The sequence below is a fragment of the Pseudoalteromonas sp. S558 genome (assembly GCF_005886635.1).
Taxonomy (GTDB): domain Bacteria; phylum Pseudomonadota; class Gammaproteobacteria; order Enterobacterales; family Alteromonadaceae; genus Pseudoalteromonas; species Pseudoalteromonas aliena.
Map to the genome: position 1 here is coordinate 1 of NZ_PNDU01000137.1, position 43,932 is coordinate 43,932.

The following is a 43,932-nucleotide window of genomic DNA, read 5'->3' on the forward strand; positions in this document are numbered from 1 at the left end:
AAACAAGGCGAACTTACGCGTCAATAGCTGGCCTATTGCAAGTAAATTCAACGTAGTTAGCGCTGAAAATAGCTGCTCGAGATAGATTTATTATCCAGAATTCAGATTAAATATATAAACAGCAAACAAAAACGCCAGCATTTAGCTGGCGTTTTTGTGAGTGGCTTTTTAATTACAGACTTTCTAGAAAATCTTCATCAAAATCCGCAGGCTCTTCTTTAACAGGCGGGTTACCATCATATAGTTCATATATTTGACGTTGGAAGTAAATATCTTTAACAAATAAATATGGGTCGAGCGAATCATTTAGCAAACCTTCTTGAGGAATTAATGATGCTCGTGCTTCAACGGCTTTTAAAACAAAGACTAAAATTGTTTGTGGTGTGGTCAGAGCTATTTTAGGCAAGGCGATATTATCAACAACATCACCTGTTAGATTACGGGCAGTCGTTGGCCCCATACCTGGGAGCATTAAATAAGCACCATCACCGACGCCCCATACACCCAGAGTTTGGCCAAAGTCTTCATCTACAACTTCAAGACCTAATGAGCTCGCAACATCAAAAATACCAAATATACCCACCGTCGAGTTAACTAAAAAACGCGCTAAGCTCACGCCTGCATTTCCGGCTTTACCCTGTAAACCAGCATTTATCATATCCACTGGTGCTGTAATATTATCAGTGAAATGTACAACACCCTGTCGAACAGGTGCTGGCGTTACTGTTATATAACCGACTGCGGCTGGACGTAATATGTATGCATCTAGCACATCCATATTAAAGTCATATAGCGGGCGATTAATACTTTGCAGCGGATCTCTATCATCTACTTTGCTTTGTGGTACCTGAGCACAACCGGCCAGTACCAATAAACATAAAAATGTGAAACTATGTTTTAACATCTAACGTCCTTAAGGTATTAATGTATTAATTTGAAGTTGGTAGTCACTTACACTTTCACGCTTTAACGGCTCTGAATGCCCTTCAAGCTCGCCAGAACTTGGCATAACCGAGTCATCTATAGAAATACGAGCCGATATAACAATATTCTCTGCACTAGATAAGTTAAGCCCTGCAACCATTGCACTACTATCGCTCAACTCAACCGTAACTGGAAATGAATAGGTAGTTAGCTTAACAGCAGCTAGCGGCATAGGAGAGCCAGTTGCAGCTTTTGCAAATATAAACAAAATGCCGTTTTTTGGTTGTTTATCAATAAGTTCTTTTGCAATATCGACGGTAACAGTAATAGTGCTCACACCGTTTGTTACAGGTGTAACAGAACCTTCACTTTGCATTTGCTGCTCAATATCAGCAATACGTTCGGAGATCATACTATAGCGCGAATCACTTTTTTCCATACTCGCAAGTAGAACTTCAAATGCAGTTTTAGCTTGCGGCCAGTCTTTACGTTCATAAGCAATCAGTGCGAGTAATGAAATTGCATCTAAATTTGTAGGTTCAACTTTTAATACTTTTGAGAGCATGCCTGCCGCGCGGGTCATATTAGCTTCGCTACCTTCAAGTAATAAAACTTGGCTGTAGCTAATAAGTACCTGCATATTATCAGGATTCATACGCAATGCTTTATCAAATGATTGCTGCGCCATATCAAACTCATTTAGCGACATAGCCACTCGGCCAAGTAGCATCCAAGCAATTTCATCATCGCCAGAGCGGCTAAGCTTAGTACGAAGCGCCAATGCAAAAGCCTGCAGCTCATTTTGGCTAAGCGGCTCACCTTTTTGCATTACAGCACGTTCGCCATAATCAGCTAAATTATCCATTGCATCATGCCAAGCCGAAATTTGTTGCTGACTTCCCGTAAAGCTATAAAAAATCCCTGTGAGCGCAAGAACAAATGCACCACCCGTTAAAGCAAAAATACGATTATTACCTTTGCTGTTTAGTGATTTTTCTGGTGATAGCTCGTTCAACAAACGGCGTTTTAATTCAACGATTGATTCTGCGTGGTTTATGCTATCAATGCGTTGATTATCTAAATCAGTCTGCAAATCGACTAAACGCTGCTCATAAATACTAATTAATTCAGCATTGGCGTTATGAGTAATTGTTTGAACACGCTCTTTTTTTAAAAAAGGTAGCATAACAAAACCAAGCGCAACCAGTGTGAGTAAAGCAAAACACGCCCACATTAAAATCATTTAGCTTTGCTCCTGACGTTTATTTTCATCGATTAGCTTCGCTAGCAGCATTTCGTCGTCACTGCTCCACATTTGTTTTACTGATGCTTTTCGCTGGCGAATAACAATAAAACCAAAGCCGATAATTACGATTAATACAGGTAACACCCACAACACTAACGTAGCTGGTGTAACTGGTGGGTCGTAATGAACAAAATAACCAAAGCGATCGATCATGTAATCAATTACTTCGTCTTTGCTTTTACCTTCTTTAACCAACACAAGTACTTTATCGCGTAAATCTTTAGCAACAACAGCATCTGAGTCAGCAATATTCTGATTTTGACACTTAGGGCAACGCAGCTCTTTGTTCAACTCTTCAAACAATATTGCTTGTTCGTTATTATCAAATTGGTAGCGATCTTGCTGTGCAAACGCTCCCAAACTTACAAAAAGGCTAAGAGTAAGTAATAACCACTTCATTATTTAAGCTCCTGCATAATTGGCGCAAATTTAGCTCGCCATACTCGCGGGTTTATATCACCGGTGTGATGCAACAAAATAGTGCCGTTTTTATCGACTAAAAATGTTTCAGGCGCACCCGACACCCCTAAATCCAACGACAAAGTACGATGTAAATCTAAAATATTAAATTGATACGGGTCGCCTGCGCGCTCTAGCATATCGCTTACTTCAGTGCGAAGCGATTGCATATTAAATGGGCCATCAAAATCTGCGTCATAACCTTGTACGTAATAAAGGCCGACAATTTTAACGTCTTGCTCACGTAACTTAGTTAAATAGCCAAGTTCAGCTAAACAGGTTGGGCACCAAGTACCCCATACATTTAATAAGTAAACTTCACCTTTTAACGACTCGTTAGTCCACTGTTTATTATCTTGCATTAAATCAGGTAAATTAAATGCAGGCATTTCTTGGCCTAATCGCCCTGTTTGAATTTCACGAGGATTAGCAAAAAGTCCTTGGTATAAAAATACGCAGACAAAAGCAAACACCAAAAGCGGCGCAATAGCTAAAATTTTGCGGTTCATAAAACACTCTCCGCAGCTGCTCTTCTAGCTGTTTTCGTCGATGTACGATAACGCTTATCAAACAAAATCATAAATCCAGCTAACGATACAAGCACACCACCAATCCACATCCAACGAACAAATGGCTTATGATAAATTCTAAGTGACCATGCACCTTGGCTTAATTGCTCACCCAGCGCTAAGTATAAATCACGTGTAAAGCCAGCATCTATTGCCGCCTCAGTCATAAACTGCATACCTATATCGTACTTGCGTTTTTCAGCATGTAATTGGGTTACAAGTTCATTATTTTTAAGCACTGAGACAACACCCGCATGTCCGCTGTAATTTGGCCCACGAATAGTTTTAACACCATCAAAGCGATATTCGTATTGATTAAGCTGTACCGTATCACCTTGCTTCATTGATACATCACGCTCAACTGAGTAAGCAGATGTAAGCGTTACGCCCGCAATAACAAACGCAATACCAATATGACCAAGCACCATGGCCCAGTAACTTACACCTAAGCGTTTCAAACCTTCTTTTAAGGTATTGTGCACAGCTGCTTTGGTGTAAATATCAATCCCTGTTGATATAGCAATCCAAACTGCAAGCGTTGTAGCTAAGAGCGTAAGTGGTTTTACTAAATCGTAACTAGAGAATAACCAAGCACAGGTGATCACGACACTCGACACTACACCCATTAATATTTTGTTTTGCAAAAAGGCCCATTTGTTTTGCTTCCAGCGTAAAAATGGTCCTATTCCCATCAAAATAGCGAACGGCACTAAAATTATTGCAAACATTTTATTAAAAAACGGTTCGCCAATAGAAATACTGCCCAAGCCCATTTCTTTATGCACCATAGGTAATAGCGTACCAAGCAATACGATTAATGTAGCAACCACTAAAAATATATTATTGAGCCATAATGCCACTTCGCGAGATACAAGCTTATATCGACCTTCACTGTGCACTTGCGATACTCGTAGCGCATACAATGCTAAGCCACCGCCTACAACGATGCCGAAAAAGGCAAGAATAAATAAACCTCTATCAGGGTCTGTTGCAAAAGCATGCACCGATACAATAATACCCGAGCGTACAATAAACGTACCCAGCAAACTTAAAGAGAATGCAGCAATTGCGAGTAATACCGTCCACGATTTAAACACACCGCGTTTTTCAGTCACGCTTAAAGAGTGTAATAATGCAGTTGCAACAAGCCATGGCATAAGCGAGGCGTTTTCAACCGGATCCCAAAACCACCAGCCGCCCCAGCCAAGTTCTGAATACGCCCACCAGCTACCAATTGTTATTCCTAGAGTTAAAAAGCCCCATGCAGTCATTGTCCACGGGCGTGACCATTTAGCCCATGTGTTATCAAGTTTACCTGTTAACAATGCCGCAATAGCAAAAGAGAAAGCAACCGACAGCCCTACATAACCCATGTACAGTAATGGCGGATGAATAATCATACCGGGATCTTGAAGTAACGGGTTTAAATCACGTCCTTCGACCGGAAAATAAGGCAGTAAACGCTCAAATGGGCTTGAAAGCAGCAGGGTGTACATCATAAAACCCACACCTAAAAAGCCAAGCACACCCAATACACGCGCACGTAATACCCAAGGTAATGATTTGGAGCGTGCAGCAACTACCGCTGTCCAACCCGCTTGCATTACAAGCCATAGTAAAATGGCCCCTTCATGACCGCCCCACGTAGAGGTGATTTTATAATACCAAGGCAATGTACTACTTGAATGGTAGGCTACGTACGATACGGTAAAATCATCCGTTAAACTGGCATAAATAAGTGCAGCAAAAGAGATTAAAACAAAAGCAAATTGCCCTATTGCTAAAGATGGAGCCGCGCGCATCAATCGAAGATTACCGGTATGCGCACCCCAAAGAGGAAAAATACACAGCAAAACGCTTAGCACCATGGCAAGCGTTAAAGAAAAATAACCAATTTCTGGGATCATAGCTAATTACCACTATCTAAGTTGTATTTTGGTTTTTCGTGCTTAATACCTTTAACTGCCTCTGCAACTTCTGCAGGCATATATTCTTCATCATGCTTTGCAAGCACTTCAAATGCTTCTATTACGTTAGGCTCAATTAATACGCCTTGCGCTACAATGCCTTGCCCTTCACGAAATAAATCAGGCAAAATACCTTGATAACGTACTGTTACCAGTGGGCCAGTATCAATTAACTTAAAGCTTACTTGTAAACTTTGTTCATTACGCTTAACAGTACCTGGAACAACCATACCGCCAATACGTAACTTTTGGCCTATATATGGCTTTTCTTTGTTAGGGCCTTTACCGTCAATAAGTTCACTTGGCGTATAAAATAAGTTTATATTTTCTTGCAGTGCATAGAGCACTAAACCAATTGATCCACCAATGCTAAACAGTACGGCAATGATTACCAATAAGCGCTTTTTACGTCTTGGATTCATGAGATTTGTTCCTGTTTAGCTTTTTTAATTCGCGCTTCACGTATTATTTGTTGCTCTACAGAAGCCATAATACGTTTGGTATCTCTTAAAGAGTTTACTAAAATACCAAGTAAAATAAGTGCGCATGTACCAAAAGAAAGCCATACATAAAACCCATAGCCCCCCATTGCAATAAAATCAGAAAAAGAGTCAAACTGCATAATTACCCCTTATTTAACAACGTTCGCACCCACGGTCGATGCTTTTCGCGTTGCAAAATTTCATTTTTAAGACGAATTAAAGTCACTGTTCCTACAAAAGCAGCAAAGGCTAAAATATTAACCATAAGCGGCCAAAACATACTTGGGTCAACTGCATTTGTATTGAACTTTGTAATGCTTGCGCCTTGGTGCAATGTATTCCACCATTCAACCGAAAAGTGAATGATTGGTAAGTTGATCACCCCAACAATGGCTAAAATAGACGCGGCACGTCCTGCTGATTTTTTATCTTCAAATGCGTGGTATAGCGAAAGCACACCCAAGTATAAAAATAGCAAAATAAGCTCAGAGGTTAAACGTGCATCCCACACCCACCAAGCACCCCACATAGGTTTACCCCAGGCAGCGCCAGTAATGAGCGCTATTGCAGTCACGCAAGCACCTACTGGTGCTATAGCAATAACCGCAAGCTCTGCATTTCTTAGTTGCCATACAAGTGCAACAATAGCGGCAATAGCCATTGATGAGTAAGCACCCATTGATAAAATGGCCGAAGGAACATGAATAAAGATGATACGGTAGCTGTCTTTTTGTTGGTAATCGGCAGGTGCAAAACCAAGCCCCCAAACCCACCCAACAATCATACTAACTACAGTAACTACGGCGAAATAAGGCAGTAACGTATTGCATAACTGGTATGCACGCTCTGCTTTAGCATAGGGATGTAACCATTTCCACATTAACTTACACTCACTTTTAAAGCTGACGATATGGCAATTGGTGCGCTAATAATAGCAATAAGTAACATAGCACCAAGGATGGCAAGCTGCCCGCTATAATCCAGCGACATAGAGCTGGTATCGATAGCCGACGTTGCAAAAATCAAAACAGGAATATACAAAGGCAGTACGAGTAAACTCATCAAAATACCCCCTTTTTGTAGCCCCACAGTAAGACCAGCGCCTATTGCGCCAATAAAGCTCAACAGTGGTGTGCCTAATAATAATGTTAAAACAGTCGCGGTTAATGCCGTGCTCTCTAGGTTTAACAACAATGCAAACAACGGCGTCATTAATACCAGCGGTAAACCTGTCACTACCCAGTGTGCGGCAACTTTGGCAAGCACTGTGAGTGATAACGGATAAGAAGACGCAATTAATTGTTCAAGAGATCCATCATTAAAATCATCTCTAAATAACTTATCTAAACCCAACATAGTAGAAAGTAGTGCAGCGACCCAAATGATACCTGGCGCCATTCTCGCTAATAGACCAGGCTCAGGCCCTATTGCTAACGGAAATAATGAAATTACAATTAAGAAAAACAAAATAGGGTTTACAATTTCGGCGCGCTGACGAAATGCAAGCTTTACATCTTTGCTAAATACCGCACTAAAGAGCAACCAATAAGAGTGTTGACGAGTCATTAGTGGCGATACTCCAATGTAACCGTTTGTAAGTTACTAAAGTGGGTCGTTAAGTCTTGGTGAGTCGTTAACAAAATAGCACCACCCCTTTGTAAGTGCTCAGTAAATCTTTGTTGTAAAAAGGCAACACCGCTTTTATCAAGTGCAGTAAATGGCTCATCAAGTACCCATAATTTAGCATCGCTTAACCAAAGCCTTACTAAAGCAACACGTCTTTGTTGCCCTGCTGATAACGTTCTAACAGGTACATCTTCAAGCCCAACAAGACCCAGTTTCGCTAAAATAGGATATAAGTCAGGCTCATTTATGTAGCCATTTATATGTAACCAATGACGAACATTTTCAACCGCGCTAAGCTGGGTGTTTACACCCGTTTTATGGCCTATAAATAATAACTCTCTGGCATACTCTTCATAGTACTTAGATATCGATTGTTCTTGGTATAAAATAACGCCTTCGTCAGGCACAGAAAAACCTGCGATAATACGCAATAGCGACGTTTTACCAGCCCCATTAGGACCCGCTAATTGCATGATTTGACCGCTATTAAGGCTAAAATTAAGATCCGCAAACAAACAACGTTCTTGCTTGATGCAGGTGACGGACTTAATGTGTAACAAGATGACGATTCTCTCTGCCAAAAATTAGGCGTTAGTCTACCATAATGATAGGGTAATACGAATATTGCTTTAAAATCGATTCACTTAAAATAGAGAAAACTTGATTTAAAATAATGAATACGCCAACGCAAATCACATTATCTAATTCATTGGTTATCAATCAATCGAGCAACGCTCAAACGAATGAATTATCGCAATTACCTGATGAGGTACTTGCCGCTAAAAACATACAATTTTCGAAAGATTCGATTACGCTTGATGTATTTATTGATAAGCATTGGCAAACATTAAGGCTTGGCACTACTAACGCGCCTCAAAACTTACAAAAAATAGCCAGTGCCAACATACAGCTCAGCTCCGATGGCAAACAGCTCAACATTACGCCAAACAGTACAACACTGACCATAAACCAACCAGCTCAGTTGCAACGCTTATTAAATTATGTGAGCACAGGCGCCGAGGTAGAAAGCAAACCAATGGCTGTGCAAGTGGTGTTATCCCCAACCCCAAAATTAGTTATTGATAAACTCAACGCCAGTATTGCAATAAATAAAGAGGTAGCGCAGCTACTCATAACCGAGCAACCTTTAAAAGTAATTGTGAGTACTAACAACAAAGGTGCGCAGCTAAATGTTATTAATAGCTTTGCTGATACAGTTCATTCGCAACCACTAAGTCAAGCAAGGCTCACTAAATTACTTGCAGCGCTGCTACCTAATGCACAACTACAAGCAACACCTAAACTAGCTATTTTAACTCACCCACAAAAGTCGGGTTCGTTTACAACGCCTATAAATAATAAACAAGTTAGTGAACTACCCAACATACCGATTAAAGTAAACTTAGTAAATCAGGCCGATAAGTTATTTATTAAAACCGATACTAATAATATAAACGTGACGCTTAATAATTCATTCTCCAAACCGTTTAACGAACTGCTTTTAGCTCAAAAAAATAGTGACCCTGAAATATCGATCTCAACCTCGTCCAATAGCAAAATGAGTCCACTTCTTACACAAAGCAGCCCAATAAAATCATGGCTACTTCATAGTTTTAGTGATTTAAAAACACGGATTAATGACGCAGTAAAATATTTTGAACACAAGCCGTTCGCAACAGGGTCAAAACAAACAATTGCATTGGCACCTGAGTTATCTAAAAGTGACACTCCTAGTGCTGTTATTACTCAGCAATTTAAAAAAATAAATATGACACAAAACCTAGATATGCTAATTAAAGGCACTGACGGTAAAACCTTGATTAACGTAACAAATATTTTGCCAAAGCACTTTAATCAAGTGCCTCCTTTAGCACAATTAACTCAGCTCCTAAAAGCCAGTGTTAATATATGGCAGGCATTACCTCAGCATAATCAAACATTACCAGCCAGTAACGCCCAAAATACTGATGCTCATCACTTTAAAAATATAATTTCACCAGAAAGTATTTCTCGTAGCCAAATGTTACAACCAATAGAAGCAAAGCTGCTTAGTCCTCTTTTAAAGCTACCTGACTCAATTGCTGCCACTGAAAAACCAGTGAACAGCAAATCAATTTTAAACAGCCAAATAAATAACATAACAAGCAAAATAGAAAAGGATTCACCAGATTTAACACGCCTTATTAATCAAGCTTTTAACCGTATGGTCTCAAGTACTAATGTGCATCCCGTGACTATTCAGCGTGAGATACTAACAAACATTCAACCCTCTATACTTGCTAATGACACGCTGCAAAGCAGTTTTACTAAAGGGCTAGAACAAATGGCGGTAAGCATTTTAGCGGCACCCACTATCAATCAGTCAATCGTCCCTGTTAGCTTGAATAATCACACTGGCTTAGATGCATTATTGCAAGTATTACTACCTACTTTTAAAACAGGTAACACGAGTGCTAAGCTGCTTGAGCAACTACAGCAACCTCAAGTTCAAGCCCTCGCAAACGAGCTGATACAAGTAAAAAACACGTTAAATCAGGTGCAAGTTTCAATGCCAAATCAACACCCTGATTCAAATCCTTTAGTGCAATTTTTATTACCCATGAAACTTCCCCCTGAGGCGGCTCAAACAGAAATAACGCTAGGGCAATATAAAAAATCGAGTGGCGATAAACTAGAGAGTAAAAATGTATGGTTTGTCAGATTAAATTTTGACTATGCTGAACTCGGTCAGTTACAAATCACTGCGGAGTTGATGGATAAAGCACTTGATTGCCAGTTACTAGCATCTAGCCAAGAAATTACAGCGATTGCTCATCCGCACCTAGATAACTTAAGATTAAAGCTTGCAAAGCATGGTTTGCAAGTAGGCGAACTTAATTTAAAGCGCGGTGATACTAATCATCAAGCATTTGATAATTCACATGCAATTATTAATATTAAGGTTTAATTATGAGTGATGTGCTTAATAATAAATCAGCTATCGGGCTTTTATACGAAACGGGTAGTACACCCACAATAAGTGCTAAAGGTTTTGGTGAATTAGCTGACGAAATAGTCGCTGCGGCCAAAAAGAAAGGAATTATGATCCACGAAGATGCTGCGCTTGCTAAAACATTATCACACTTGGCATTAGGAGAAGAAATCCCTAAAGAGCTTTATTATGTAATTGCGGAGCTAATTGCCTTTTCCTATGTATTAAGGGGGCAATTCCCGCCAGGTTGGAAGGACTTTCAAGGTAAGCTAAATATAAAAGCATAAACAAAATGTTGGCTTAAAATACCAATTAAACTAAAAAGGCGCTAAGCGCCTTTTTGCTTATGCAGAGAAAACAGTAATTCGGCTTCAGCTCTAGGCAGTTCACATTCGCGTATAACCTCGTCTAAATCGGCACCTAAGCCAACCATTTTTACAGCACGAGAATAAATTTTAGCATCTGGATCGTCGTATTTCTGAGCCGCTTGTTGTAAAACTAACTCTTGGTTTTGTTGTTCAACCTCAAGCACTCGTTTACCAATACTCAATAATCCGGTTCGTAATTCAGATACTTCACTTCGCAGAATATGAGTTTGCTCTGAAGTGTCTTTAAGTTGCTGCATAGCAGAATCAAGCTCAGTTGCTTGTTTGCTTTTTAATGCAGCAATTAGCGCTAACGATATAAGTCCAATCGCCAGCGCTGCAATTGCGATACTAAGTAACAACATATTTTAGTGGTAAAGCTTATATATCGCTTAACTCATCCCATTCATCATCGCTGAGCAATTTGTTTAAATCGACTAAAATCAGTAATTCATCATCACGATTACACACACCTTGAATGAATTTAGCACTTTCTTCAGTACCAACATTTGGTGCACTGTCTATTTCAGAACTACGTAGATAAACCACTTCAGAGACACTATCGGCTAAAATGCCTATAACTTGTTCTTCAGCTTCAATGATTAAGATACGAGAGTTATCAGTTGCATCTGCAGCATCTAAACCAAAGCGAGAGCGTGTATCTATAACGGTTACAACATTACCACGTAAATTAATAATACCAATTACGTAAGAAGGCGCACCAGGCACTGGAGCAATTTCAGTGTAGCGCAATATTTCTTGCACTTGCATTACATTTACGCCATAAGTCTCTTCTTCTAGCTTAAATGTAACCCACTGTAATATTTCATCATTATCTGCATTTTTATTTGCTGACAGTAATTTATCTTGATTCATGCTATTTCCCCGTAATGGTCATTATTACTGACGACTATCTAAGCCTTTTTCTAATAATGCATTTAAATTATCTACATCTATTAAAGCACACATTTTTTCTTTAATAACACCGGCAAGCCATGGACGCTTACCTTTATTAGTATTCCATTTTACATCTTCTTTACTCAATGTAATGTTATTTATTAACTTTTCAGCCAATAATCCCCACTGGCTATCGCCTAGCGTGATTAAATATTGATAATTAAGAGATGCCTCTAACTTTTCATCATACTTTTCAGGCATGACCCAACGAGCGGTATCAACAACATTTAGCTTCTCATCTCTGTTAAGCATAACGCCTTTAAACCACTTTGGCTTACCAAACAGATGATTTACTTCACTTAACTGATGAATTCCACCCAGTGACTTTAATGGCACAGCAAGCGTTAACCCTGCAACTTCAAAAAACAATGCCTGAAATTCGCCTTCAAAATAATCTTCTTGGCTTTGCGTTTTCAGTGCCTGTGAAGGCTTTTCTGATAATTGCGCTGCGGTATTATCTGTTACATCAATAATTTTATCTGTAACAACCTTTTCACTCGGTAAAGGCTTGGGTGCTACTACTGATTGAATTTGTTCATCAGTCTTTTCAGTTACATTACTCTCTTTAGTCTGTAACTGTTCTTGTTCTGTCCCATTAGGTATTTTTTCAAGCAATTTTGCGACAGGCTCTAGGTTATCTATAGGCCCATCGTCACGTAACAATGCACCTAAATATTGAGTCATTACTTTTTCATTAGCAAATAATTGCTTACTCATTTATCAACCTTGTTCAATTAAATAGTCTAATAGTGCTTTATAAGCAAACACACCTCGGGATCGAGGACAAAACTCAATGGGTACTTTTTGCGCAAAGCTCGCATCCCTTAGCTTTGTATCTACGGGAATAACCCCTGGCCACACCTTATCTTTATAGGTATCTTGCAAAGTCTTATAAGCTTCTAAAGATGCTTTAGTCCGTTTATCGTACATAGTAGGAATTATAGTATATTCATAATTTTTCGCTTGCGAGGTTTGCATTAACTCCATCGTACGCATCATTCTATCAAGTCCTTTTAAAGCCAAGAATTCAGTTTGTACGGGAACTAAAATACGCTCGCTTGCCGCAAGTGCATTAACCATTAACACGCCTAACACGGGTGGGCAATCAAGAATTGCATAATCATAATGGTCACTAATTTTTGCAAGCGTTTTTTTTAATATTAACCCCATACCCGATTTATTACCCATACTCCTATCGAGTGTGGCAATTGCCATAGTCGCGGGTAAAATATCCAAATTCTCGAGCGTTGACGGACAGAGTGATTGAAGTATTTCTTCACTTTGCATGCTTGTACCACGGGCAAAAATATCATATACGCTAATTTCTAAATCTTCTGAATCAATACCAAAATAATAGGTTAATGATGCATGTGGATCTGTATCAATCAGTAATACCCGCTTACCTCGCAAAGCAAGAATACCGGCAAGGCTCACTGCTGTTGTTGTTTTTCCCACACCACCTTTTTGATTTGCCACAGTCCAGATTTTCACATTACATCCTAATTACTGTTCGCTACGAGTAGTGATGCGGACACCACCATGAGGTAAACGAATTATTTTTATTGTATCGTCATCTGAAGGGAGTTCAATTTCTGGTTCTATTTTTTGACTCTCTGGCTTTGATTTATCAACGCCAATAACAGGTGGTAATCCATACTTAGAAAGTGCAATGACAACTTTGCGATTTTCAGCTCGCCCTTGCTCTGTACTATTATCTGCAAGAGGAGAGTATTGCCCATAACCTTCTATTGCCATACGCGCAGAGTTTATTCCTAACTCTTCTAGTTCAACTAAAATTGATGTTGCTCTTGCTACCGATAACTCCCAATTAGAACGAAATATTTCATTACGAATAGTTTCATTATCAGTATAACCACGCACTCTAATATAATTATCTACAGGAGCAATAATATCTTTAACGAGTTTGACGACTTGTTTAGCTCGTAAATGAGCGACTGAACTGCCACTTGAAAATAGCATTCCAGAGCTAAGTTCAATAATTAGCCAATCTTGGTTTAACTCTAAATTTGCTTCACCATCACGAATTTCGTCAATAAGTGCTGATTGTAATTTTGTTAACAAGCTATCTAAAGGTTTTCCTAAATACTTTTGCTGTATATTGCTAGTATCACTTTGTCCATCAAGTAGTTCAGGACCTTGATCTTGTTTTTGAATGCTCTCGCCATAAAGCACTTCTTGTTCAGGAGTTACTCTATCAGTAAGAATACCATTACCGTTTACACCTTCACCATTTTGTGAATATTGGCGTGCAGATTTATCAAAAACATGTTCAAGTGAATCTGACAATATTTGAAAATTTTCTTCTTTACTGATTGCAATAGCATACATAACCACAAAGAATGCAAACATAATGGTCATGTAATCAGCATAAGAGACTAACCAGCGTTCGGTATGTTGGCTTTTTGAAGAGACATTGCGTAAGCGGCGGCGTAACATAGCGATTACTCTTGGGCTAAGTTAGGACGTTCTACACGGTAGGCTTCAAGCTTTAATTCAATATTTAGCGGGCTTTCACCTAAGCTTATCGCGATAACACCTTCAGCAAGCATTTCATGATAAAGCATTTTTTGTTCAATCCGTTGTTTTAACTTATTTGCCATCGGCAAAAAAATAATATTAGCAAGACCGACACCATATATTGTAGCAATAAACGCAGTTGCCACACCTTCACCCAACTTTTGCGGATCAGTGATGAAAGACATCGCTTGAATAAGTCCTAGTACAGCCCCTAAAATACCAATGGTTGGGCTGTAGCCTCCCATTGCTTCATAAACACGCCCTGCCTCTAATAATCTGTCGCGTTCAAGTAATAAGTCTATTTCGAGTGTGTCTCGTAATTTTTGCTCAGAACAACCATCAACCAATAAACCAAGCCCTTTGGCGGCATAGATATCAGGATGAATAAACGCTTCGTTTTCTAGTGCCAAATAGCCTTCTTGACGGGCTTTGTGCGACCAACGTTTAACTTGCTCAATTGCTTCGTCTATATCGTATTGTGGAGCGAAAAAAACCCAATGGCTTATTTTTAGCATTTTTTTAAAGGTGCTTGCAGATGTTTGTAACATCACAGCACCCAATGTACCACCAAGCACTATAACGAGCGCAGGGACATTAAATAATGCAGATGCAACGCCCCCTTCCAAAGAGTAACCAATTGCTATAGATCCTAGCGCAATAAGTAGCCCTAGAATAGAAAGCTTATCCACAACCAGTTTCTCTTTTTATTCTCACAGCTACGTCATCAAGCGCTAAGATCTCACTGGCTAGCCCAGCATTTACTAATGCTTGTGGCATACCATAAACGACACAACTATTTTCATCTTGTGCCCAAATCGTTGCACCCGTTTGTTTGAGCATTCTTGCTCCATCACGCCCATCAGCTCCCATACCAGTCAACACTATTGCTAACACATCGCCTTGATAAGCTTTCGCTACACTTGCAAATGTTACATCGACGCTTGGTTTATAAGTGATTCGTTCGCTTTGATCTTCAAAAACTCTTAACGTTTTTGCAGCTCCACGCCCCTCAACCATCATTTGCTGACCACCGGGTGCTAAATAAGCCGTTCCAGCTTGTAAACGATCGCCTTGTTGTGCTTCTTTTACTTTAATTTTGCATAAGCTATTTAAGCGCGTCGCAAATGCCGGTGTAAATGCCGCAGGCATATGTTGAATCAACAAAATGGGGTGCGGGAAGTTAGCTGGTAACTGAGTTAAAATAGTTTGCAGTGCCACAGGCCCACCAGTAGATGTGCCAATCGCAAGTAGTTGATAATGTTTACCGCTAGTGCGAATTGTTGAAGCATTTACTGATGACTTAGGCTGCACTGCTGAGCGTTGAAAGCTTCTATCTGGCTGGCGTATATTAGTCTCTTTAGCAACTATTGATGGCTTTATACTCGGCGCTAGGGATGTTGGTGCTAACTTAGCCGGAACTAAAGGCTTAAATGAACGAGGGATGCGACGACGGCCAATCTCTTTTACTTTTGTTTGTAAAAGCTTTATTGCATCATCATTATTACGGGCAATGTCTTCAAACTTTTTAGGTAAAAAGTCCATTGCTCCAGCATCTAGCGCATCTAGTGTTGCTGTAGCACCATCACGTGTTAGCGACGAAAACATTAAAATAGGGGTTGGATTGCTTGCCATTATTTCTTTAACAGCACTGATACCATCTAAGACCGGCATCTCAACATCCATCGTGATCATGTCAGGGCGTAATTGCTCAGTTTTTTCAACAGCTTCTCGACCATTTACAGCAAAGCCAATTACTTTAATATCGTTGTCTTGTTCGAGAATTTCGCTTACTCTACGGCGAAAAAAGCTCGAATCATCAACAACTAAGACTTTAACAACCATTGAGCTCTCTTATTTAGTTTAGACGTAGGTGTAGTGCATACTACACCTACTTATTGTCAGTTCGCGTAATGTTTTAGCATACTTGGAACATCTAAAATCAATGCAATTCCACCATCAGAAGTTATTGTAGCGCCAGCCATTCCGGGAGTGCCTTGTAATAAAGCGTCAAGAGGTTTGATTACAACTTCTTCTTGCCCTATTAACGAGTCCACTACAAAACCAACTTGCTGCGTGCCTATTTGAACAATCACGACATGACCTTGATCTTTACGCAAAGAACGATCGGCCCCTTTTACAAGCCAATGTTCCAAGTAGAACAATGGAACCGCTTTTTTGCGGACAATAACAGTTAACTGACCATTAACAACATTTGTTTTAGTTAAATCAAAGTGGAATATTTCACTAACACCAGCAAGTGGTAATGCAAATGTCTGTGCACCAACAACAACCATTAACGTTGGAAGTATTGCGAGCGTTAACGGTACTTTAATCTCTAATGTTGTACCAACACCTAACTCTGATTCAATACTTACAGAACCGTTAAGCTGGGTGATTTTTGTTTTTACAACATCCATTCCAACACCACGTCCGGAAATATCCGAAATTTCTTCTTTTGTTGAAAAGCCTGGTGCAAAAATTAAGTTGTAAGCTTCAGTGTTTGAAAGTCGACTTGCTTGGTCATGATCAAGTACACCTTTAGCTATTGCTATTTTCTTGAGTTTCTCAGCATCCATACCAGCACCATCATCTTTGATAGTAAGCAAAATATGATCGCCTTGTTGAGACGCTGATAACGTAACAGTACCTGTTCTTGATTTTCCAGATGCTTCACGTACATCTGGCATTTCAATGCCGTGATCGACTGAGTTTCTGACCAAATGCACGAGCGGATCGGCTAACGCTTCAACCAAGTTTTTATCTAAATCAGTTTCTTCGCCGACCAGTAATAAATTGATATCTTTATTTAAGCTTCTCGCCAAGTCACGAACAACTCGAGGAAAACGCCCAAATACTTTTTTGATCGGTTGCATGCGGGTTTGCATAACCGCACCTTGAATATCGGCGGTTACAACATCTAAATTTGATATTGCTTTACCCATCGCTTCACTTTCAGAATTGGTGGCCAAACTAACGAGGCGATTTCTCACAAGTACTAGCTCACCAACCATATTCATAATTTGATCAAGGCGCTTAGTGTCTACACGTACTGTAGTTTCAGCTGCGGGCGCGACTGCCTTTTTCGGAGCTGCGGCTGGGCTTGGAGCAGCAGGACTTGGTGCTTTTGCTTCAGGCTTATTAGCGGGCTTACTAACAGGCGCAGGCTCAACTTTCTTTGCCTGAACAGCCGGTTTTGGAGGTGCAGGCTTTGCAGTTACGGGATGATTACTTTCTACAGATTTAGGTGCGCTGCCTTTGCCATGTAATTCATCTAATAAGGATTCAAATTCAGCGTCACTAATATCATCATCAGAAGAGCCTGAGTTATTGGCGACAGGCGCTGTTTCTTGCGGCGTATGCGAAGCAACTGGCTCACTTTTTTGTACATCAACAGTGCCAAAACTACCAACACCATGTAACTCATCTAATAAATTATCAAACTCGTCATCAGTAATGTCACTACTAGAAGTAGTACTTACAGGCTTCTTAGTCTCAGAGCTTTGGTTATTACCATGCAGTTCATCAAGTAAGTTTTCGAATTCATCTTCTGTAATTTCATCAATTTGCGATTCGGCGGCTGGCGAAGCCGAACTACTAAATAATTCATCGAATGCAAATGGGTCGTCGTCAGGGCTTTGTGAGCTGATAGTGTTATTGTCACCGTTTTCTGTGGCAACGACATCAGCCTGTTCAGGTTCGTCTGCTGTAATTTCAGAAGATGCTCCAGATAACTCATCTTCCGTTGGAGGTAACCCTAATTTATGTAGGACTTCAAGTAATTGAGGATCTGCAGGCTCAGGCTTATCACGGTTTTGAATTGTCGCAAACATTTCATTAATGGTGTCTAATGCTTGTAAGATAACATCCATTAATTCAGAGTTTACAGTTCGAACGCCCTGTCTGAGCAAATCAAATACATTTTCTGCACCATGACAAGCATCAACAAGCTCTGTCATAGCTAAAAATCCGGCACCGCCTTTTACTGTATGAAAGCCTCGAAATATAGCATTTAATAGTTCGGTATCTTCTGGATTATTTTCCAGTTCAACTAACTGTTCGGATAGAAGTTCAAGAATTTCTCCTGCTTCTACAAGAAAGTCTTGTAAAATATCTTCATCGACTTCAAACATGCAGTTACTCTCCTCTTAGAAGCCCAAACTTGATAAAAGATCATCGACTTCATCTTGATCAGACACAACATCATTACGCGATTCTTTATCAATAATAGGGCCCTCGGGACCTGCTAATGTTTGTACGGCAATCGGTTCTTCTGTTTTTTGTTGTTCTACTATATTAACTGTACCCACATCCTGCGCAGAAAACGCAGTGAGTAGATGAAGTAAGCTTTCTTCTACTTCTCTTACAAGCTCAATTACTCGACGAATAACTTGACCAGTCAAATCTTGATAATCTTGCGCCATTAAAACATTTGTCATTAAATTTTGTAATTCATCTGTTTTATTGTGTGAGTTACTCATAAACTTATCTATGCTGTGGCACAGAGTTTTAAACTCACCAAGCTCTATATCCCGACTCATTAACCGATCCCATGTCGGTTTAATGGCTGCTATCTCACCCGCTAACTCCTGAGTTATAGGGAGACTTGCCTCAACCGCATCCATGGTTTTATTTGCAGCATTCTCTGTCAATTCCATGACATAACTAAGTCGTTTTTTAGCATCCGGAATTGCATCGTTTGTTAAGTTTGTTAAACGCGAATCTAGCTCAAAACCTTTTAGAGCTTCATGCAATTGACGCGTTAACTTGCCAACTTCAGCAAATATCTCTGACTGCTCTTTAGACGCTGTATCTAAAATTAATTGATCAGCTTTATCTTGCTCGTCGTTTTCTAAAAAAACAACGAGTTGACGCGCTTGTTCTAAAGTTATTCGAGGCGCAGCAGGTGCTGACATAAGCCTCTCCCTATAATTAACCTAAGCGTTCAAACACTTTTTCTAATTTGGTCTTCAATGTGCCAGCTGTAAATGGTTTTACAATGTAGCCATTAACACCAGCTTGAGCAGCAGCTATTATCTGTTCTTTTTTAGCTTCAGCCGTTACCATTAAAACAGGGAGATGTTTTAACTTGTCATCCGCCCTAATTGCCCTTAAAAGGTCAATACCCTGCATACCTGGCATGTTCCAATCCGTCACGACAAAATCAAAAGACTGATTTTGTAGCATTGGTAAAGCAGTCGAACCATCATCTGCTTCTTGAACATTCGTAAAGCCTAAATCACGCAATAAATTTTTAATAATACGTCTCATTGTTGAAAAATCGTCAACGACAAGAATTTTCATGTTTTTATCCAAAACATCCTCCAGTGAGGTCTTAACCTTTATTTACTTACTACTAGTTTATCCAGTCATTGATTTTTGCTTTTAGCTTAATCATCGCCTGACCATGTATCTGACTCACACGCGATTCACTAACATCGAGTATATGCCCAATCTCTTTTAAATTCATTTCATCGTTATAGTACAAAGATAACACCATAGCATCTCGCTCTGGTAATGATTTTATTGCACTTAATAAAGACTCATTAAATCGTTCATTTTTAACATTATTAAAAGGTTTGTCTAGTGTTAAATCTTGACCTGCTGGAGTTATGACATCTTCATCAATTCCAAGGTCTTCTATACCCAACACTTTACTTGCATTTACATCGTTTAAAATATGATGGTACTCATTTAACGAAATATCAAGTTTTTCAGCAACTTCTATATCTGTAGGTTCACGATTTAAGTTTTTTTCTAATTCGTTTATCGTTTCAGCAACAAGACGACTTTTACGATGTACAGAACGCGGAGCCCAGTCACCACGGCGCATTTCATCTAGCATAGCGCCACGGATGCGAATACCTGCAAACGTTTCAAAGCTTGCGCCTTTAGTTGCATCAAAGTTTTTTGACGCTTCAATCAGTCCTATCATACCCGATTGAATTAAATCATCGAGTTGTACACTTGGAGGTAGACGAGCAATTAAGTGACATGCCACTTTTTTAACCAGTGACGCATGTTTCTCAACAATCACATTTAAATTTTGTGTTGATTGATATCCCATAGCTCTATTTACCAATGTTGTCATAATTAGCCGTTAACCAGCTTCTCAATGAAAAACTCTAAATGCCCTGACGGTTGATTCGGTATTGGCCATTTGACCGCTTTTGTTGCCAGAGCTCGAAAAGCCACTGAAGCTGGAGAGCTTGGAAACAACTCCACAATAACTTTCTGCCGACGTGTCGCTTTACGCATATTTTCATCGTAAGGTATCGTTGCAGCTAGCTCCATAGAAATATCTAGGAAACGATCTGTTACTTTAGATAGCTTTGCAAACAATTCTTGGCCTTCGCGAAGGCTACGAACCATATTTGCAACAATTTTAAATTTATACACGCCATGCTCACGACTTAATACTTTAATTAGTGCGTACGCATCTGTTATTGATGTTGGTTCGTCACACACGACGACCATTACATCTTGTGCTGCACGAGAAAAGCTCAGCACCATATCGGAAATGCCGGCGGCGGTGTCTACTATCAATATATCAAATTCGGTATTTAATTCGCTAAAGGCACGAATAAGACCCGCGTGTTCAGAAGGTGATAATTCAACCATGTTTTGCGAACCCGACGTTGCAGGGACAATTTTAATCCCAGCAGGACCCTCAACTAAAATCTCATCCAGTTCGCATTCACCAGATAATACATGCGATAAATTGCGCTCAACACGAAGCCCAAGCATCACATCACAATTTGCTAAACCTAAGTCGGCATCAAGAACTAAAACTCGCTTACCTTGTTGACCTAATGCGATTGCGGTATTTAGTGAAACATTCGTTTTACCTACTCCACCTTTACCACCGGTCACAGCGATAACTTTTACGCCGTTATTATTGTTTTGACTCATTTTTCGCAGGCCGCTTGCTTGATCTAATACTGTGTTAATCATACATCCCTACTGTGTTCGACGCCACTGATTGATGTCGTGAATGTTGTGATTTTATTCTTTTTAAATATAATTGCTCAGCTTTTTTTACTAGTTTTTCTGAATTCGCAACTCGAATGTCCTCTGGTACTCGCTGGCCATTAGTAAGATAACCTATTGGAAGACGATTTTGAATCGCAATACTAATAATCTCACCTAAACTTAACGATTCATCTAATTTAGTAAAAATACAACCACTTAACTGTACTTTTTTGAAATGTCTTACCGTTTCTTGTAATACATTAATTTGTGCTGTGGCACTTAATACTAAATAATTACGAATATCGACACGTTGATTACGCATTAACGTATTTAATTGCTCGGTTAAACGTAAATCACGCTGGCTCATTCCTGCGGTGTCAATTAATACTAGACGTTTATTTCGTAAATGATATAAAACTTCAGCCAATTCATTAGCATCTTTAACTTGCTTTACGCTACACCCTATAATTCGGCCATATGTTGCTAGTTGCTCGTATGCACCAATTCTGTAGGTGTCCGTAGTAATTAACGCAACTTTATCAGCGCCATACTTTTGCGCACCAAGTGCAGCAAGTTTTGCGACAGTTGTTGTTTTACCCACCCCCGTTGGGCCGACTAATGCGTAAACTCCACCTTGACGTAGTATTTCGTTGTTCGTGGTTTGCATTTGATCTTCAACCATCGCTAATAAAGCTTTCCAACCTTGCTGGCGAGAAACATCATCAGGTACAAAACACGCCATTTGCTCAGCAACATCTTTGCCTATTCCCATGCCGATTAAACGATCAATCATGCATGCACGCGTTGGATCACGTCGCGCCATATCTTGTTGCATTAAACCTGAGACTTGGTGCTCTAATAGCTGACGAATTGCATTCATTTCTTCACGCATAGATGTCATCTCTACGCTTTCATTATTTTTAGCTTGCTGACGAGGTGCTATCGGACTTTCAAGGTCATCAAAATCACTTTCTAAATCATCAAAACCTAAGCTATCAGCTTGTGTTTGAGGGCGTATCGGCGCTGCATTTTCATGTGAAAACATATTTTTAGGACGTTGTTTAGCTACAGGTTCTTGATAATTTTCGGTAGTATCAATTCCCGATTGTGAAAACATTGAAGCTAGCTCAGGTGAACGAGGTCGAGGTGATTGGCGTTCCAATAATGCTTCTAAACTATCTGCAACTTTAGCCTGTGGTGAAGGCTGTGCACGCTGTGGTTCCGGTTTTATAAAATTGTGCGTATTTTGCGATTGCGCTAAATGATTAGAGCGCTCTGTTGCTGTATTTTGAGACTGAGCAACTGGTTTTGGGGCCGTTTTTTCATAATCAACAGCTGCCACAATTTCGACACCGTTAGCTAGTTTTTTATTTGACATGATAACCGCATCAACACCGAGTTCATCTTTAACTTCTTTAAGTACTGTGCGCATATCTTTAGCAAAAAAACGTTTAATTTTCATGGTTTAACCCCTGTTTAAATCTTATTGTTGGCCTACCGAGCTAACAATCTTAATCTGTCTTTCATCTGGTACCTCTTGATAAGACATCACTCTCAATCCAGGAATGGTGTACTTAACAAAACGAGATAACACAGTGCGTAACATTCCTGACGTTAGCAATATAGAAGGTTCACCAGCCATTTCTTGATTTTGATGCGCTTCATTTAATGAAATTTGAAGTCGCTCAGCAAGACCTGGTTCTATTCCGGCACCTTCGTCACCTGCATTCTGCAATGACTGATGCAACATCTGTTCCAACTCCGGCGCCAAGGTTATGACAGGGATCTCTGAAGACATACCCACCGCATCTTGAACGATAAGTCTACGTAATGAAATACGCACCGCAGCCGTTAATACATCAGGGTCTTGGCTACGTGGACCATACTCTACAAGGGTTTGTACAATTGAGCGCATATCGCGTATTGCGACCCCTTCATTTAATAAGTTTTGTAGTACTTTAACAATAACGGTTAATGGTAGTACGTCAGGCACAAGTCCTTCAACTAAACGAGGGTGGCTCTTGCCCAACATATCTAGTAGGTTTTGAACTTCTTCGTGACCTAATAATAATGCCGCACTGTTTGTTAGTAATTGACTTATATGTGTTGCCACTACTGTCGCTGAGTCAACCACGGTATAGCCTAAAGATTGTGCTTCATCTTTTTGATCTGGCTTGATCCAAACAGCATCGAGTCCAAATGCAGGGTCTTTAGTCTCAACGCCTTTAATAGGGCCAAATACTTGCCCTGGGTTAATCGCTAACTCATCGCCATGCTTAAGCTCACCTTCACCTGTTGAAACGCCCATAAGCGTTATTCTGTATGCATTAGGGTCAAGCTCCAGGTTATCGCGTATATGGACTGGTGGAACTAAAAAGCCCAATTCTTGAGAAAGCTTTTTACGCACACCTTTTATACGATTGAGCAGCTCACCACCTTGCGATTGATCAACGAGTGGAATAAGTCTATAGCCAACTTCTAAGCCAATTACGTCAACTTGCTGTACATCATCCCAACCAAGTTCTTTTTGCTCTTGTTTATTGGCAATGCCAGTACCAGCAGCACCATTCACGGCCTCTTCCTCTATAGCGGCAGCCGCTTTAATTTTACTTTGTTGTGTATAATAAGCTAAGTAGCCTAAAAGCGCGCCTAAGCTTAAAAAAGCAAAATGTGGCATGCCAGGTACTAAGCCCATTATTATTAATATACCTGAGGCGATAAATAATGACTTTTCATTACCGAGTTGTTTCTTAAATTGATCGCCCATATTGAGCGACTCATTTTGACGTGTTACAACAATTGCAGTACCAATTGAGAGTAATAAAGAAGGAAGTTGAGCTACTAATCCATCACCGATGGTAAGTAACGTATACACTTCCATTGCGTTACTAAAGCTTAAATTATGCTGGATCATACCAACAAATAAACCACCAACAATATTAATAATCAAAATGATGATACCCGCAATAGCATCACCTTTTACAAACTTACTCGCACCATCCATTGAACCGTAAAAATCGGCTTCTCGTGTGACTTCTTCGCGGCGATCTCGTGCTTGCTCTGCACTAATAAAGCCCGCATTTAAATCTGCGTCAATCGCCATTTGTTTACCTGGCATTGCATCAAGGGTAAAACGTGCCGATACCTCAGAAATACGCCCTGCACCTTTGGTAATTACGACAAAGTTAATAATAATTAGAATTAAGAATACAACCAAACCAACTGCGTAATTACCACCAATAACAACAGAGCCAAAGGCCTCTATTACTTTACCTGCAGCATCACCGCCATTGTGGCCTTCAAGTAGTACTACCCGCGTACTAGCGACATTGAGTGCTAGGCGCATAATTGTTGCGATTAGGAGTACGGCTGGAAACATACCAAACTCAACTGGTTTCATCGTATAAACTGTAACCAGTAATACAACCAAAGCGAGCGCTATGTTGAACGAAAAAAGAATATCAAGTAAAAATGGCGGTAAGGGTAAAATCACCATTCCCAAAGCAGCAAGAACAAGCAAAGGGGTACCTACCCCTTTGGCATATTCTTTTTTATCTCTGTTAAGTTGTTGTAATACTGCTTTAAAACTCATAAATCTACAATTTCAAAAAATTGACACTGCATAGAATTAGCAATAACTATTCCAAGTTACTAAGTTAACGGTTTAATATTTATAGGCGTCGGGGATAGGCAGTTTATTATTAAGTTTGGTTGGACGTTTTCCACGCCCTTTATTAAAGCGCTTAAGTTGAAACACATACGCTAAAACTTGAGCTACAGCGGTAAATAATTGATCGGGGATTTGATCGCCCACCTCAGCTGTATGATAAAGAGCTCGAGTGAGCATAGGGGACTCTACAACGGGTACTTCGTTGCCGATTGCGACCTTACGAATCTGCATCGCCATTTCATCAATGCCTTTGGCTAGCACAATAGGCGCTCCTGCACGCTCTGTATCGTATTTTAGCGCCACAGAATAATGTGTTGGGTTGGTAACAATAACATCAGCGTCAGGTACGTCTTGCATCATTCGCTTTTGCGACATTTGTCTTTGCGTTTGCCTTATGCGTGCTTTTATTTGAGGATCACCTTCTGAATTTTTATATTCGTCTTTAACTTCTTGCAACGTCATTTTTAGTTGTTTGTTATGATTGTAGCTTTGAAATGGCGCATCAATAGCTGCAATAATAATTAAAGTGCACGATAGACCCAAAAACATCCATGCCAAAATTTCCAGAGCATGAATAATATTACCTGGCGTATTCTCTACGCTTAAATGTAGTATTTCATCAAAAAATGTATTAATTAAAAACACCGCAAAGCTGGCTACTAAACCAAATTTTAAAAGTGATTTTACAAGTTCAACAGCCGCTTGCGACCCAAACATGCGTTTAAAACCTTTCATAGGCGACATTTTACTTGCTTTAGGTGCCGCCGCGCCCCAACTGAAATTAAAGCCACCTAACAAGGTGTTACCAATAAATGCAGCTAAGACAATTATAAATACAAACATGCCCATCGGGAAAATTAAAGCATCCGAAACCTCACCCCATACAGCAAACATTTTAGTTGTATCGTATGTTTCATTTCGATTCAAACTAAGCATACGTCCCATTATATTGTACAAACCTTTACCTATTTCTGGTCCGTACATTAATAACGAAATTGCAGAGAAAATTAAAACAAACATGGTTCCGAGTTCTTTAGATCGTGCTATTTGGCCTTTTTTTTTCGACTCATCAATTTTTTTCGATGTGGGTTCTTCTGTTTTTTCTTGTCCTGAATCTTCAGACATTAGGCTCTCCTATGGCGAACAGCCAACTAAAGTACACATTAACTCAATCATTTTGAGCCATTGATATTCGAACTGAAAAATAAAGTTACCTAACGTAGCCCAAATAATAATAAGCCCCGCCACAAGCGTTAGTGGAAAGCCAATAGAAAAGATATTCAATTGTGGTGCCGCACGCGTCATAATGCCAAACGACATATTAATAACCAGCATTGCAGTTAAGGGGGCAAGCGATAGTACCAAGGCCGTGCTAAACATCCAGCCACCCCACGTTACAATATCCCAATAGTGATCAACAGCCCACCAATTACCATCAACAGGTAACACTTCGAAACTATGGATAACCATTTGGATCATCATTAAATGACCATTAAATACAAAAAATAATAAAGTCGCTAAAATCAAATAAAATTGCCCAACAGCAGGTACACTCATACCATTGGAGGGATCAACAACTGAGGCGAAACCAAGGCCCGTTTGCATTGCTAATATTTGTCCCGCTAAAACAAATGTATTTAATAATAACGTAGATGCAAACCCAATCGCCACGCCAATCAGCAGTTGCTGGATCACAACTAAAATCATTTCAAAAGAAAATAAATTGGTGAATGTCGCAGGAGGAAGGTTAGGTAAAGCAACAAGAGTAACGACAACCGCTAACCCCACTTTTATTCGTGTGGGTACATTTTTAGCGCCTAAACCCGCCATCACCATTATCATTGAGCTTATTCGTACTAGCGGTAATAAAAAGTCACTCAACCATTGAATGATTACTGAAAATGGCAGCTCCATAGTTAGCCTGCAATTTCAGGGATGATCATGACTAATCGAGTAAAAAAGTCCATGAGTTCCTGCGTAAGCCAGTGACCTCCAACAATGAGTGCGCTGATAGTTATTAGCAAACGAGGTAAAAAGCTCAGCGTTTGTTCATTAATTGACGTTGCCGCCTGAAATACAGCAACCACCAAACCAATAATTAAACCAGGTACCACAATTGCAGAAACCAGTTTGATAACTAAAAATAGTGCATCACTCAGAATATCAACAAAAATTTCCGGTTCCATGCTGACTCCTAGTTTTGTATTTGCTTTTTATTAAGCGTATTCACGTACCTAAACCAAAGCTTTTAGCTAACGTACCCATTACTAAACTCCAGCCATCGACCAGCACAAATAGCATTATTTTAAACGGCAAAGAAACAATCATTGGCGATAACATCATCATACCCATGGCCATTAAAACGGAGGCGACCACTAAATCAACAATTAGGAAGGGAATAAAAAACATAAAACCGATAATAAAGGCGGTTTGCAGCTCACTGGTTACAAAAGCAGGTATTAATACAATTAATGGAGCTGCTTCTGGTGAATCTAATTGATCGTGACCCGCTATTTTTGCGAATGTTTCTAAGTCTTTGATACGAACTTGAGAAAGCATAAATGCTTTCATCGGCTCTTTAGCAAGTTCTAACGCTTCTAATGAGGTTACCTTCTCGCTTAGATATGGTTCTATGGCGCGTTCATTAATTTTTTCATAAATGGGCGACATGATAAAAATACTTAAAAAAAGCGACATACCTAATAGAACTTGATTTGATGGTGTTTGCTGCAAACCAATAGCTTGGCGCAAAATAGCGAGTACAACAATAATACGTGTAAATGATGTCATCATAATTATGGCGGCGGGTATAAAACTCAACGCCGTCATAATGGCTAAAACTTGCAATGTTACTGAGTAATCTTGCGTGCCATCTGCGTTTGTTGTAATTGTTAGCGCATCAAGGCCTTCTGCACTTGCACTGGGAACAAACACAATGGCAATAAAAATAAGTAGCCATTTTATCATAGTGTTATTTCTTTTTATTTTGATTTACTTGTGGGTTTAAAAGCTTGCCAAATCGCTTAGCGAGCTCTGGTAATTCTTTTTCTGTTAAAGGTGTTTCTAATTTATGCAAATAATTAATATTTTGTGGGGTAACCCCTAGCAAATGCTGAGTATTATCTATTTCAATAACCAGTAAACGCTCTCGCGAGCCCAGTGGTAAGCTCCGAATAACTTTAAATTCATCACTATTGACTAAATTAGGATTTAGTTTTTTTACAAAATAAGCCAGTACGAGTATAAGTACTAGCACTGCAGCTAATGAAAGCACCATAGAGAGTATGTCCCCAGATGGGGCTGCGGTATCTGCGGCAGGAAAAACTGAATTTGCTAATGCAATCAAACTACTCATCGTAACTTTTTAATCCGCTCAACTTGACTAACAACATCTGTCAATCTGATACCAAATTTATCGTTAACAACAACAACTTCACCATGCGCTATTAGTGTGCCATTAACAAGTACATCAAGAGGCTCACCAGCGACTCGATCTAGTTCTACAACGGATCCTTGGTTAAGCTGCAATAAATTACGTATATTAATTTTAGAGCGCCCTACTTCCATAGAAATAGTAACGGGGATATCTAAAATCGTATCAAGTTTACGCTTTTCATCACCACTTAGCTCATGTCGTTCATCGCTTAACTCATCGAGTTCAGCAACGTGTGCTTCATCTGCACTCTCTTCTGGAATTTCAGCCTCAGCTAATGCTGCTGCCCATTCATCCATAGTATCTTGGTCATCACTCATACTTTTCGCCTTTTAGTAAATTACCAGTCTAAGTCTACACCCTCAGAGAGGTGTAAATCATCTTCTAGTTCTGCTAATTCTGCATCCGAATCAATTTTCTTGCCGCCTTTGGTAAATACATGCAGCTCAGATTTAACTGAATCAGGACGTTTAATTTTTTCGCTAATTTGTAGGGCAACATTGTCGCGAGAGCGACCCATCTTCGCCCTAAATGTAGGTAACTCTTCAACAAATACGGTTATGTGCTCTGGCATTTCAACCGGAATTATGTCGCCCGCTTTAAGCTCCATTATTTGTGCTAAGGTTAAATCGACTTCCAGTAACTGAGTCGATAAGCCAACCTCTACATCCATAATTTCATCACGCAGCGCTTTGCTCCAGCGTAGATCGGTATCTTCAGTGTCTGATTGAACACCCGCATCCAATAGCTCTCTAATTGGCTCAAGCATTGAATAAGGAAGCGCAATATGAAAGTCGCCGCCACCGCCATCTAGCTCAATATGAAAAGAGCTAATAACAACAACCTCGGTTGGACTTACAATATTAGCCATTGCTGGATTTACTTCAGAATCCAGATACTCAAATGAGACATCCATAACCGGTGCCCATGCTTCTTTATAATCTTCAAAAATTATTTTAAGTAGCATTTGTACTATACGACGTTCTGTTGGCGTAAATTCACGCCCTTCTATTTTGGCGTGATAGCGTCCATCACCACCAAAAAAGTTATCAACCAAAATAAACACAAGACGTGCTTCCATGGTGATAAGCCCAGTTCCTTTTAGTGGTCTGAAACGCACCATATTTAAACTAGTAGGTACGAATAGCGTATGGACGTACTCACCAAATTTAATCATTTGAACGCCGTTGATAGACACTTCAGCAGTGCGGCGCATCATGTTAAATAAGCTAATTCGCATATGCCTTGCAAAACGTTCATTAACAATTTCGAGTGTCGGCATGCGACCACGTACGATCCGGTCTTGGGAAGAAAAGTCGTACTGAAGTGTCCCTCCTCCACCACCTTCACCGTCGTGTATATCTTCCTCTTCAACATCATCAACACCGTGTAATAGCGCATCAATTTCGTCTTGGGATAATAAATCGCTCACACTAACCCCTTATTGCATCACAAAGCCGGTAAATAACACCCGCTCTATTACTTTACTTCCTTCAACATCGATTAACGCTGCTTGCACTTTTTCCAGAGCTGCAAAACGAAGTGTTTCTTTACCTGCACTTGTGCTTAACTCATCAGCGGTGGTCGTTGAAAAAATACTAAGTAGCTTTCCTTCAATAAGTGGAATATGTTTTTTTGCAGTTTCTTCATTAACACTACCACGTACCAAAAGTTGTACTTTAACTTGTACTATTCTATCTCTACTTGAACCAGGTACATTAAATACAAATGGTCTTGGCATGGCGACATATAACGCAGTCCCGACCTCAGCTGATGAACTAGCCGTATCAGCAGGAGCATCAGTGGCCGCAGCTGTCTCTTTGTTTACAGCTTCTGCAGGAGCGTCAGAACCTGACATTAAAAAGTAACCTGCAATGCCACCGACAACAAGTAAAGCGGCTGCGATGATTATTATGAGTTTCTTTTTACTTTTACCTGTTTCTTCTATTTCTAAATTAGTGTCTTCAGCCATTGTATTTCCTTTATCCGCAAAGGTATTTACTTGTTTTAACTATTATAATAGCAGCACTTAGGCATAGTAATCTATTGATGATGACGTTTGTTGTCGAGAAGTTTCAACGCCATTGCCCACTTGTTCATCATTTTCGTCATTAACTGAATCTTTATTAGCCAATCTGCCTTGGCCATTCTCTTCGCTTTGATCTGCGCCACTGCCTGAGTCACCATAAGAAATCGTACTCTCTCCCATTTCAATACCTTGCTGCGCAAGCATTTCACGTAAACGCGGTAAAGATTGCTCTAGCGCCTCTTTTGCTTGCTGGTTTTGTACAACAAAATTTATTTGAGCTTGTTCTGCATCACTTCTAATACGTATTTGCATACTGCCCATTTCGGGAGGATCAAGGCGTATCTCAGCTTCTTTATTGTTGATATTTAGCATAGAGCTCACACGCTCTTGAAGCAATTTTGCAGCATCACTTTTAACTATATTAATTGCCTGCATCACACCAGGATCAATACTTACCTGCTTGGTTTGAGCGGTACTTTGCAATTGCTGTGATTGCAAAGCTTGCATATCCGTTATTGATTGCTCATAGCTCAACGTATCGTAACTACTCCGCGTGCTCGCTTGTCCAGAACTAAATGCATTGGTGATCTGAGTAAACAGCTGCGTAGCACGGTTGGTTAATTGCTCCACAGTATTAGCGTTGTTGCGAGAACCTTCTTTAGCATTGCCTTCTAATGGCTTAGCGAGTTCTTCGTTTTTAGCTGAGATAGCGGGTTTTGTTGATTCTTGAGCTTTATCATCAACTACAAATTTTTCGCTGTGTGTTTGAGAGTTACTGCCTGTATTTAACTTATCACTTACACCAGCAGCTATTGATGTTACTTTTACCGGTTGCGTCAGCGCTTCATCTATTGATGCCGTTAAGTCGTTAACCGTTTGTTTAAGCGAAGCTAATTCTTCGCCTTGAGGTTGCACACTTTTAATATAACTATTTAACTGAGAAACCAACGCCTGCTTTTCAGATTTTGTTAGTGCGTTAATTTCCAAATTAAAATTAGGCTTAGATTCAGGTTCAATAGACTCACTTTCAGTTACATACTGCTCTATCATTTGCTTTAATGTAGCTACATTACTATTTGGCTTATCTAACGATTGAATTTGCGCGTTTAATTTATCAAGCTGACTAGGCGTCAAACTTTCAACTGATTTATCTAGCCCGCTCGTTGGCTTATGTTGATTAACAATAAGCTCTAATTCTTTGTTACCTTTGACTAACGCTTTTATTGGCGAGTCGACCTCTGTTAAAGGCTTTTTCTCAACGGCTATTTTTATATTGCTAGCTTGTTCATATTGCAAGTTATCAGTATTTACTTTTTTTGATGAAATTATTACAGGTGTTGCATCTATAGGTGTTACATCATCAACCGGTTTCTTATTGTTCCCTTTTAAATCAACTTCTATTTTTTCGATAGCAGAACTATATTTTTTAACCGATGTATTAATTGTTTGGGCCGAATTAATTTGAGCTAGCAGTAAATCCCCAGGTAACAAAACGCCCTCATCTATTAATTCCTTATCTGTTAATTCCTTATCTGTTAACTCTTTATCTATTAACTCTTTATCTGTTAACTCTTTATTGGGTAAATCATTATTGAGTAAATCATTGCCCTCAACACCCTTATTCTTATCATCTTTTTCTATATCAACAGAGATTTTATTAACCGTACTGTCATCACTCCTTTGTTGTTCAGAAGAGATCACAACCGTGTTTTGCGAGTCTATTTGAGCGTTAACATCAGTGTTGTTAGGCTGTTTAGATGATTGTTCGGCATGGTGCAATAAGTTTAAAAACCCAGAGTCTGAAGTGCTCTCTTTATCAACAGGTGTCTTGTCTTGATAAGCTGAATAAGAGTCTTGCTCAGATGTTGCTAAAGTTGAAATATTATTCATTGCCATAAATCACCCATAATATGCGGCAATGCGACACCGCACATTACCAAAAATTAAACCCTACTTAATATCTAAGCAATTAACATGCCTAACTTATAATGCTTTACGCCTTTGAAAAAACTGATTAGAAGCGAACTCATCTAGCATTTTCTGCTCATTTTTAGCAATCAACACATCTGCTTTTAATTTCTGTTTCTCAATTAATTTTGCAACCGCTTTAGCTTTAATTTGTTGCTTTAACCATATCGCTTTGCGTTGGGTTACCACTTGTTTTGCTGTATTAACGGTACTTCCTTGTTGGCGTATCGCCTCTTCTATTTTTGCAATAAAAGCATGGTATTGGCTAAACCCTTCACTCGATAAACCCGCTTGACCTTTTAGGTGTAGCTGCTGCGTATATTCAAGCCTAAAGTCGTTTAAACCTCTTAATTTTTGTTGATTAGCCTGCAAGTTTTGATTTGCTTGCAAGTAACTCATTCTCAACGTTTCTTCTTTGTCGTTTTCAAGTTTAAGTAATAAGTGCAATTTATTTTTTGCCATTATGCTTGCCCTAATAATTGCGCAAGACCTTCGAGACCGTCATCGTAACTAATTACGTCTCGCATACCTTGTTGTAAAAAAGCATTTACTCTTGGCATCATGTTAATAGCCTGATCAAGCATTTGATCAGTTCCTTTTTGGTAGGCACCTAAAGTAATCATATCTTTATTTTGTTGGTACATAGAATACACTTGTTTAAGCACCCTCGCTTGCTGCATATGCCGCTCAGAAACCACTTGAGGCATTACCCGTGAGATTGATTTTTCAATGTCAATTGCTGGGTAATGGCCACTGTCAGCTAAATCTCGCGACAATACGATATGACCATCTAAAATAGCTCGAGCAGCATCAGCAATAGGGTCTTGCATATCATCGCCTTCGCTCAATACCGTAAAAAAGGCGGTAATTGAACCTTGCCCTTCCCCCCCATTACCGGCTCGTTCCACCAGCGCAGGTAGCTTAGCAAATACCGATGGCGGATAGCCCTTTGTTGCGGGCGGCTCGCCAACAGCAAGCGCTATTTCACGCTGAGCCATCGCATAGCGAGTAACTGAATCGAGTAATAACAGTACATTTAAACCTTGATCACGAAAGTATTCAGCGATAGTTACGGCACTTTCACAGCCTTTTAAACGCATTAGCGGGGATGAATCAGCAGGTGCTGCAACAACAACTGAGCGTTTGCGCCCTTCAACACCGAGTATTTCTTCAATAAACTCTTTTACTTCACGGCCACGTTCGCCTACAAGTCCAACCACAATGACATCTGCTTCACTGCCACGAGTCATCATACCAAGCAATACAGATTTACCCACACCAGAGCCTGCAAACAAACCCATTCGCTGGCCTTGACCTACGGTAATGACAGAATTTATTGCGCGCACGCCTACATCCATCGGCTGGCTTATTGGTCTTCTCGAAAGTGGATTTATTGTATTTTGTGCAAATTTTAAATGGTGTTCAGCATTAATACTACCTAGGCCATCAAGCGGACGACCTAAGCCATCAACCACACGCCCTAGTAAACTCATGCCCACCGGAAGACCTAAATTATTGACTTGAGGAATTACACGAGCCCCGGGTAATACGCCTGAGATATGATCATTTGGCATTAAATAGAGTGTTTGGTCATTAAAACCTACTATTTCAGCATCAACAAACCCATTTAAAGTTTCTATTTTACACTGGCTACCAACAGGTGCACGCAGGCCTTTAGCTTCAAGTGTAAGGCCTACAACTCGAGTTAAAATACCCGCGACAGCAGGTGTAGGGGCTTTAATGTGTTGTTGATATTTAGATAAGCGTTCGCTTAACGATGCATTTTGAGCTGACATAGCGCGCCAAAATAATAGTTATATACCACTACTATGCAAAAAACTATCCAACGTTTCTTTGACACGGGTTTTTAGTGTCATATCAAGTGATGATTGCGTTGTTTTAACTTCACAGCCACCGCGTTCGAGGCTTGGCTGCGAAATTAACTGCCAATTATTATCTGTGATTACTTGCTCGCCATAACTTTCTTTGATGAAATCAAGATCGTCAGGGTGCAAATGAATTTTTACTTTTTCTTGCTCTACATTAAGCGAATCAATACTTTGCTTTAGTGTATGTAAAATAATGCTAGGCGACATTTTTACCTCTTGGTAAATTAATGCTTCAGCTAGCATAACCGCTAACTGTACAAGCTGTTTCTCAGCTTGCTCATCGACTTTATTTAACGGGTTTGTTAAATTATCTAGCATTGTACGTAAATTAGTTAATTGCTCTTCAATTAGCGGCTTTACATCTTCGTGGCCTTGGGCTTTACCAAGCTCTAAGCCTTCTTTGTGGCCGGCTTCTTTACCCTCAGTAACACCTTTGTCAAAACCATCAATATAACCTTGCTCATGTCCTTGCTTAATTCCCTCTTCGTATGCATCTTGCCTAATTCGTTCAAGCTCAGCCATCGTAAGAGAAGGAAGTTCAGGTTCTTGTGGTTCTTCCTCTGGCATCTCTTGTGCCATTTCTTTTCTGTATAATTCTGAAAGTGGCGTACCGTAGGCTGTAGAGCGATTGCCAAAACTTTTTTCATCCGGCGCAACATCTGGTATCGGCCAATTTTTTAACAGTGCATCAGCTTCATCAGCATGCAGTGGCCGTCCTTTTAATTTACTCATGGTTTACAAGAACTCCTCACCGCCGCCGCCACCAAGCTGAATTTCGCCTGAGTCAGATAAACGCCTTGCTGTTGATAATATCTCTTTTTGCGCGGCTTCAACTTCACTAATTCGCACTGGTGCCATTGCTTCTAAATCATCAGCAAGCATTTCTGCCGCACGTTTAGACATATTACCCAATATTTTTTCTTTAAGTGCGTCGTCGGTACCTTTAATCGCTTTCATTAATACATCTTGCTGTACTTCGCGCAGTATGGCTTGAATACCCCGATCATCAACATCCATTAGATTTTCAAATACAAACATCAAGTCTTGAATTTGCTGCGACATTTCTTCATCATGCTCACGAATTGAATCCATTAACTGCCCTTCTACGTTAGTGTCTAGGTAGTTCATGATATCTGCTGCCGCTTTTAAGCCGCCCATTTTGGCCGCTTGTGCACCGGCTTGACCGGCAAATTGTTTTTCCATAATCTCATTAAGTTCTTGTAATGCAGCTGGCTGTACTTCTTCAAGGTTAGCAATACGCATTGTTAAATCTAAACGTACTTTTTCAGGAAATTGAGCGAGTATTTCGGCTGATTGCTCCGGTTCTAAGTAGGATAAAACAATCGTTTGGATTTGCGGATGTTCATTACGAATAATGTTCGCCACTTGCTTTGAGTCCATCCATTTTAATGAATCAAGACCTTTAGCGCCTGAGCCCATTACTATTTGATCAATAAGACTTGCCGCTTTATCTTCACCAAGTGCTGCAGTAAGCGCCTTCTTAATAAAGTCCTCAGATTGAAAACCTATAGTGCTAAAGCTTTGAATTTGTTCTATAAATAAGTTATGTACAGCACTTATTTTGGCTTGCGACAAATCATCTAAATTTGCCATTGCCATACCGACTTTTTGAACTTGCTTAGGCTCAAGGTGTTTGAGTATTTGTGCGGCATCCTCTTCGGTTAAACTTAAAAGTAATATAGCCGCTTTATCTACACCATCTAGCTTATCAACATCAAATGCTGCTGGTAGTTGTTTTTGTTCTTGATCAGTCATCTTCTGTTAACCACGCTTTCACTACTTGTGATGATAGTTCTGGTTCATTGGCAACAAGGGCACGAATCGCTTTAAGTAAGTCTTCGTCACCGTGCAGGTCTGGTAACTGTAGTGTACCATCGCTTGAGAAACCAATTGAAGCAGAATCAAAGTCTTTATTTAGCATATCTAGTGTACTGTCGCCAATATCAACACCTGAACTGAGTGCATCGTCATCATAATCCTCTAACGTATCGTCTGGGTAGATTAGGCGCTTAAGCATTGGTTTAACGACAGCCATGATTAGTACAATAATAACCAAGGCCCCCAGTCCTAAGCGAACCATTTTCAAGAACCAATCCTGCTCCCAAATTGGCAACTCAAGATTTAAGCCGCTTTCTTCACGAACAAAAGGAACAGTAACAACTTCCAGTGCATCACCACGTTGCATATCAAAGCCTACACCACCTTGTAATAAGCGTCGAATATTTGACAATGCTTCTACAGAGCGTGGTGTCATGGTGGTTTCACCGTTTTCGCCCACTTTTGCTATATAATCAACCGCAACCGATACACTTATACGGCGTATGACACCTGTTTGTTGACGCCTATGTGAAATAGTCGTGTCAAGTTCATAGTTACGTGTTGCTTCTTTATGGCTGCGACTTGGTGAGCTTGCTGTACCGGCACCACCTTCAGTCACGGATTCAGGAATATCGGAATTAACTGGTGGTTGATTGGTCAGTGCACCTGGAATACCGATAGCTAAACCACCAATATTATTTTCTTCAAACGTGGTTTCACTTCGCACCGCAGGTAAATCTGGATTGTAACGCTTTTGCGTTTCTTCGACCGCACTAAAGTCCATACTCAAATCAACTTGTGCCGTATAGTTTGCAAGCCCGACGATTGGAATTAAAATACTGTCTATTTTTTCAAGGTATTCTTGTTCACGCTTTCTCTCTAAATCGTATTCTTTACGCGAGCGTGCTGCCAATAAACTTTGCGAACCTGAATTTAATAAGCGACCATTTTGATCAGTAACTGTCACACGTGAGGGCTCTAAACCTTGTACTGCAGAAGCAATCATATCTACAACTGAATCGACTTCTTCTCTATCGAGTGAACGTCCACGCTTTAGTGTTAATACAACGGTAGCTGAGGGCTTTTTTTCTCTGCGAGCAAACACATTTTCTTTTGGAATAGCTAACAATACTTTAGCGCGGGTGATGTTATTAAGCTCTTCGATTGTGCGTGCTAGTTGCTGTTCACGACCATGCTTTAAACGCTCTCGTTCAAGACGTTGGCTTACACCAAAGCCCATATCTTGCATTATAATATCTGAGCCTGAAGTCGGACCTTGCTCTAGGCCTTCTCGAGTCATTAGCAATTTAATATTTTGGTATTCAGTTTCATCAACTGACACCACATTACCATCAAGTTGATAATCAATTTTTTGCGCATCTAAAAAATCAAGCGTTTGAATAAGCTCTTCAGTTTGCATTTTACCAAGCGGGCGCATATCTGGCTGACGAGCCCAAATAATGATAAATATCGCGATAGCCAAACAAATGGCCAGTGCAATAACAAGTGTTACTTGGCGTAATATATCAACACCATTTAAAGCACTTAAATAGCCCGACTTTTGTTCTTGTTGATCATCACTATCACTTTGGTCGATGCCGATATCGCCATCGGCGAGAGCAAGATCTGTAGATTGATTAGATTGCGCCACAATTATTCTCCACTACCTAGTTAAACAGGCATATTCATAATTTCTTTGTAAGCTTCAACAAGTTTATTACGAACTTGTACCGTCGCTTCAAATGCAACTGAAGACTTTTGAGAAGCAATCATTGCCTCAGCGAGTGATACACTTCGGTCGCCCATTTCAACTGCTTTTACTTTTTTACTTGTGTCTTGTTGAAGCTCATGCACTGTATTTAGCGCATTACTCAACATATCACCAAATTGTGCAGAAGATGTAGAGTTTACCTGAGTAGGTATTTTATTAAGTTGATCATTACGGCCAGCTTCTAGGGCCATTGATTGCATTTCTTGAAATACAGCGCTATTTTGAATTTTCATAATTTATCTCTGACAATGCAGTTTACTATTACAGTCAATAAAGCATAAAACATGCCAAATAAATTAAACTTAAAATACAAAGGGTTAAGAGATGATTTAGTGAGTCATAGTTTTGACAACCCTAAATTCAACTGCTTGAATTTAGGGCTTAAGAAAGATTATGCTGGAAGAGAAATACCTAGATCACGCATTTGCGCTAATTTATACCGTAAAGTACGAGGGCTAATACCCAGCGTCTCTGCCACATCTTTTCGTTTACCTTGGCAGCGTGCAAGTGTTTCTAAAATGATGCGATGCTCTTTATCTTTAAGCTCATCTTTATAACTTCCGGTCTCAGCTGCGAGTAAATCATGCTTTGGCTGATCAGCCGTTATATTTTTTTCATCATCGTTTTGCTTATCATAATAAGCTGAACTTAACGTGCTTTTTTCTTTATTTTCTGTTGAAATCTCTGATGCTTTTTCAGCTTCGAGGACAGATGTAGATGTAGCGTCCATAACAAAATTACTCGGTGCTAAATTTTCAATGAAAATAGCATGTTCGTTTATGGTGTCGCCTGTTCGTAATATAAGAGCACGCTGAATCACGTTATCAAGTTCGCGAACATTACCAGGCCAAGTATGGGCCAGTAGCTTTTCTTCAGCTACTTTATCCAAATAAGCCATCGGCTCTTTGCTTTTAGTTATATGACGTTCAATTAAATGCTTAGCTAATATAACAATATCACCTGGGCGCTGACACAATGGTCTCCACATTAATGGAAAAACATTGAGGCGATAATATAGATCTTCTCTAAATTGATTTTTAGCAACCGCTTCTTTTAAATCGCGGTTACTGGTTGCTAATACTCGCACATCAAGCTGAATTGTTTTACGACCACCTAAACGCTCAACTTCACGCTCTTGTAACACGCGCAGTAGTTTAGCTTGTAAAGCTAAATCCATTTCGGTAATTTCATCAAGTAAAATCGTACCGCCTTGAGCTTGTTCAAATTTTCCTGGACACGCCTGGATTGCACCTGTAAATGCGCCCTTTTCGTAGCCAAACAAAGTGGCTTCAAGCATATTTTCAGGAATAGCTGCACAGTTAATAGCAACAAATGGTTCATTACAGCGATTTGATTTATCGTGAATATAACGTGCTAAAACCTCTTTACCAGACCCGCTTGGTCCAAGCACCATGACACTGGCTTCAGAACGTGCAACTTTACTGGCAAGTTCTAATAGCTGAATACTGGTTGGATCGGCAACAATAGGACCGTCTGTCTCTTTTGGTTTTTCGGGTAAATAGCGACTCACCATGTTCAATAGCACTTCTGGTGCAAATGGTTTTGCCATGTAATCAATAGCCCCTAAGCGCATTGCTTCCACGGCATCATCAATTGTGGCATAAGCTGTCATCATTAAAACAGGTAAGTCTGGATGATTTAATTTTATACTGCGAAGTAAATCTAGGCCACTCATTGCGCCCATTTGTACATCACTCACCACCAATGAAAATGACTCTTTTTTTAGCAATAACATAGCTTGCTCAGCGCTATTCGCTGCTACGCAGTCAATACCTGACATTTCAAGTGTATCAATTAAGGCTTCTCGTAGCCCTGCATCATCTTCTACAACTAAAATAGTGTTACTCATAATGATTCCTCTAATTTAGATGCTGTACGAATTGGCAAAAGCAAACTAAAGCAAGCCCCACCGTGTGTATTATTATCAACTTCAACACGTCCTTGGTGTGCATGAGCGACAGAACTAACCACCGCTAAACCTAAACCAGTGCCTTGGCTTTTAGTTGTAAAAAATGGTTCAAATATTTTATCGGCTTTCCCTAAATCAATACCAGGGCCGTTATCGCTGACACTAATACGCACAAAGTCATGATCTTTTCTATCCGTTGATGCGCTCAAATGAACCTTGGCACCTGCCCCAATCACTTGAATACTGTTGTGTATTAAATTTTGTATAGCGCTGGCAATTGCTGTTTTATTACCCGTGATCTGTATGTCAGGCTCGGGTAAGCTAACGTCTAGCTCGCTTTCATTTAGCGTAACCATTACATCGGCTCCTACTTTTACTTCACTAAGTAGCTGCTGCATGGATACTTGCTCTACAACATGCTGGTCACCACTTTTAGCGAATAACAACATGTCGTTCACTTGGGTTTCTAAATCTTTTAATCGCGACATCAACTTAGTTTGGAAGGTATCACGAGAGGCTTCTGGTAAGCGCTTTGACCCTAAATTAGCAGCGTAAAGCATGGCCGCAGACAATGGCGTTCGCACTTGATGCGCCAATGATGCCACCATTTTACCTAGCGCACTCAATCGTTGCATATGAGCAACACGCTTTTGTAAACGGCGCGTTTCTGTTAAATCTGTCATTAAAATAAGTTGCCCCGGCTCTGGAGCTAATGCGGTGATGTCGAGCTTAATTAATCGACCATCTTTTAAAGAGACTTCATGACCATCATCTTGGTGTGGTCTAAAAGAGCGTTGGATAACATTAAACCACTTTTCACCTTCAAGCGGCTCACCTAACATATCCATAGCAATTTGATTCGCTTTAGCAATCAACCCTTTGCCATCGAGTACCACGACACCCGCAGGCATGGTATCAACCAAATGTGAAAGCCAACTCGCCTGCTTACGCAGATCACTTAATTCCCCAACATACTCCTCTTGAAGTAAACATGGGTTATACTGATTTGCAGAAATAAACAGTGGTTTTAGCACAGTAGCAAGGGCCATAATCAAATCTCTAATTGATGTCTATATAGAGCTAAATGCACAATTTGTACCAAAGTTTTATTTTATAATTTTCATCGTGTTACACAAAATAATGCGCGACATAAAAATGACGCCTACAAATAAAGAGTGACTAATGACAGAACAAAAGAAGTGCCGATGTTTATGGTTAGATACCACTAAACCTGACTATGTGGCCTATCATGATCAAGAGTGGGGCGTGCCGCTTTATAACGATCAAACACTATTTGAATTTATCACACTTGAATCAGCACAGGCGGGGTTGAGTTGGTATACCATTTTAAAAAAACGTGATGGATATAAAAAAGCATTTGCTAATTTTGATGTAGAAAAAGTAGCTTCATTCACACCCGATGACATAGAACGCTTAATGCTTAATAAAGACATTGTACGAAATCGTTTAAAAATCGCAGCGACTGTTAATAATGCAAAACGCTTTATTGAGATACAAAAAGAGTTTGCTAGTTTTAGCAATTACCAATGGCAATTTGTAAATAATAAGCCGCTGGTGAGTCAGTTAAATAATATTGATGATTACCCTGCAATTACAGAGGAATCTACTGCATTTGCTAAAGATTTAAAAAAGCGTGGATTTAAATTTTTAGGACCAACAACGGTATATGCTTATATGCAAGCTTGCGGCATGGTTAACGATCACAGTAATGATTGCTTTAGAAAAACTGAAATAATTTCAGAGTATTAGAACCTATTTAGTTGTCCTAAAGTATTTTTATACTATATTAAAATTTAACTCACTAACTTACAGCAACCTCAATAAAAACGCTTCAATGAATTTAATACGAAAGGAAGTGACCCTTTTAAAAGTCAAATCTAGCAATAAAGCTTTGGCTCGCAATATGCATAATGTCTATCATATTAGATAATTAATAGAACAAGGCTAGAATAATGGTACAGATAACTACGGAAGAAGTATTAGAAATAGATGATATACGTTACTGCTTGCTTAAAAGCTCTAATGTTAATACGGCGCATCACTATGAAATAAACCAAGGCTATACCAATTTAAATTATAGGGCTACCAACGCTTTTCGACGCGATATAATCGACACGCCATTAATAAATGCCCATAAACATGTCGTAAAAAATAATGTACCTGAGCTTCTGTGCGATACTTTAATTTCTGAATATAATAAAGATAAAGAAGCACTAAAAGACCCCGCTATATTAAAGTCATTTTTGCCTTACATATTAACGCAAGAAGTAGATGACCATCTAAGATCTTATTTTAAAAGTGAATATTGTGTATTGTGGTGGGCAATGCATAAACTTGAAGATGACATAGAAAAAGATACTTACTTTTCAAAGTGGCATTGTGATGGCGGTCCTAAAAATCACTTAAAACTTATAACCTACTTAAATGGTTATGATGAACACGGCAGTAGCACCGCAGTATTAGACAAAGAATCCACAGATAAACTCAAAGACATTGGCTATATATTTAATAATATAAACAAGAGAAATATAGACATTGCTCCTTTGTGCAAACATTACGACATCAATTTTTCGCCAAGTTTGATTAAACCAAATAAAGGGGACTCAATTATTTTCAATCCCCATCAACTTGCCCATAAAGCAATGCCTGCGAATAAAGGGAAAGCTCGCTATTCTTTAACATTATGTTTTTTACCTAGTGAACTGCACTGGAAGAAAGTAGCCGACGAACACTTTACCCCTGGGACAACTTCTATCGCATTTGATGGGTTCCCTGAATTAACTAAAACATTTATCAAACGCAATGACGATGAATGTATTGATATTGCATTAGATAATAAAGTTACTAACTTGCGACATTTGGCTTACCTTTTAAAAGCGATTATTAAAAATAGTACCGTCGAAAATATGTTTCTTGAACATATTCAAACGAATGACCCCGAGCTTAAATACCACAATACGCTATTTGACCTTATTAAGTTTATTAAGCAATCTATCATTGAGCAATTTAAAGCCGATTCGATTACAGAAGAAATATGGTCTGAGGCACTCACTAATATTTGTGAGTATGAACGAAATTACATTGATAGTTGCGCCCGTTACAACGCAAATAAAAAACCCGACCCTAGCGCCGTCTTTTGGCCGAATCCAGATCACCCAACCCGCCCTTTATCAAAATATAATGCGCTGCCTTATGTTAATAAAGTACCGATTATGGATATGGATACACCCATAGGTTCGGCAGGAAGTTGCTTTGCCTTTGAAATAGCCAAATTTTTTCAACAAGATGGTTATAACTACGTCATTACAGAGCGAAATGATAATCCACAGAGCGGCTTAGTGATCGATGGTTATCAACCTGGGGACAAGTATGCCAAGTTTTGTGCAAACTATGGAATACTGTTTAATACGCCGAGTTTTAAACAGTTAGCAGAAAAAGCATTTGGTATTAAAAAGTTTGATAAATTATTATTTCAATCAGAAACTGGCCATTACGTAGATCCATACCGTGAAAATGTATTTTTTAACACCAAAGAAGCCTACCTAGCTGATTACGATAAGCATATTCAAGCCGTTAAAGATTCATTTTTAAGCTGTAAAGTGTTTGTCGTTACATTGGGGTTAAATGAATGCTGGGAGCTTCCAGATGGTACTGTTATGTCTAGAAACCCTAGAAATAACACCTATCAGTTTGTAAAACACCGAACGCTAACGGTCGAAGAAAACGTAAATAATATTCAATCTTTTTTTGATATCATCAAAAAATACAATCCTGATTTTAAACTGATAATTAGTCTTTCGCCGATTCCTTTTTTAGCTACAGGCAGAGCGGATACTCATCATATAATTACAGCAAATACGCATTCAAAAGCCGTTTTAAGAGTTGCTGCTGAAGAGTTGGTCAATAATAATGAGGATATGTATTACCTTCCTAGTTATGAGTTGGTGACCGAGTGCACTGAAGATGCTTGGAACTCTGATACACGACATGTAAAACCTGAAACAGTTTCAAAAGTAGTTAATATGTTCAAAGAAATATTCGTTAAGTAACCTGAGCTCTGATTAAGAGATTTACTAACGCATTGAATTAAGGTGATATTTAAATTTATTTTCTCTAGCCAGAGATTTTCAGTGAAAACAAGGCGAATTTACGTGTCAATAGCTGGCCTATTGTAAGTAAATTCAACGCAGTTAGCGCTGAAATAGCTGCTCGAGATTCATTTATTATCCAGAGTTCAGGTTAAGTAATA

General features: G+C 39.5%; 45 protein-coding genes. 4 read left to right on the plus strand and 41 right to left on the minus strand.

Annotated features, from left to right (window positions below; all coding sequences use genetic code 11):
• Positions 1-172: 172 nt before the first annotated feature.
• From CWB66_RS10715 to ccmA, 10 genes are read right to left on the minus strand one after another with little or no spacing between them, the layout of a single operon-like run.
• The gene (locus CWB66_RS10715) at positions 173-904 is read right to left on the minus strand and encodes an MlaA family lipoprotein (protein WP_077537276.1); all 732 of its coding nucleotides are present in this window, start codon (positions 902-904) and stop codon (positions 173-175) included.
• A 9-nt stretch (positions 905-913) separates the two neighbouring features.
• Positions 914-2,167, minus strand: coding sequence for a c-type cytochrome biogenesis protein CcmI (gene ccmI / locus CWB66_RS10720; protein ID WP_138585380.1), 1,254 nt, complete (start codon positions 2,165-2,167; stop codon positions 914-916).
• The gene (locus CWB66_RS10725) at positions 2,168-2,629 is read right to left on the minus strand and encodes a cytochrome c-type biogenesis protein (protein WP_138585381.1); all 462 of its coding nucleotides are present in this window, start codon (positions 2,627-2,629) and stop codon (positions 2,168-2,170) included.
• Positions 2,629-3,198: a redoxin family protein gene (locus CWB66_RS10730; protein ID WP_138585382.1), complete on the minus strand. Its 570-nt coding sequence runs from the start codon at positions 3,196-3,198 to the stop codon at positions 2,629-2,631. The genes CWB66_RS10725 and CWB66_RS10730 overlap by 1 nt, the downstream gene beginning before the upstream one ends.
• The gene (locus CWB66_RS10735; protein ID WP_077537272.1) at positions 3,195-5,165 is read right to left on the minus strand and encodes a heme lyase CcmF/NrfE family subunit; all 1,971 of its coding nucleotides are present in this window, start codon (positions 5,163-5,165) and stop codon (positions 3,195-3,197) included. Before CWB66_RS10735 ends, CWB66_RS10730 begins: the two co-directional genes overlap by 4 nt.
• 2 nt (positions 5,166-5,167) lie before the next feature.
• Entirely contained in the window at positions 5,168-5,647 is a 480-nt protein-coding gene (gene ccmE, locus CWB66_RS10740; RefSeq protein ID WP_138585383.1) for a cytochrome c maturation protein CcmE, read from the minus strand.
• Positions 5,644-5,847: a heme exporter protein CcmD gene (ccmD, locus tag CWB66_RS10745; protein WP_002959284.1), complete on the minus strand. Its 204-nt coding sequence runs from the start codon at positions 5,845-5,847 to the stop codon at positions 5,644-5,646. The genes ccmE and ccmD overlap by 4 nt, the downstream gene beginning before the upstream one ends.
• Before the next feature lie 2 nt (positions 5,848-5,849).
• Positions 5,850-6,587, minus strand: coding sequence for a heme ABC transporter permease (locus tag CWB66_RS10750; RefSeq protein ID WP_077537270.1), 738 nt, complete (start codon positions 6,585-6,587; stop codon positions 5,850-5,852).
• Positions 6,587-7,273, minus strand: coding sequence for a heme exporter protein CcmB (gene ccmB / locus CWB66_RS10755; protein WP_077537269.1), 687 nt, complete (start codon positions 7,271-7,273; stop codon positions 6,587-6,589). The genes CWB66_RS10750 and ccmB overlap by 1 nt, the downstream gene beginning before the upstream one ends.
• Positions 7,273-7,893, minus strand: coding sequence for a cytochrome c biogenesis heme-transporting ATPase CcmA (gene ccmA / locus CWB66_RS10760; RefSeq protein ID WP_138585384.1), 621 nt, complete (start codon positions 7,891-7,893; stop codon positions 7,273-7,275). The genes ccmB and ccmA overlap by 1 nt, the downstream gene beginning before the upstream one ends.
• Positions 7,894-8,006: 113 nt before the next feature.
• Between ccmA and fliK the strand changes: the two genes are divergently transcribed.
• Positions 8,007-10,280: a flagellar hook-length control protein FliK gene (gene fliK / locus CWB66_RS10765; protein WP_138585385.1), complete on the plus strand. Its 2,274-nt coding sequence runs from the start codon at positions 8,007-8,009 to the stop codon at positions 10,278-10,280.
• Positions 10,281-10,282: 2 nt separating this feature from the next.
• A complete protein-coding gene (locus tag CWB66_RS10770; protein WP_138585386.1) occupies positions 10,283-10,591 on the plus strand; it encodes an EscU/YscU/HrcU family type III secretion system export apparatus switch protein in 309 nt (102 codons plus the stop codon).
• 41 nt (positions 10,592-10,632) lie between these two features.
• Here the strand turns inward: CWB66_RS10770 and CWB66_RS10775 are convergent, their stop codons facing one another.
• The 31 genes from CWB66_RS10775 to CWB66_RS10925 form a co-directional block, all read right to left on the minus strand.
• Entirely contained in the window at positions 10,633-11,034 is a 402-nt protein-coding gene (locus CWB66_RS10775) for a DUF2802 domain-containing protein (protein WP_077537266.1), read from the minus strand.
• A 16-nt stretch (positions 11,035-11,050) separates the two neighbouring features.
• A complete protein-coding gene (locus tag CWB66_RS10780) occupies positions 11,051-11,545 on the minus strand; it encodes a chemotaxis protein CheW (protein WP_077537265.1) in 495 nt (164 codons plus the stop codon).
• 24 nt (positions 11,546-11,569) lie between these two features.
• Entirely contained in the window at positions 11,570-12,343 is a 774-nt protein-coding gene (locus CWB66_RS10785; RefSeq protein WP_138585387.1) for a chemotaxis protein CheW, read from the minus strand.
• Between the two features lie 3 nt (positions 12,344-12,346).
• Positions 12,347-13,117, minus strand: coding sequence for a ParA family protein (locus CWB66_RS10790; RefSeq protein ID WP_077537263.1), 771 nt, complete (start codon positions 13,115-13,117; stop codon positions 12,347-12,349).
• A gap of 12 nt (positions 13,118-13,129) precedes the next feature.
• Positions 13,130-14,083, minus strand: a complete 954-nt coding sequence (locus CWB66_RS10795) for a flagellar motor protein MotB (RefSeq protein WP_138585388.1) — start codon at positions 14,081-14,083, stop codon at positions 13,130-13,132.
• Positions 14,084-14,088: 5 nt separating this feature from the next.
• Positions 14,089-14,853 (minus strand): flagellar motor protein, encoded by a 765-nt coding sequence (locus CWB66_RS10800; RefSeq protein WP_138585389.1) that lies wholly within the window; start codon positions 14,851-14,853, stop codon positions 14,089-14,091.
• On the minus strand, positions 14,846-16,006 hold the full coding sequence (locus tag CWB66_RS10805; RefSeq protein ID WP_138585390.1) for a protein-glutamate methylesterase/protein-glutamine glutaminase: 1,161 nt from the start codon (positions 16,004-16,006) through the stop codon (positions 14,846-14,848). Before CWB66_RS10805 ends, CWB66_RS10800 begins: the two co-directional genes overlap by 8 nt.
• A gap of 56 nt (positions 16,007-16,062) precedes the next feature.
• Complete coding sequence (locus CWB66_RS10810) at positions 16,063-18,294, minus strand: chemotaxis protein CheA (protein ID WP_138585391.1); 2,232 nt, start codon at positions 18,292-18,294, stop codon at positions 16,063-16,065.
• A 15-nt stretch (positions 18,295-18,309) separates the two neighbouring features.
• Positions 18,310-19,077 (minus strand): protein phosphatase CheZ, encoded by a 768-nt coding sequence (locus CWB66_RS10815; protein ID WP_077537258.1) that lies wholly within the window; start codon positions 19,075-19,077, stop codon positions 18,310-18,312.
• A 16-nt stretch (positions 19,078-19,093) separates the two neighbouring features.
• Entirely contained in the window at positions 19,094-19,477 is a 384-nt protein-coding gene (gene cheY / locus CWB66_RS10820; protein WP_024610547.1) for a chemotaxis response regulator CheY, read from the minus strand.
• Between the two features lie 40 nt (positions 19,478-19,517).
• On the minus strand, positions 19,518-20,228 hold the full coding sequence (locus CWB66_RS10825) for an RNA polymerase sigma factor FliA (RefSeq protein WP_077538953.1): 711 nt from the start codon (positions 20,226-20,228) through the stop codon (positions 19,518-19,520).
• Between the two features lie 26 nt (positions 20,229-20,254).
• A complete protein-coding gene (locus CWB66_RS10830) occupies positions 20,255-21,115 on the minus strand; it encodes a MinD/ParA family ATP-binding protein (protein WP_077537257.1) in 861 nt (286 codons plus the stop codon).
• Positions 21,108-22,595 carry a flagellar biosynthesis GTPase FlhF gene (gene flhF / locus CWB66_RS10835; protein ID WP_077537256.1) on the minus strand — a complete coding sequence of 496 codons (1,488 nt, stop codon included), beginning with the start codon at positions 22,593-22,595 and terminating at the stop codon, positions 21,108-21,110. The genes CWB66_RS10830 and flhF overlap by 8 nt, the downstream gene beginning before the upstream one ends.
• Positions 22,596-22,616: 21 nt before the next feature.
• The gene (gene flhA, locus CWB66_RS10840; protein WP_077537255.1) at positions 22,617-24,725 is read right to left on the minus strand and encodes a flagellar biosynthesis protein FlhA; all 2,109 of its coding nucleotides are present in this window, start codon (positions 24,723-24,725) and stop codon (positions 22,617-22,619) included.
• A gap of 72 nt (positions 24,726-24,797) precedes the next feature.
• Positions 24,798-25,928 carry a flagellar biosynthesis protein FlhB gene (flhB, locus tag CWB66_RS10845; protein ID WP_138585392.1) on the minus strand — a complete coding sequence of 377 codons (1,131 nt, stop codon included), beginning with the start codon at positions 25,926-25,928 and terminating at the stop codon, positions 24,798-24,800.
• A 9-nt stretch (positions 25,929-25,937) separates the two neighbouring features.
• Positions 25,938-26,717: a flagellar biosynthetic protein FliR gene (gene fliR, locus CWB66_RS10850; protein ID WP_138585393.1), complete on the minus strand. Its 780-nt coding sequence runs from the start codon at positions 26,715-26,717 to the stop codon at positions 25,938-25,940.
• A 2-nt stretch (positions 26,718-26,719) separates the two neighbouring features.
• Positions 26,720-26,989 carry a flagellar biosynthesis protein FliQ gene (fliQ, locus tag CWB66_RS10855; protein ID WP_077537252.1) on the minus strand — a complete coding sequence of 90 codons (270 nt, stop codon included), beginning with the start codon at positions 26,987-26,989 and terminating at the stop codon, positions 26,720-26,722.
• Between the two features lie 40 nt (positions 26,990-27,029).
• The gene (gene fliP / locus CWB66_RS10860; protein WP_077537251.1) at positions 27,030-27,770 is read right to left on the minus strand and encodes a flagellar type III secretion system pore protein FliP; all 741 of its coding nucleotides are present in this window, start codon (positions 27,768-27,770) and stop codon (positions 27,030-27,032) included.
• A gap of 4 nt (positions 27,771-27,774) precedes the next feature.
• The gene (gene fliO / locus CWB66_RS10865; protein WP_077537250.1) at positions 27,775-28,158 is read right to left on the minus strand and encodes a flagellar biosynthetic protein FliO; all 384 of its coding nucleotides are present in this window, start codon (positions 28,156-28,158) and stop codon (positions 27,775-27,777) included.
• The gene (gene fliN, locus CWB66_RS10870; protein WP_138585394.1) at positions 28,155-28,556 is read right to left on the minus strand and encodes a flagellar motor switch protein FliN; all 402 of its coding nucleotides are present in this window, start codon (positions 28,554-28,556) and stop codon (positions 28,155-28,157) included. The genes fliO and fliN overlap by 4 nt, the downstream gene beginning before the upstream one ends.
• A gap of 20 nt (positions 28,557-28,576) precedes the next feature.
• A complete protein-coding gene (fliM, locus tag CWB66_RS10875; RefSeq protein WP_077537248.1) occupies positions 28,577-29,668 on the minus strand; it encodes a flagellar motor switch protein FliM in 1,092 nt (363 codons plus the stop codon).
• Positions 29,669-29,677: 9 nt separating this feature from the next.
• Positions 29,678-30,208, minus strand: a complete 531-nt coding sequence (gene fliL / locus CWB66_RS10880; RefSeq protein WP_138585395.1) for a flagellar basal body-associated protein FliL — start codon at positions 30,206-30,208, stop codon at positions 29,678-29,680.
• Between the two features lie 57 nt (positions 30,209-30,265).
• Positions 30,266-32,155 carry a flagellar hook-length control protein FliK gene (locus tag CWB66_RS10885; RefSeq protein ID WP_252371741.1) on the minus strand — a complete coding sequence of 630 codons (1,890 nt, stop codon included), beginning with the start codon at positions 32,153-32,155 and terminating at the stop codon, positions 30,266-30,268.
• A gap of 93 nt (positions 32,156-32,248) precedes the next feature.
• A complete protein-coding gene (fliJ, locus tag CWB66_RS10890) occupies positions 32,249-32,695 on the minus strand; it encodes a flagellar export protein FliJ (protein WP_077537245.1) in 447 nt (148 codons plus the stop codon).
• Entirely contained in the window at positions 32,695-34,029 is a 1,335-nt protein-coding gene (gene fliI, locus CWB66_RS10895) for a flagellar protein export ATPase FliI (RefSeq protein WP_077537244.1), read from the minus strand. Before fliI ends, fliJ begins: the two co-directional genes overlap by 1 nt.
• Positions 34,030-34,047: 18 nt before the next feature.
• Positions 34,048-34,854: a flagellar assembly protein FliH gene (gene fliH / locus CWB66_RS10900; RefSeq protein ID WP_138585397.1), complete on the minus strand. Its 807-nt coding sequence runs from the start codon at positions 34,852-34,854 to the stop codon at positions 34,048-34,050.
• A gap of 3 nt (positions 34,855-34,857) precedes the next feature.
• A complete protein-coding gene (fliG, locus tag CWB66_RS10905; RefSeq protein WP_077537242.1) occupies positions 34,858-35,898 on the minus strand; it encodes a flagellar motor switch protein FliG in 1,041 nt (346 codons plus the stop codon).
• Positions 35,891-37,612 carry a flagellar basal-body MS-ring/collar protein FliF gene (gene fliF, locus CWB66_RS10910; protein ID WP_077537241.1) on the minus strand — a complete coding sequence of 574 codons (1,722 nt, stop codon included), beginning with the start codon at positions 37,610-37,612 and terminating at the stop codon, positions 35,891-35,893. The genes fliG and fliF overlap by 8 nt, the downstream gene beginning before the upstream one ends.
• 20 nt (positions 37,613-37,632) lie before the next feature.
• Positions 37,633-37,965: a flagellar hook-basal body complex protein FliE gene (gene fliE, locus CWB66_RS10915; protein ID WP_077537240.1), complete on the minus strand. Its 333-nt coding sequence runs from the start codon at positions 37,963-37,965 to the stop codon at positions 37,633-37,635.
• Positions 37,966-38,123: 158 nt separating this feature from the next.
• The gene (locus CWB66_RS10920; protein ID WP_138585398.1) at positions 38,124-39,602 is read right to left on the minus strand and encodes a sigma-54-dependent transcriptional regulator; all 1,479 of its coding nucleotides are present in this window, start codon (positions 39,600-39,602) and stop codon (positions 38,124-38,126) included.
• The gene (locus CWB66_RS10925) at positions 39,599-40,711 is read right to left on the minus strand and encodes a sensor histidine kinase (RefSeq protein ID WP_077537238.1); all 1,113 of its coding nucleotides are present in this window, start codon (positions 40,709-40,711) and stop codon (positions 39,599-39,601) included. Before CWB66_RS10925 ends, CWB66_RS10920 begins: the two co-directional genes overlap by 4 nt.
• A 133-nt stretch (positions 40,712-40,844) precedes the next feature.
• On the opposite strand from CWB66_RS10925, the gene CWB66_RS10930 reads away from it, so the two are divergent.
• Both CWB66_RS10930 and CWB66_RS10935 read left to right on the plus strand, forming a co-directional pair.
• The gene (locus CWB66_RS10930) at positions 40,845-41,432 is read left to right on the plus strand and encodes a DNA-3-methyladenine glycosylase I (protein ID WP_138585399.1); all 588 of its coding nucleotides are present in this window, start codon (positions 40,845-40,847) and stop codon (positions 41,430-41,432) included.
• A gap of 203 nt (positions 41,433-41,635) precedes the next feature.
• A complete protein-coding gene (locus CWB66_RS10935; RefSeq protein WP_138585400.1) occupies positions 41,636-43,732 on the plus strand; it encodes a GSCFA domain-containing protein in 2,097 nt (698 codons plus the stop codon).
• Positions 43,733-43,932: the final 200 nt, after the last annotated feature.

Excerpts from the sequence above, each read along its gene's own strand:
- CWB66_RS10715 (WP_077537276.1), bottom strand. The coding sequence starts at position 904 with ATGTTAAAACATAGTTTCACATTTTTATGTTTATTGGTACTGGCCGGT.
- ccmI (WP_138585380.1), bottom strand. The coding sequence starts at position 2,167 with ATGATTTTAATGTGGGCGTGTTTTGCTTTACTCACACTGGTTGCGCTT.
- CWB66_RS10725 (WP_138585381.1), bottom strand. The coding sequence starts at position 2,629 with ATGAAGTGGTTATTACTTACTCTTAGCCTTTTTGTAAGTTTGGGAGCG.
- CWB66_RS10730 (WP_138585382.1), bottom strand. The coding sequence starts at position 3,198 with ATGAACCGCAAAATTTTAGCTATTGCGCCGCTTTTGGTGTTTGCTTTT.
- CWB66_RS10735 (WP_077537272.1), bottom strand. The coding sequence starts at position 5,165 with ATGATCCCAGAAATTGGTTATTTTTCTTTAACGCTTGCCATGGTGCTA.
- ccmE (WP_138585383.1), bottom strand. The coding sequence starts at position 5,647 with ATGAATCCAAGACGTAAAAAGCGCTTATTGGTAATCATTGCCGTACTG.
- ccmD (WP_002959284.1), bottom strand. The coding sequence starts at position 5,847 with ATGCAGTTTGACTCTTTTTCTGATTTTATTGCAATGGGGGGCTATGGG.
- CWB66_RS10750 (WP_077537270.1), bottom strand. The coding sequence starts at position 6,587 with ATGTGGAAATGGTTACATCCCTATGCTAAAGCAGAGCGTGCATACCAG.
- ccmB (WP_077537269.1), bottom strand. The coding sequence starts at position 7,273 with ATGACTCGTCAACACTCTTATTGGTTGCTCTTTAGTGCGGTATTTAGC.
- fliK (WP_138585385.1), top strand. The coding sequence starts at position 8,007 with ATGAATACGCCAACGCAAATCACATTATCTAATTCATTGGTTATCAAT.
- CWB66_RS10770 (WP_138585386.1), top strand. The coding sequence starts at position 10,283 with ATGAGTGATGTGCTTAATAATAAATCAGCTATCGGGCTTTTATACGAA.
- CWB66_RS10775 (WP_077537266.1), bottom strand. The coding sequence starts at position 11,034 with ATGTTGTTACTTAGTATCGCAATTGCAGCGCTGGCGATTGGACTTATA.
- CWB66_RS10780 (WP_077537265.1), bottom strand. The coding sequence starts at position 11,545 with ATGAATCAAGATAAATTACTGTCAGCAAATAAAAATGCAGATAATGAT.
- CWB66_RS10785 (WP_138585387.1), bottom strand. The coding sequence starts at position 12,343 with ATGAGTAAGCAATTATTTGCTAATGAAAAAGTAATGACTCAATATTTA.
- CWB66_RS10795 (WP_138585388.1), bottom strand. The coding sequence starts at position 14,083 with ATGTTACGCCGCCGCTTACGCAATGTCTCTTCAAAAAGCCAACATACC.
- CWB66_RS10805 (WP_138585390.1), bottom strand. The coding sequence starts at position 16,006 with ATGGTTGTTAAAGTCTTAGTTGTTGATGATTCGAGCTTTTTTCGCCGT.
- CWB66_RS10810 (WP_138585391.1), bottom strand. The coding sequence starts at position 18,294 with ATGTTTGAAGTCGATGAAGATATTTTACAAGACTTTCTTGTAGAAGCA.
- CWB66_RS10815 (WP_077537258.1), bottom strand. The coding sequence starts at position 19,077 with ATGTCAGCACCTGCTGCGCCTCGAATAACTTTAGAACAAGCGCGTCAA.
- CWB66_RS10825 (WP_077538953.1), bottom strand. The coding sequence starts at position 20,228 with ATGGGATATCAATCAACACAAAATTTAAATGTGATTGTTGAGAAACAT.
- CWB66_RS10830 (WP_077537257.1), bottom strand. The coding sequence starts at position 21,115 with ATGATTAACACAGTATTAGATCAAGCAAGCGGCCTGCGAAAAATGAGT.
- flhF (WP_077537256.1), bottom strand. The coding sequence starts at position 22,595 with ATGAAAATTAAACGTTTTTTTGCTAAAGATATGCGCACAGTACTTAAA.
- flhA (WP_077537255.1), bottom strand. The coding sequence starts at position 24,725 with ATGAGTTTTAAAGCAGTATTACAACAACTTAACAGAGATAAAAAAGAA.
- flhB (WP_138585392.1), bottom strand. The coding sequence starts at position 25,928 with ATGTCTGAAGATTCAGGACAAGAAAAAACAGAAGAACCCACATCGAAA.
- fliR (WP_138585393.1), bottom strand. The coding sequence starts at position 26,717 with ATGGAGCTGCCATTTTCAGTAATCATTCAATGGTTGAGTGACTTTTTA.
- fliQ (WP_077537252.1), bottom strand. The coding sequence starts at position 26,989 with ATGGAACCGGAAATTTTTGTTGATATTCTGAGTGATGCACTATTTTTA.
- fliP (WP_077537251.1), bottom strand. The coding sequence starts at position 27,770 with ATGATAAAATGGCTACTTATTTTTATTGCCATTGTGTTTGTTCCCAGT.
- fliO (WP_077537250.1), bottom strand. The coding sequence starts at position 28,158 with ATGAGTAGTTTGATTGCATTAGCAAATTCAGTTTTTCCTGCCGCAGAT.
- fliN (WP_138585394.1), bottom strand. The coding sequence starts at position 28,556 with ATGAGTGATGACCAAGATACTATGGATGAATGGGCAGCAGCATTAGCT.
- fliL (WP_138585395.1), bottom strand. The coding sequence starts at position 30,208 with ATGGCTGAAGACACTAATTTAGAAATAGAAGAAACAGGTAAAAGTAAA.
- CWB66_RS10885 (WP_252371741.1), bottom strand. The coding sequence starts at position 32,155 with ATGAATAATATTTCAACTTTAGCAACATCTGAGCAAGACTCTTATTCA.
- fliJ (WP_077537245.1), bottom strand. The coding sequence starts at position 32,695 with ATGGCAAAAAATAAATTGCACTTATTACTTAAACTTGAAAACGACAAA.
- fliI (WP_077537244.1), bottom strand. The coding sequence starts at position 34,029 with ATGTCAGCTCAAAATGCATCGTTAAGCGAACGCTTATCTAAATATCAA.
- fliH (WP_138585397.1), bottom strand. The coding sequence starts at position 34,854 with ATGAGTAAATTAAAAGGACGGCCACTGCATGCTGATGAAGCTGATGCA.
- fliG (WP_077537242.1), bottom strand. The coding sequence starts at position 35,898 with ATGACTGATCAAGAACAAAAACAACTACCAGCAGCATTTGATGTTGAT.
- fliE (WP_077537240.1), bottom strand. The coding sequence starts at position 37,965 with ATGAAAATTCAAAATAGCGCTGTATTTCAAGAAATGCAATCAATGGCC.
- CWB66_RS10920 (WP_138585398.1), bottom strand. The coding sequence starts at position 39,602 with ATGAGTAACACTATTTTAGTTGTAGAAGATGATGCAGGGCTACGAGAA.
- CWB66_RS10925 (WP_077537238.1), bottom strand. The coding sequence starts at position 40,711 with ATGGCCCTTGCTACTGTGCTAAAACCACTGTTTATTTCTGCAAATCAG.
- CWB66_RS10930 (WP_138585399.1), top strand. The coding sequence starts at position 40,845 with ATGACAGAACAAAAGAAGTGCCGATGTTTATGGTTAGATACCACTAAA.
- CWB66_RS10935 (WP_138585400.1), top strand. The coding sequence starts at position 41,636 with ATGGTACAGATAACTACGGAAGAAGTATTAGAAATAGATGATATACGT.